The 56,842-nt window shown below is 66.6% G+C and carries 50 protein-coding genes, 3 rRNA genes and 1 riboswitch (2 of these 54 running past the window's edge); of the genes, 7 read left to right on the top strand and 46 right to left on the bottom strand.

Annotated elements, in window-relative coordinates; genetic code table 11:
• On the bottom strand, window positions 1-409 hold the 5' portion of the coding sequence (locus HCT51_RS18695) for a tetratricopeptide repeat protein (RefSeq protein WP_224760698.1). The gene continues 314 nt to the left of window position 1, outside the view; 409 of the gene's 723 nt are visible here — the first part of the coding sequence; its start codon is at window positions 407-409; the stop codon falls past the left edge of the window.
• A gap of 6 nt (window positions 410-415) precedes the next feature.
• Here HCT51_RS18695 and HCT51_RS05970 point away from each other — a divergent pair, with 6 nt between their 5' ends.
• Window positions 416-1,684: a hypothetical protein gene (locus HCT51_RS05970; RefSeq protein ID WP_166880906.1), complete on the top strand. Its 1,269-nt coding sequence runs from the start codon at window positions 416-418 to the stop codon at window positions 1,682-1,684.
• Between the two features lie 205 nt (window positions 1,685-1,889).
• Here HCT51_RS05970 and rrf read toward each other — a convergent pair.
• The 7 genes from rrf to glgX form a co-directional block, all read right to left on the bottom strand.
• Window positions 1,890-2,006 (bottom strand): 5S ribosomal RNA (gene rrf / locus HCT51_RS05965).
• Window positions 2,007-2,145: 139 nt separating this feature from the next.
• A 23S ribosomal RNA gene (locus HCT51_RS05960) occupies window positions 2,146-5,261 on the bottom strand.
• A 475-nt stretch (window positions 5,262-5,736) separates the two neighbouring features.
• Window positions 5,737-7,259: ribosomal RNA gene (locus HCT51_RS05955) — 16S ribosomal RNA — on the bottom strand.
• Together the 16S, 23S and 5S rRNA genes form the textbook arrangement of a ribosomal RNA operon.
• A 548-nt stretch (window positions 7,260-7,807) precedes the next feature.
• On the bottom strand, window positions 7,808-9,115 hold the full coding sequence (tyrS, locus tag HCT51_RS05950) for a tyrosine--tRNA ligase (protein WP_191413781.1): 1,308 nt from the start codon (window positions 9,113-9,115) through the stop codon (window positions 7,808-7,810).
• A gap of 13 nt (window positions 9,116-9,128) precedes the next feature.
• A complete protein-coding gene (gene treZ, locus HCT51_RS05945; RefSeq protein ID WP_166871264.1) occupies window positions 9,129-10,904 on the bottom strand; it encodes a malto-oligosyltrehalose trehalohydrolase in 1,776 nt (591 codons plus the stop codon).
• Window positions 10,901-13,204 (bottom strand): malto-oligosyltrehalose synthase, encoded by a 2,304-nt coding sequence (gene treY, locus HCT51_RS05940; RefSeq protein WP_166871262.1) that lies wholly within the window; start codon window positions 13,202-13,204, stop codon window positions 10,901-10,903. The genes treZ and treY overlap by 4 nt, the downstream gene beginning before the upstream one ends.
• A complete protein-coding gene (gene glgX, locus HCT51_RS05935) occupies window positions 13,201-15,384 on the bottom strand; it encodes a glycogen debranching protein GlgX (RefSeq protein ID WP_166871418.1) in 2,184 nt (727 codons plus the stop codon). The genes treY and glgX overlap by 4 nt, the downstream gene beginning before the upstream one ends.
• Window positions 15,385-15,603: 219 nt before the next feature.
• On the opposite strand from glgX, the gene HCT51_RS05930 reads away from it, so the two are divergent.
• Together HCT51_RS05930 and HCT51_RS05925 are read left to right on the top strand one after the other, a co-directional pair.
• Entirely contained in the window at window positions 15,604-16,236 is a 633-nt protein-coding gene (locus tag HCT51_RS05930; RefSeq protein WP_166871259.1) for a DNA-binding protein, read from the top strand.
• Between the two features lie 3 nt (window positions 16,237-16,239).
• Complete coding sequence (locus tag HCT51_RS05925) at window positions 16,240-16,791, top strand: hypothetical protein (RefSeq protein WP_166871257.1); 552 nt, start codon at window positions 16,240-16,242, stop codon at window positions 16,789-16,791.
• 11 nt (window positions 16,792-16,802) lie between these two features.
• On the opposite strand, the gene HCT51_RS05920 is transcribed toward HCT51_RS05925, so the two are convergent.
• From HCT51_RS05920 to HCT51_RS05850, 15 genes are all read right to left on the bottom strand, one after another.
• Window positions 16,803-17,396 carry a DNA-3-methyladenine glycosylase gene (locus HCT51_RS05920; protein ID WP_166871255.1) on the bottom strand — a complete coding sequence of 198 codons (594 nt, stop codon included), beginning with the start codon at window positions 17,394-17,396 and terminating at the stop codon, window positions 16,803-16,805.
• A 100-nt stretch (window positions 17,397-17,496) separates the two neighbouring features.
• The gene (locus HCT51_RS05915) at window positions 17,497-17,877 is read right to left on the bottom strand and encodes a DMT family transporter (RefSeq protein WP_166871253.1); all 381 of its coding nucleotides are present in this window, start codon (window positions 17,875-17,877) and stop codon (window positions 17,497-17,499) included.
• Window positions 17,878-18,192: a DMT family transporter gene (locus HCT51_RS05910; RefSeq protein WP_166871250.1), complete on the bottom strand. Its 315-nt coding sequence runs from the start codon at window positions 18,190-18,192 to the stop codon at window positions 17,878-17,880. It abuts the gene before it with no gap.
• Between the two features lie 10 nt (window positions 18,193-18,202).
• A riboswitch (guanidine-III (ykkC-III) riboswitch) is annotated at window positions 18,203-18,267 on the bottom strand.
• A gap of 187 nt (window positions 18,268-18,454) precedes the next feature.
• The gene (argH, locus tag HCT51_RS05905) at window positions 18,455-19,891 is read right to left on the bottom strand and encodes an argininosuccinate lyase (protein ID WP_166871248.1); all 1,437 of its coding nucleotides are present in this window, start codon (window positions 19,889-19,891) and stop codon (window positions 18,455-18,457) included.
• The gene (gene argF, locus HCT51_RS05900; RefSeq protein WP_166871246.1) at window positions 19,888-20,826 is read right to left on the bottom strand and encodes an ornithine carbamoyltransferase; all 939 of its coding nucleotides are present in this window, start codon (window positions 20,824-20,826) and stop codon (window positions 19,888-19,890) included. Before argF ends, argH begins: the two co-directional genes overlap by 4 nt.
• A complete protein-coding gene (locus tag HCT51_RS05895; RefSeq protein ID WP_255523548.1) occupies window positions 20,823-22,022 on the bottom strand; it encodes an acetylornithine transaminase in 1,200 nt (399 codons plus the stop codon). Before HCT51_RS05895 ends, argF begins: the two co-directional genes overlap by 4 nt.
• Window positions 22,019-22,912 (bottom strand): acetylglutamate kinase, encoded by an 894-nt coding sequence (gene argB, locus HCT51_RS05890; RefSeq protein WP_166871244.1) that lies wholly within the window; start codon window positions 22,910-22,912, stop codon window positions 22,019-22,021. The genes HCT51_RS05895 and argB overlap by 4 nt, the downstream gene beginning before the upstream one ends.
• Entirely contained in the window at window positions 22,909-24,063 is a 1,155-nt protein-coding gene (gene argJ / locus HCT51_RS05885) for a bifunctional glutamate N-acetyltransferase/amino-acid acetyltransferase ArgJ (protein ID WP_166871242.1), read from the bottom strand. The genes argB and argJ overlap by 4 nt, the downstream gene beginning before the upstream one ends.
• Window positions 24,060-25,106 (bottom strand): N-acetyl-gamma-glutamyl-phosphate reductase, encoded by a 1,047-nt coding sequence (gene argC, locus HCT51_RS05880; RefSeq protein ID WP_166871240.1) that lies wholly within the window; start codon window positions 25,104-25,106, stop codon window positions 24,060-24,062. Before argC ends, argJ begins: the two co-directional genes overlap by 4 nt.
• A 211-nt stretch (window positions 25,107-25,317) precedes the next feature.
• The gene (pheT, locus tag HCT51_RS05875) at window positions 25,318-27,825 is read right to left on the bottom strand and encodes a phenylalanine--tRNA ligase subunit beta (protein WP_166871238.1); all 2,508 of its coding nucleotides are present in this window, start codon (window positions 27,823-27,825) and stop codon (window positions 25,318-25,320) included.
• Window positions 27,825-28,865 (bottom strand): phenylalanine--tRNA ligase subunit alpha, encoded by a 1,041-nt coding sequence (gene pheS, locus HCT51_RS05870; protein WP_166871236.1) that lies wholly within the window; start codon window positions 28,863-28,865, stop codon window positions 27,825-27,827. Before pheS ends, pheT begins: the two co-directional genes overlap by 1 nt.
• Window positions 28,866-28,885: 20 nt before the next feature.
• Window positions 28,886-29,797 (bottom strand): amino acid ABC transporter permease, encoded by a 912-nt coding sequence (locus tag HCT51_RS05865; protein ID WP_166871234.1) that lies wholly within the window; start codon window positions 29,795-29,797, stop codon window positions 28,886-28,888.
• The gene (locus HCT51_RS05860) at window positions 29,794-30,441 is read right to left on the bottom strand and encodes an amino acid ABC transporter permease (protein ID WP_166871232.1); all 648 of its coding nucleotides are present in this window, start codon (window positions 30,439-30,441) and stop codon (window positions 29,794-29,796) included. The genes HCT51_RS05865 and HCT51_RS05860 overlap by 4 nt, the downstream gene beginning before the upstream one ends.
• Before the next feature lie 87 nt (window positions 30,442-30,528).
• Window positions 30,529-31,410: a glutamate ABC transporter substrate-binding protein gene (locus tag HCT51_RS05855; protein WP_166871230.1), complete on the bottom strand. Its 882-nt coding sequence runs from the start codon at window positions 31,408-31,410 to the stop codon at window positions 30,529-30,531.
• 33 nt (window positions 31,411-31,443) lie between these two features.
• Window positions 31,444-32,181, bottom strand: a complete 738-nt coding sequence (locus HCT51_RS05850) for an amino acid ABC transporter ATP-binding protein (protein ID WP_166871228.1) — start codon at window positions 32,179-32,181, stop codon at window positions 31,444-31,446.
• 181 nt (window positions 32,182-32,362) lie between these two features.
• Between HCT51_RS05850 and HCT51_RS05845 the strand changes: the two genes are divergently transcribed.
• Window positions 32,363-33,427, top strand: a complete 1,065-nt coding sequence (locus HCT51_RS05845) for a 2,3-butanediol dehydrogenase (RefSeq protein WP_166871226.1) — start codon at window positions 32,363-32,365, stop codon at window positions 33,425-33,427.
• Between the two features lie 313 nt (window positions 33,428-33,740).
• Here the strand turns inward: HCT51_RS05845 and HCT51_RS05840 are convergent, their stop codons facing one another.
• The 4 genes from HCT51_RS05840 to infC all read right to left on the bottom strand — a co-directional run bounded on the left by HCT51_RS05840 (window position 33,741) and on the right by infC (window position 35,879).
• On the bottom strand, window positions 33,741-34,550 hold the full coding sequence (locus HCT51_RS05840; RefSeq protein WP_166871224.1) for a TrmH family RNA methyltransferase: 810 nt from the start codon (window positions 34,548-34,550) through the stop codon (window positions 33,741-33,743).
• A 106-nt stretch (window positions 34,551-34,656) separates the two neighbouring features.
• Window positions 34,657-35,049 carry a 50S ribosomal protein L20 gene (rplT, locus tag HCT51_RS05835; protein ID WP_166871222.1) on the bottom strand — a complete coding sequence of 131 codons (393 nt, stop codon included), beginning with the start codon at window positions 35,047-35,049 and terminating at the stop codon, window positions 34,657-34,659.
• Window positions 35,050-35,062: 13 nt separating this feature from the next.
• Window positions 35,063-35,257 carry a 50S ribosomal protein L35 gene (rpmI, locus tag HCT51_RS05830; protein ID WP_166871220.1) on the bottom strand — a complete coding sequence of 65 codons (195 nt, stop codon included), beginning with the start codon at window positions 35,255-35,257 and terminating at the stop codon, window positions 35,063-35,065.
• Entirely contained in the window at window positions 35,250-35,879 is a 630-nt protein-coding gene (gene infC, locus HCT51_RS05825) for a translation initiation factor IF-3 (protein ID WP_166871407.1), read from the bottom strand. The genes rpmI and infC overlap by 8 nt, the downstream gene beginning before the upstream one ends.
• A gap of 243 nt (window positions 35,880-36,122) precedes the next feature.
• Here infC and HCT51_RS05820 point away from each other — a divergent pair, with 243 nt between their 5' ends.
• Window positions 36,123-36,452: a DUF1844 domain-containing protein gene (locus tag HCT51_RS05820; RefSeq protein ID WP_166871218.1), complete on the top strand. Its 330-nt coding sequence runs from the start codon at window positions 36,123-36,125 to the stop codon at window positions 36,450-36,452.
• Between the two features lie 2 nt (window positions 36,453-36,454).
• Here HCT51_RS05820 and HCT51_RS05815 read toward each other — a convergent pair whose 3' ends face one another.
• From HCT51_RS05815 to HCT51_RS05785, 7 genes are all read right to left on the bottom strand, one after another.
• Window positions 36,455-37,798, bottom strand: coding sequence for a pyridoxal phosphate-dependent decarboxylase family protein (locus tag HCT51_RS05815; protein WP_224760697.1), 1,344 nt, complete (start codon window positions 37,796-37,798; stop codon window positions 36,455-36,457).
• Window positions 37,799-37,983: 185 nt separating this feature from the next.
• Window positions 37,984-38,739: an SseB family protein gene (locus tag HCT51_RS05810; protein ID WP_166871214.1), complete on the bottom strand. Its 756-nt coding sequence runs from the start codon at window positions 38,737-38,739 to the stop codon at window positions 37,984-37,986.
• A gap of 3 nt (window positions 38,740-38,742) precedes the next feature.
• Window positions 38,743-39,492 (bottom strand): bifunctional 1-(5-phosphoribosyl)-5-((5-phosphoribosylamino)methylideneamino)imidazole-4-carboxamide isomerase/phosphoribosylanthranilate isomerase PriA, encoded by a 750-nt coding sequence (gene priA / locus HCT51_RS05805; protein ID WP_166871212.1) that lies wholly within the window; start codon window positions 39,490-39,492, stop codon window positions 38,743-38,745.
• Between the two features lie 71 nt (window positions 39,493-39,563).
• A complete protein-coding gene (hisH, locus tag HCT51_RS05800) occupies window positions 39,564-40,196 on the bottom strand; it encodes an imidazole glycerol phosphate synthase subunit HisH (protein ID WP_166871210.1) in 633 nt (210 codons plus the stop codon).
• Window positions 40,197-40,199: 3 nt separating this feature from the next.
• Window positions 40,200-40,808, bottom strand: a complete 609-nt coding sequence (hisB, locus tag HCT51_RS05795; RefSeq protein WP_166871208.1) for an imidazoleglycerol-phosphate dehydratase HisB — start codon at window positions 40,806-40,808, stop codon at window positions 40,200-40,202.
• A complete protein-coding gene (locus HCT51_RS05790; protein ID WP_166871206.1) occupies window positions 40,805-41,881 on the bottom strand; it encodes a histidinol-phosphate transaminase in 1,077 nt (358 codons plus the stop codon). The genes hisB and HCT51_RS05790 overlap by 4 nt, the downstream gene beginning before the upstream one ends.
• Window positions 41,882-41,926: 45 nt before the next feature.
• The gene (locus tag HCT51_RS05785) at window positions 41,927-42,319 is read right to left on the bottom strand and encodes a hypothetical protein (protein ID WP_166871204.1); all 393 of its coding nucleotides are present in this window, start codon (window positions 42,317-42,319) and stop codon (window positions 41,927-41,929) included.
• Window positions 42,320-42,636: 317 nt separating this feature from the next.
• Between HCT51_RS05785 and lexA the strand changes: the two genes are divergently transcribed.
• A complete protein-coding gene (gene lexA, locus HCT51_RS05780) occupies window positions 42,637-43,308 on the top strand; it encodes a transcriptional repressor LexA (RefSeq protein WP_191413779.1) in 672 nt (223 codons plus the stop codon).
• Between the two features lie 42 nt (window positions 43,309-43,350).
• On the opposite strand, the gene hflX is transcribed toward lexA, so the two are convergent.
• Window positions 43,351-44,871 carry a GTPase HflX gene (gene hflX, locus HCT51_RS05775; protein WP_166871199.1) on the bottom strand — a complete coding sequence of 507 codons (1,521 nt, stop codon included), beginning with the start codon at window positions 44,869-44,871 and terminating at the stop codon, window positions 43,351-43,353.
• Between the two features lie 42 nt (window positions 44,872-44,913).
• Between hflX and HCT51_RS05770 the strand changes: the two genes are divergently transcribed.
• Window positions 44,914-45,522, top strand: a complete 609-nt coding sequence (locus HCT51_RS05770) for a class I SAM-dependent methyltransferase (protein ID WP_166871197.1) — start codon at window positions 44,914-44,916, stop codon at window positions 45,520-45,522.
• Here the strand turns inward: HCT51_RS05770 and dapF are convergent, their stop codons facing one another.
• The 11 genes from dapF to HCT51_RS05715 form a co-directional block, all read right to left on the bottom strand.
• Window positions 45,523-46,398 (bottom strand): diaminopimelate epimerase, encoded by an 876-nt coding sequence (dapF, locus tag HCT51_RS05765; RefSeq protein WP_166871195.1) that lies wholly within the window; start codon window positions 46,396-46,398, stop codon window positions 45,523-45,525.
• 4 nt (window positions 46,399-46,402) lie between these two features.
• On the bottom strand, window positions 46,403-47,347 hold the full coding sequence (gene miaA / locus HCT51_RS05760) for a tRNA (adenosine(37)-N6)-dimethylallyltransferase MiaA (protein WP_166871193.1): 945 nt from the start codon (window positions 47,345-47,347) through the stop codon (window positions 46,403-46,405).
• On the bottom strand, window positions 47,325-48,857 hold the full coding sequence (gene miaB / locus HCT51_RS05755; RefSeq protein ID WP_166871192.1) for a tRNA (N6-isopentenyl adenosine(37)-C2)-methylthiotransferase MiaB: 1,533 nt from the start codon (window positions 48,855-48,857) through the stop codon (window positions 47,325-47,327). The genes miaA and miaB overlap by 23 nt, the downstream gene beginning before the upstream one ends.
• Before the next feature lie 90 nt (window positions 48,858-48,947).
• Complete coding sequence (locus tag HCT51_RS05750; RefSeq protein ID WP_166871190.1) at window positions 48,948-49,760, bottom strand: regulatory protein RecX; 813 nt, start codon at window positions 49,758-49,760, stop codon at window positions 48,948-48,950.
• 2 nt (window positions 49,761-49,762) lie between these two features.
• Window positions 49,763-50,917: a recombinase RecA gene (recA, locus tag HCT51_RS05745; protein WP_166871188.1), complete on the bottom strand. Its 1,155-nt coding sequence runs from the start codon at window positions 50,915-50,917 to the stop codon at window positions 49,763-49,765.
• Window positions 50,918-51,190: 273 nt separating this feature from the next.
• Entirely contained in the window at window positions 51,191-51,412 is a 222-nt protein-coding gene (locus HCT51_RS05740) for a DUF3046 domain-containing protein (RefSeq protein ID WP_166871186.1), read from the bottom strand.
• Window positions 51,413-51,472: 60 nt separating this feature from the next.
• A complete protein-coding gene (locus tag HCT51_RS05735) occupies window positions 51,473-51,781 on the bottom strand; it encodes a helix-turn-helix domain-containing protein (RefSeq protein WP_166871184.1) in 309 nt (102 codons plus the stop codon).
• A 141-nt stretch (window positions 51,782-51,922) separates the two neighbouring features.
• Window positions 51,923-52,438, bottom strand: coding sequence for a CinA family protein (locus HCT51_RS05730; RefSeq protein WP_166871182.1), 516 nt, complete (start codon window positions 52,436-52,438; stop codon window positions 51,923-51,925).
• Entirely contained in the window at window positions 52,435-52,950 is a 516-nt protein-coding gene (pgsA, locus tag HCT51_RS05725; RefSeq protein WP_166871405.1) for a CDP-diacylglycerol--glycerol-3-phosphate 3-phosphatidyltransferase, read from the bottom strand. The genes HCT51_RS05730 and pgsA overlap by 4 nt, the downstream gene beginning before the upstream one ends.
• Window positions 52,951-53,025: 75 nt before the next feature.
• Complete coding sequence (locus HCT51_RS05720) at window positions 53,026-55,926, bottom strand: FtsK/SpoIIIE family DNA translocase (RefSeq protein ID WP_166871180.1); 2,901 nt, start codon at window positions 55,924-55,926, stop codon at window positions 53,026-53,028.
• Between the two features lie 59 nt (window positions 55,927-55,985).
• Window positions 55,986-56,842, bottom strand: the 3' portion of a protein-coding gene (locus tag HCT51_RS05715) for an ABC transporter permease (RefSeq protein ID WP_370626941.1). Its footprint extends 361 nt past the window's final position; only the last 857 of its 1,218 coding nucleotides appear in the window; the start codon falls outside the window, past its right edge — the gene reads right to left on this strand; its stop codon occupies window positions 55,986-55,988.

Below are 56,842 nucleotides of genomic sequence, written 5' to 3'. Positions count from 1 at the left end.
CGGGGCTGTACGAAAACGCGGTGTTCGGGTCGAGCTGCGGGATTTGCAGCTCGCCGAGTGCGGCGTCTGGCTGCTCGAGGTCAAGCCGGGCACCGGACATCGCGATGGCGAGTGCCACCTGAACGGCATCCGGCAGGTTGGCGCGCGGCACGGAACGGCCCAGTTCGAGGGCACGATCGGGTCGACCGATCCCCCGCTCGCTGTCGACCATCATCGGCAGCTGGTCGTCACGTCCGGTGATGCGGCGGTAAGTCCTGAACTCACGGAGCGCCAGGTTGAAGTCGCCGATGGCATAGGCGGTGATCGCGAGCGTCTCACGTACCACGCCGATACGGCCGGCGCGGCGAGCCGCGGATGTCGCGTGCTGGTGGGCGAGCTCGGGATTTTCTTCGATCAGCCTGGTCACCATCACGAGATGGCGCGCGACCTGCTCGGCGTTCTCCTTGCTCAGGGTCTTCAGCTCGTTGCGGGCAATCCGGTCGAGCTCCTTCGCCTCGATCGAGTCCGGAATGGCCGGATCGTCGTGGTGAACGCGTACCGACTTCGTGCCGAACGGGTCGCGATCCTCCGGGGTTTCCCGGTCGCGGGAGTCGTAGTCGCCGCGGGCAGGCTTGCCCTCGCGGGTCCACAGGCGACGCTCGTTGTCGCCACCGCGGCCACCACGGTCGTCGCGGCCGGCTCCGTGCTGCGGGCGATCGCTCGAACGCTGCGGACGGTCACCCTCACGGCGGGGTCGGTCGTCGCGGAACGGCCGGTCGCCGGAACGCTGCGGACGCTCAGTGCGCGGCCCATCGCGGTGCGGACGGTCACCACCGGCGGGGCGGAACGGCTTGTCACCGTCGCGGCGCGGACGATCGTCGTTGCTGCGGTGCGGCCGGTCGCCGGACGGGCGTCCTTGGTAGCCGCCCTCGCGGGGCGGACGCTCGTCGTTGCTGCGGTAGGGCCGGTCCCCCGACGGGCGTCCCTGGTAGCCACCCTCGCGGCGCGGCTTGTCATCGGAGCCACGGTACGGAGGACGATCGCCGTCACGACGCGGCGGACGCTCATCGTTGCTGCGGTGCGGCCGGTCACCGGACGGACGTCCCTGATAGCCACCCTCGCGGCGCGGCTTGTCATCGGAGCCACGGTACGGAGGACGATCGCCGTCACGACGCGGCGGACGCTGATCGTTGCTGCGGTGCGGCCGGTCACCGGACGGACGACCTTGGTAACCGCCCTCGCGGCGCGGCTTGTCATCGGAGCCACGGTACGGAGGACGGTCACCGTCACGACGCGGCGGACGCTCATCGTGGCTCCGGTTCGGGCGGTCACCCTGAGGGCGCCCCTGATAGCCGCCCTCGCGGCGCGGCTTGTCATCGGAGCCACGGTACGGAGGACGATCACCGTCACGACGCGGACGCGAGTCATTACTCCGGTTCGGTCGGTCGCCTTGACCGCCGCTGCCCTGCGGGCGCCCCTGGTAGCCGCCCTCGCGACGCGGCCCGTCAGTACGGTCGCCTTCGCGACGCGGACGATCCGTACGGTCGCCTTCGCGGTGCGGTCGGTCCTGACGGTCACGGTCCTGGCTACCGCCATCGCGGCGCGGACGGTCGTCGTTTCCGCGGGCGGGCTTGTCGCCGTCGCGGCGCGGTTTAAAGTCGCCAGCGCCCGAGGGGTTTCCCCGTGGCGGCCGGCCCGAATCTGACCTGCGGCCCTGCGGCGTTTCACCGGGACGCTTGGGCCGTTCTCCGGAATCGCTCATGGGGGTTCTCCTCTGGGTGTAGCTGCTCTGTGTGATTATCTGCCGCGGGACTGTGCACCGCGTGCTTTTTGTGTGCCGCGCCCGTGGCGCGTTCTGATGTGTTAAATGGAAATGGCCACCCTATCGGGTGGCCATTTCGCTAAAAGAAGTCCGGCGGTGTCCTACTCTCCCACAAGGTCCCCCTTGCAGTACCATCGGCGCAGAGAGTCTTAGCTTCCGGGTTCGGAATGTAACCGGGCGTTTCCCTCTCGCTATGGCCGCCGAAACACTATTGATTTGTGTCGTTGCGGACACAACAAAAACATGTTGTGTGCGCGGTTCCCGACCGTAAATCGAGAACCACAAAGTGGACGCAAGCAGCTCATTTCCCCAGACACCAGCCTTACAACGGTGTGTGAGTGGTGATTGTCAAGTTATCGGCTTATTAGTACCGGTCAGCTTCACGAGTCTTTAGTCCTCGCTTCCACATCCGGCCTATCAACCCAGTAGTCTGGCTGGGAGCCTCTCCCCCGAAGGGATGGAAATCTCATCTTGAAGCCGGCTTCCCGCTTAGATGCTTTCAGCGGTTATCCGTTCCGAACGTAGCTAATCAGCGGTGCTCCTGGCGGAACAACTGACACACCAGAGGTTCGTCCATCCCGGTCCTCTCGTACTAGGGATAGATCTTCTCAAATTTCCTACGCGCGCAGCGGATAGGGACCGAACTGTCTCACGACGTTCTAAACCCAGCTCGCGTACCGCTTTAATGGGCGAACAGCCCAACCCTTGGGACCTACTCCAGCCCCAGGATGCGACGAGCCGACATCGAGGTGCCAAACCATGCCGTCGATATGGACTCTTGGGCAAGATCAGCCTGTTATCCCCGAGGTACCTTTTATCCGTTGAGCGACAGCGCTTCCACAAGCCACTGCCGGATCACTAGTCCCGACTTTCGTCCCTGCTCGACTTGTCAGTCTCACAGTCAAGCTCCCTTGTGCACTTACACTCGACACCTGATTGCCAACCAGGTTGAGGGAACCTTTGGGCGCCTCCGTTACTTTTTGGGAGGCAACCGCCCCAGTTAAACTACCCACCAGGCACTGTCCCTGAACCGGATCACGGTTCGAAGTTAGATATCCAATATGACCAGAGTGGTATTTCAACATTGACTCCACGAACACTAGCGTGCCCGCTTCATAGTCTCCCACCTATCCTACACAAGCCACACCGAACACCAATACCAAGCTGTAGTAAAGGTCACGGGGTCTTTCCGTCCTGCTGCGCGTAACGAGCATCTTTACTCGTAATGCAATTTCGCCGAGTTCGCGGTTGAGACAGCTGGGAAGTCGTTACGCCATTCGTGCAGGTCGGAACTTACCCGACAAGGAATTTCGCTACCTTAGGATGGTTATAGTTACCACCGCCGTTTACTGGGGCTTAAATTCTCAGCTTCGCCTTGCGGCTAACCGTTCCTCTTAACCTTCCAGCACCGGGCAGGCGTCAGTCCGTATACATCGTCTTGCGACTTCGCACGGACCTGTGTTTTTAGTAAACAGTCGCTTCCCACTGGTCTCTGCGGCCATCAAACGCTTCCGGGAGTAAATCCCTTCACGTATCAGGCCCCCCTTCTCCCGAAGTTACGGGGGCATTTTGCCGAGTTCCTTAACCACGATTCTCTCGATCTCCTTGGTATTCTCTACCTGACCACCTGAGTCGGTTTGGGGTACGGGCGGCTTGAACCTCGCGTCGATGCTTTTCTTGGCAGCATAGGATCACCGAATTCCCCCGTGAGGGGTATGCGTCAGATCTCAGGCATGTGAACGACGGATTTGCCTATCGTTCGCCCTACATCCTTACCCCGGGACAACCATCGCCCGGTACGGCTACCTTCCTGCGTCACACCTGTTAATACGCTAACCGCCTCAGTTTGGGTCACGCGCTAGCCCTGAACTCCTCACCCCGAAGGGATCAGAAAACAGGATTCGGGCGTTTAGCATCACCGAATTGGTTGGGGCGGTTCTTCGCCGGTACGGGAATATCAACCCGTTGTCCATCGACTACGCCTGTCGGCCTCGCCTTAGGTCCCGACTTACCCAGGGCGGATTAGCCTGGCCCTGGAACCCTTGGTCTTTCGGAGGACGGGTTTCTCACCCGTCTTTCGCTACTCATGCCTGCATTCTCACTCGTGTGGCCTCCACGGCTGGATCACTCCGCCGCTTCACTGGCCACACGACGCTCTCCTACCGATCCGCACGGCTGAACCACGAAGGCTTACCTAATATGCGAATCCTACAACTTCGGCGGTGTGCTTGAGCCCCGTTACATTGTCGGCGCGGAATCACTTGACCAGTGAGCTATTACGCACTCTTTCAAGGGTGGCTGCTTCTAAGCCAACCTCCTGGTTGTCTGTGCAACTCCACATCCTTTCCCACTTAGCACACGCTTGGGGGCCTTAGTTGGTAGTCTGGGTTGTTTCCCTCTCGACGATGAAGCTTATCCCCCACCGTCTCACTGCTGCGCTCTCACTTACCGGCATTCGGAGTTTGGCTGACGTCAGTAACCTTGTAGGGCCCATCGGCCATCCAGTAGCTCTACCTCCGGCAAGAAACACGCAACGCTGCACCTAAATGCATTTCGGAGAGAACCAGCTATCACGAAGTTTGATTGGCCTTTCACCCCTATCCACAGCTCATCCCCTCAGTTTTCAACCTAAGTGGGTTCGGTCCTCCACGCGTTCTTACACGCGCTTCAACCTGGCCATGGATAGATCACTTCGCTTCGGGTCTAGGACATGCGACTGAATCGCCCTATTCAGACTCGCTTTCGCTACGGCTACCCCTCACGGGTTAACCTCGCCACATATCGCTAACTCGCAGGCTCATTCTTCAAAAGGCACGCTGTCACCCCTACTAAGGAGGCTCCAACGGTTTGTAAGCAAACGGTTTCAGGTACTATTTCACTCCCCTCCCGGGGTACTTTTCACCTTTCCCTCACGGTACTTGTCCGCTATCGGTCATCTGGGAGTATTTAGGCTTACCAGGTGGTCCTGGCGGATTCACACGGGATTTCTCGGGCCCCGTGCTACTTGGGATACTTCCCGCCGCTGCGCAGCATTTCGACTACGGGGATCGCACCCTCTATGTCCAGGCATTCAAACCTGTTCGTCTATACCGCGCATGTCAACGTGAACTGCGGCAGCAGTCCGTGAAGTCCCACAACCCCGACCATGCAACCCCTGCCGGGTATCACACATGATCGGTTTGGCCTGATCCGGTTTCGCTCGCCACTACTAACGGAATCGCTGTTGCTTTCTCTTCCTGTGGGTACTGAGATGTTTCACTTCCCCACGTTCCCTCTACCCGCCCTATATATTCAGGCGGGAGTCACCAGGTCGCACAAGTACGCCTGGCGGGGTTTCCCCATTCGGAAATCCTCGGATCGAAGCTCGTTTATCAGCTCCCCGAGGCTTATCGCAGATTACTACGTCCTTCTTCGGCTCCAGATGCCAAGGCATCCACCGTTTGCTCTTAGAAACTTGAAATCACATGAGTTTGAATCGTTTAGAGTCCCGGAATAAATCCGGAACAGAAATTGACCAATGATCTACCGCACACCAGCCCCAAGGGCCGGCATGCGTGTTTAGATCTTTGTGATCCAGGACAAAGTCCTGAATCTAAGATGCTCGCGTCCACTGTGTAGTTCTCAAAATACGGGCGGTACCCCCACCGGAAACGACACCCGCAAGCGGGCATTGGTCGAAACCGGTCAAGGGTCCAAGAGGTTCGTGTCCCACCCAAAGGGTGGGGCCCGGTCCCTCAGGACCCAACAGCGTGCAAAGACCAGGCCCGCCGGCGGGCTCCGTTCCCACTCCCGAAGGAGCGTACTGAGAGACCGCGTTTGGTCCTGGTCACAATGTCAATGTTCCACCCATGAGCGCCACCGGGAAACATGTGTTCCCGAAATGGCTTGGCAAGAAGTTCCGGCTGTATACAGGCCGGCTTGCACATGCTCCTTAGAAAGGAGGTGATCCAGCCGCACCTTCCGGTACGGCTACCTTGTTACGACTTAGTCCTAATCACCGATCCCACCTTCGACAGCTCCCCCCTTGCGGTTGGGCCACTGGCTTCGGGTGTTACCGACTTTCATGACTTGACGGGCGGTGTGTACAAGGCCCGGGAACGTATTCACCGCAGCGTTGCTGATCTGCGATTACTAGCGACTCCGACTTCATGAGGTCGAGTTGCAGACCTCAATCCGAACTGAGACCGGCTTTTTGGGATTCGCTCCACCTTACGGTATTGCAGCCCTTTGTACCGGCCATTGTAGCATGCGTGAAGCCCAAGACATAAGGGGCATGATGATTTGACGTCATCCCCACCTTCCTCCGAGTTGACCCCGGCAGTCTCATATGAGTTCCCACCATTACGTGCTGGCAACATACGACGAGGGTTGCGCTCGTTGCGGGACTTAACCCAACATCTCACGACACGAGCTGACGACAACCATGCACCACCTGTTTACGAGTGTCCAAAGAGTTGACCATTTCTGGCCCGTTCTCGTATATGTCAAGCCTTGGTAAGGTTCTTCGCGTTGCATCGAATTAATCCGCATGCTCCGCCGCTTGTGCGGGCCCCCGTCAATTCCTTTGAGTTTTAGCCTTGCGGCCGTACTCCCCAGGCGGGGAACTTAATGCGTTAGCTGCGACACAGAAACCGTGGAATGGTCCCTACATCTAGTTCCCAACGTTTACGGCATGGACTACCAGGGTATCTAATCCTGTTCGCTCCCCATGCTTTCGCTCCTCAGCGTCAGTTACGGCCCAGAGATCTGCCTTCGCCATTGGTGTTCCTCCTGATATCTGCGCATTCCACCGCTACACCAGGAATTCCAATCTCCCCTACCGCACTCTAGTCTGCCCGTACCCACTGCAGGCTGGAGGTTGAGCCTCCAGTTTTCACAGCAGACGCGACAAACCGCCTACGAGCTCTTTACGCCCAATAATTCCGGACAACGCTTGCACCCTACGTATTACCGCGGCTGCTGGCACGTAGTTAGCCGGTGCTTTTTCTGCAGGTACCGTCACTTTCGCTTCTTCCCTACTAAAAGAGGTTTACAACCCGAAGGCCGTCGTCCCTCACGCGGCGTTGCTGCATCAGGCTTGCGCCCATTGTGCAATATTCCCCACTGCTGCCTCCCGTAGGAGTCTGGGCCGTGTCTCAGTCCCAGTGTGGCCGGTCACCCTCTCAGGCCGGCTACCCGTCGTCGCCTTGGTGAGCCATTACCTCACCAACAAGCTGATAGGCCGCGAGTCCATCCTTGACCGAAATTCTTTCCACAACCAGACCATGCGGCCGGTCGTCATATCCGGTATTAGACGCCGTTTCCAGCGCTTATCCCAGAGTCAAGGGCAGGTTACTCACGTGTTACTCACCCGTTCGCCACTAATCCAGAGAAGCAAGCTCCTCTTTCATCGTTCGACTTGCATGTGTTAAGCACGCCGCCAGCGTTCGTCCTGAGCCAGGATCAAACTCTCCGTAAATGTTTGATTGCACGGATGCGAACATCCGGCACATCTAGTGTGTCCAGCCACCGGAATAGGCGGACAAGACACAAGTTTGAAACTGACAGAACAAATCATTACTGACTTGCTTTGTTGTTTAAATGTTTTCCAAAGGAATCTCTTCCCTAACCGAAGTCAGGGCCGAGGTTTTTGGCATTTGACATTGTGCACGCTGTTGAGTTCTCAAGGATCGGACGCACCCGAGTTACAACCAGATCTTCGATCCGGCCTGCCCTCGGGGCAACTTCCTTAGCTTAGCACTTCTTTCTGGCCTCGTTGACCGCCGTTATCAGGCTGATCTGCGAAGACACTTCTAGAAGTGGTTCAGCATTGTTACGCACAAACAACTGGGCCGCAAAGCAGCTATTGTTGTTGGCTTGGTCCCGGCTTGAGGCCGGGAAGCTCTTCCGCTTCCCGCACCTTTGGGGTGACAAGAAGAAACATTACGTGGATGTTTCCAGTCCGGCAAATGAACGTAAATCCCGGGCGTGTCCGTGATTGCGGTTCAGTTTCGCGGCCGTTTTCGGTTACGAAATGACCACGCCGGCGAGGGACTTTTTGCCTCGTCGGAGCACCGCGAAGCGACCGTGCAGCAGCGCGGCGCCCAGTGTTGCCGCGTCATCCGTCACCTTGTCGTTGTTCAGATAGACGCCGCCCTGCGCAATGGCACGGCGGGACTCCCCCAGGCTCTTGGTGAGGGTCGCGTCCACCAGCAGCTGCGCTATCGTCGACGACGAGTTGGCCTCGGCCGCCTGCGGCAGCTCCCGGATCGCGGCCTCGAGCGTGACCGCGTCGAGTGCGGCAAGCTCGCCCTGTCCGAACAGGGCAGCGGATGCCGCGATCGCGGCTCTCGTGGCGTCTTCGCCGTGCACCAGGGCGGTGACCTCGAAAGCGAGCACCTTCTGCGCTTCGCGCTTGAACGGTTCGCTCGCCACAGCCTCCGCCAGCCGGTCGATCTCGGTCCGGTCGAGGAAGGTGAAGATCTTCAGCCGGTCGACGACATCCTTATCGTCGGTATTGACCCAGAACTGGTAGAAGGCGTACGGGCTGGTCAGCTCGGGGTCGAGCCAGACGGCGTTCCCCTCGCTCTTGCCGAACTTTGTGCCGTCGGAGTTGGTGATCAGCGGGGTGCCGATGGCGTGAACGCTGGCGCCCTCCGCCTTGTGGATCAGGTCGGTGCCGCTGGTGAGGTTGCCCCACTGGTCGCTGCCGCCGGTCTGCAGCACGCAGTTGTAGCTGCGGTAGAGCTCGAGGTAGTCCATGCCCTGCAGAATCTGGTAGCTGAACTCGGTGTAGCTGATGCCGGCGTCGCTGTTCAAGCGGGCGCTCACGGCATCCTTCTTCAGCATGGTGCCGACCCGGAAGTACTTGCCCACCTCGCGCAGGAAGTCGATCGCCGACAGCGGCGCGGTCCAGTCGAGGTTGTTCACCATGCGCGCCGCGTTGTCGCCCTCGAAGCTGAGGAAGCGCTCGATCTGGCCTTGCAGGTAACCAACCCACTCCGCGACGGTGTCCTTGGTGTTCAGGGTGCGTTCTGCGGTCGGGCGCGGGTCACCGATCAGCCCGGTGGAGCCGCCGACGAGACCGAGCGGGCGGTGTCCGGCCAGCTGGATGCGACGCAGCAGCAGGATCTGCACCAGGTTGCCGAGGTGCAGGCTGGGCGCGGTCGGGTCGAAGCCGCAGTAGTAGGTGATCGGCTCCCCCGCCAGCAGCTTCTTCAGCTCGTCGGCATCCGTGGACACGTGCACGAGGCCGCGCCAGGTGAGTTCGTCCCAGACGTCCTCGAAGGAGTCGTCGTTTCGCTGATTCTGCAAAGCTGATGCTGAGGTTGACACGGCTCCCACTGTACTAGCGGCGTGTCGCGAGCACCGCGAACGCGTGCCCCGGCAGCAGCACCGCGTCACGGTCGAGCATCACCGCGTCGGCGGCCAGCAGCAGCATCCGGTGGCCGGCCTCGAGCGGTACTCTCGTCGGCTGGTCGCTGAAGTTGACCGCGATGCTGACCGCGCCGCGGCCCAGTAGGAACCAGCCGGCTGCGGCGTCGAACCGGGTGCGGATGTCGCGGAATCGCGGGTCGCGGAACTCGGGGTGTCCCGCGCGGAGTTCGGCGAGCTGCCGGTACAGCGCCAGCAGCCGGGCGTGCTCGCCCTGCTCGCGTTCCTCCCAGCGCAGCTTCGACCGGTCGAAGGTGGCCGGGTCCTGCGGGTTCGGCACGGTGCTCTCGTCCCAGCCCATCCGGGCGAACTCGGCGATGCGGCCCTTCGCGGTGGCCACGCCGAGTTCCGGCTCGGGATGCGAGGTGAAGAACTGCCACGGGGTGGACGCCGCCCACTCCTCGCCCATGAACAGCATCGGCGTGAACGGGCCGAGCATCACCAACACGGCGGCGATGCCCAACTGGCCCGGGTCCAGCTGGGCGCTGAGGCGGTCGCCGGCCGCCCGATTGCCGATCTGGTCATGGTTCTGCGAGCAAACCACCAGCCGCCAGGTGGGCATCCGGTCGCGATCGATCGGCCGACCGTGGTTGCGGCCGCGGAAGCTGGAGAAGCTGCCGTCGTGGAAGAACCCGCGTTGTAAAACCTTGTCCAGTGCCTCCAGTGAGTGGAAGTCGGTGTAGTAACCGTTCGCCTCGCCGGTGAGGTTGCTGTGCAGGGCGTGGTGGAAGTCGTCGCTCCACTGTGCGTCGAGCCCGTACCCTCCGGCGTCGCGCGGGGTGATCAGCCGCGGGTCGTTCAGGTCGGATTCGGCGATCAGGGTGAGCGGCCTGCCGAGCTCGGCGGACAGGACCGCGACATCCTGAGCCACCTGCTCCAACAGGTGCGTGGCACGGTGGTCGACGAGCGCGTGCACCGCGTCGAGGCGCAGCGCGTCGACGTGGTAGTCGCGGAACCAGGCCAGGGCGTTGTCGATGATGTAGCGGCGCACCGGGTCGGACTGGTCGCCGTCGAGATTCAGCGACGCACCCCAGGTGTTCGCCGACGCCGGGTGCAGGTACGGGCCGAACCGGGGCAGGTAGTTGCCGCTCGGGCCGAGGTGGTTGTAGACGACGTCTTGCACCACGCCGAGTCCGGCGGCGTGGCAGGCGTCGACGAACCGCTGGTAGGCGGCCGGTCCCCCGTACTGCTCGTGCACCGCGTACCAGAGCACCCCGTCGTAGCCCCAGTTGTGGGTTCCGTTGAACGCGTTCACCGGCAGGAGCTCGACGAAGTCGACGCCGATGCTCTTCAGGTGGTCGAGCCGGCCGGCGGCGGCATCCAGGGTGCCTTCGCGGGTGAAGGTTCCGATGTGCAGTTCGTAGATCACGCCGCCGGCCAGTTGCCGACCGGTCCACGCGGCGTCCGACCAGGCGAACTCACCGGGATCGAAACTGCGCGAGCGCTCGTGCACCCCCGATGGCTGCCGCCGGGAGCGGGGATCGGGCAGCATCGTCGGGTCGTCATCGAGCAGGTAGCCGTAGTCGACCGGGCGCCCTTCGGCGCGCTCGAGCGCGGCGTGCAGGGCGTCCGGCTCGGGCGTCCACCAGCCGTCGGCGGCGCGGAGCATGGGGAGGGTGTCGTCGGCGAGGCTCAGTCGGACGGTGGTTGGGGTGGGCGCCCAGACAGAGAATGGGGTGTGGACGGTCATCGGGGCGCCTCCTCTGCGGAGAGCAACGCCACCGGGTAGTGCTCGAGCAGCGTCGCCAGTGGCACCTCGCCGGGCTCGTAACGCCGCCGGGTGAACTGGTCGGTGTGCGCCGACTCGAGCTGGATGGCGGTGTCCCGCCAGCCGCCGGCGTCGGCGAGGCCGAGCGGCAGTCGCGTGCCGATGCTGATCGCCCCGCCGCGGTCGAACCCGATGAGGTGGTCCGCGGCGGCGCCGGTCGCGAGCAGCGGCCGGTAGCCGGTGAAGAGGTGGGCGTTGTCGCGGCGGAGTCGCAGCGCGCGGCTGGTGATGAGCAGCTTGGCGGCCCCGTCAGAATCGACGGGCGGGCGCCATCCGTCGTCCAGGCGTGCCAGCAGCCGCGCCCGTTCGGCGAAGTCGACGGGGCGCCGGTTATCTGGGTCGACCAGTGATAATTCCCACAGTTCGCTGCCCTGGTACACGTCGGGCACCCCGGGAGCGGTGAGCTGCAGCAGTTTGGCGGTGAGGCCGTTGGAGAAGCCCGCAGCGCTGATCCGATCAACGAACGCGGTGATGACAGCGATCACCACCGGGTCGGCTACCGTCGCATCGACCAGGTTTGTGAGCTTCCGTTCGAACGCCTCATCCGGCACCGTCCAGTGCGTGCTGAGATCGGCTTCGCGGGCGGCCTTCAGCGCGTAGCCGAGCAGCCGGTCGCGGCCGATCGGCCACGCCGCGATGGTGGCCTGCCAGAGCAGGTTCTCCAGCGGCCCGTCGCCGACCGACACCTGGGATCGCAGGGCGTCGAGCACCTCGGCCCAGTCGTCCGGCAGTTCGGCGAGCACCGCCAGCCGGGCTCGGGCATCCTCCGAGCGCTTGGTGTCGTGGGTGGACAGGGTGGTCATGGTGTGCGGCCAGTGCGCCTGCCGGTGCTGCTGCACTGCGTGGAAGCGGTCGACGCTGACGCTGAACTCCGACGGGTCGGCGCCCACCTCGGTCAGCGAGGTCAGCGGCGAGTACCGGTAGAACGCCCGATCCTCCACCCCCTTCGCCATCACCATGCCGGAGGTCTGTTGAAAACGCGTGGCGGCCGGATGTCGCGGATCTTCGAGTACCTCGGACAGCGCCCGCAGCGGCTCGGCCAGTTCCGGACGGCGACGGGTTGCCTCGCGCACAGCGGTCGCCAGATGCTCGGCCCCGTCTGGCAGGTAGGACCGGTAGACCGGGAAGCAGGCGAGCACCTCGGCGAGCGCCTGTTCGGTGGTGCCGGCGTCGAACCGGTCCCAGCCGAGATCCCGCACCAGCCGCCGCACCTCGGATCGCAGCATGCCGTCGGTCACCTCACGCTTGCCGTGGTGCACCAGCTCCGGCCACGGGACGGCCTCGCCGCGCAGCCGCGCATCGAGCGCTATCAACGGGGTCTCGGCTTTTGGATCGGTGAGCACCCGGTCGATCACCGCCAGCGCGTCGTAGCCGGTGCTGCCGGACACCGCCCAGTTGGCCGGCAGCGCCTCCCCCGGCTCGAGGATCTTCTCCACCAGCACCCACGCGCCACCGGTGAGTACCCGCAGCCGGTCGAGGTAGCCCTTCGGATCGTGCAACCCGTCGGGGTGGTCGACTCGGAGCCCGTCAACGAGGCCTTCGTCGAACCAGCGGGCCACCTGTGCATGCGACTCGTCGAACACCCGCGGCAGCTCAACGCGGAGGCCGGCCAGGCTGTTCACCGCGAAGAAGCGCCGGTAGTTCAACTCGTCGTCGGCGCGGCGCCCGTCGACGAGTTCGTAGTGCTGGCGCGCGTGCACCTGAACCGCGTCGGCGCCGTCGTCCGCCGTGCCCGGAGCGAGCGGGAAGCGGTGGTCGTAGTAGTGCAGCTCGTCGCCGAGCACGGTGAGCGCCGCGACATCCGCCGCCGTGCCCAGCACCGGAATCCGCAGCCGACCGTCGCCCGCCGCCCAGTCGATGTCGAAGGCCGCGGCGTGCGGCGACGACTGCCCGTGCTTCAGCACGTCCCACCACCACGGGTTCTGCGCCGGGGTCGCCACACCGAGGTGGTTCGGCACGATGTCGACCAGCACACCGAGGCCGTGGTGCCGGGCGGCGGCGACCGCGCGGCGGAAGCCGGCCTCACCGCCGCGCTCGGCGTCGAGGCGGGTGGGGTCGGTGACGTCGTAGCCGTGCTCCGAGCCGCGTTCGGCCTGCAGGATCGGCGACAGGTAGATCCAGTCCACGCCGAGGTCGGCCAGGTACGGGATGACGCCGGCCACCGCATCGAAGTCGAACCCCGGCCGCACCTGCAGCCGGTACGTGCTGGTCGGGATTCTCATCCGACCTTCTCGGTGTGCGAGCCGGTGAGCACGCTGAGGCTGGCCGCCACCGAGTCATCCGCCACATGGTCGAGCGGGCTGTGCGCGCGCAGCACCACCAGCGACCGCCCGGTCACCGATAGGGTGCTGCCGGCCGCGATGGTGTCGAGCTCCTGCACTCCCCCGCTGGTGTCGACCACAATCTCCCAGTGCTCGGAGAATTGGGCGGTAGGCAGGGTGAAGTCAATCGGCTCGGCGTCGGCGTGGAACAGCACGAGAAAGTTGACGTCGGTGATCGGCTGGCCGCGCGGATCACGTCCGCGGATGCCGTGGCCGTTCAGAAAGACGGCCACCGACCGGGCGAACTGCGTGTCCCAGTCCTTCGCCGCCATTTCGGTTCCGCTCGGGGTGAGCCAGACGATGTCCGGCAGCGGCTCGCCCTTGCCGCGGGTCACCGGCCGACCGTCGAAGTAGCGCATCCGGCGGAAGGTCGGATGCTCGTGCCGCAGCCGGGCGACGGCCGCGGTGAACTCGACCAGCGGCTGGTCGACCGTGCTCCAGTCGATCCAGGACAGTTCGGAGTCCTGCGCGTACACGTTGTTGTTGCCCTGCTGGGTGCGCCCCAACTCGTCGCCGTGCGTGATCATCGGCACCCCCTGCGACAGCAGCAGCGTCGCCAGGAAGTTGCGCTGCTGGCGGGAGCGCAGAGCGAGCACGTCCGCGTCATCCGTCGGTCCCTCGATCCCACTGTTCCAGCTGCGGTTGTGGGACTCGCCGTCCTTGCCGGCTTCGCCGTTGGCCTCGTTGTGCTTGTCGTTGTATGACACGAGGTCGCGCAGGGTGAAGCCGTCGTGCGCGGTGACGAAGTTGATCGACGCCACCGGGCGGCGCCCCTCCGATTCGTAGAGGTCGGCGGAGCCGGTGGCCCTGGCCGCGAACTCGCCAAGGGTCGACGGTTCGCCTCGCCAGAAGTCGCGGACCGTGTCGCGATACTTGCCGTTCCACTCTGTCCACTGCGGCGGGAAGTTACCCACCTGATAGCCGCCCGGTCCGACATCCCACGGCTCGGCAATCAACTTCACCTGCGACACGACCGGGTCCTGCTGCACCAGTTCGAAGAAGGTGGCGAGCTTGTCGACGTCGTAGAACTCACGCGCCAGCGCGGCGGCGAGGTCGAAGCGGAATCCGTCGACGTGCATCTCGATCACCCAGTAGCGCAGGCTATCCATGATCAATTGCAGCGAGTGCGGATGCCGCACGTTGAACGAGTTGCCGGTGCCGGTGTAGTCCATGTAGAACTGCGGGTCGTCATCGACCAACCGGTAGTACGCGGCGTTGTCGATGCCCTTGAACGACAGCGTCGGACCGAGGTGGTTGCCCTCGGCGGTGTGGTTGTAGACCACGTCAAGGATCACCTCGATGCCCGCCCTGTGCAGGGCGCGCACCATGCTTTTGAACTCCTGCACCTGCTGGCCGGTGTTGCCGGTCGACGAGTATGCGTTGTGCGGTGCGAAGAAGCCGATGGTGTTGTAGCCCCAGTAGTTCGACAGCCCCTTGTCCTGCAGGGTGTTGTCGTTCACGAACTGGTGCACCGGCATCAGCTCGATCGCGGTCACGCCGAGCTTGGTGAGGTGGTCGATCACGGCCGGGTGGGCGACCCCGGCGTAGGTGCCGCGTTGCTCCTCCGGCACCGCGGGGTGCAGTTGGGTCAGGCCCTTCACGTGCGCCTCGTAGATGATCGAGTTGCTGTACGGGGTGCGCAGCGGCCGGTCGCCTGCCCAGTCGAAGAACGGGTTGATCACCACGCTCTTCATCGTGTACGGCGCGGAGTCGTCATCGTTGCGGCTGGCCGGGTCGCCGAAGTCGTAGGAGAACAGCGACGGGTTCCACTGGATGGCGCCGTCGATCGACTTGGCGTACGGGTCGAGCAGCAGCTTCGACGGATTGTTGCGAATCCCTTGCTCTGGCAGGTAGTCGCCGTGCACCCGGTAGCCGTAGCGCTGGCCCGGCTGCACGTGTGGCAGATACGCGTGCCAGACGTAGGCGTCGACCTCGCGCAGAGCTACCCGGGTTTCGGCCCCGTCCTCATCGAAGAGGCAGAGTTCGACCCGGGAGGCCGCCTCGCTGAACAGGGCGAAGTTGGTGCCGCTTCCATCGAAGGTCGCGCCCAACGGATACGGCGTTCCCGGCCAGGTTTCCACCACTGATGCCCCCGATCGACAGGTCAGATGTCGTCCCGAGCCTATGCGCTGCGACCGGTCGCTGTCAGGTGTCGGCTCGGTGTCGGGTTGGTATTCGAGCGGTGTTGCGCTCTCACAACAGACGCGCGCATCAACCCCTGCGGTTTGATTAATGGCCAATCATGCTTGTAAGGTTGATCGTGCCGACGACAACCCTGTCGGCTTGATCAGGGAGGCCGGATGTTCGTCATCACTGCGGATCAGGTGAACAGCCGAGGCACCTCGGATCAGGTGGCCGCCACCTTGGACGAGCTCAACCGGGCCGGCGGGCTGACGCTCGCCGCCGAACGCACGGCAGGCGACGAGCTGCAGCTGGTCACCGCCGATGCGGGCACGGCGCTGCGGGTGCTGCTGGAGTTGTCACGCTCCGAGCAGTGGAGCACCGGCTGCGGCATCGGCCCGGTGGACCTGCCACTCCCGCGGTCGACGCGCGAGGCATCCGGTGACGCCTTCATCGCCGCGCGCACCGCGATCGACCGGGCGAAGAAGCGCGCGACGCGCACGGCGATTGTCAGTGTTGGATCGGATGTCGCGCCATCCGCATCGGATCTGCAGGCCGTGCTCGACCTGCTGCTGCACCTGCGGGAACGGCGCAGCGCCGAGGGCTGGGAGCTGTACGACCTGGTGCGTCACGGGCGGTCACAGGCGGATGCCGCGGCCCGACTCGGCATCACCCCGCAGGCCGCGAGCAAGCGCGCGCAGGCGGCACACCTGCGCGCTGAGGCGGAAGCGACCGTGGCTCTGGCTAGGCTCATGGAAGCGCACGACGCGTCCGCATCCGCCGCCGCGTCCGCCGACACTGACAAGGGGTAACCAGTGCTCTCGCTCATCGTCTGGATCACGGTCGCCGTGCTCTGCCTCGCCGGCGTGGTGGCGGCCGTGCTCGCGGCGCAGCAGCGCTACCGGCGACTGTCCGTGGTGCCGATCGTGCCCGTGGTGCTGTGCGTGTTCATCATCTGGTTCGGCGGGCTTCCGGCGTTGACGCTCGACGTGCTGCCCGCGTTGATCAGCCTGTTCGTCGCGACGCTCGGCATCGTCGCCGGCGGGCCGTTGGCGGCGCTGGTGCTGCGGCTCGCCACTCGCTCGACACCCGGCACCCACGGCGGCATCATCGTGCTGCGCGAGCACAACCCGCAGGAGGTGCTGCGCGGCGGCACCGCCATCGGCTTCCTGGAGCGGCTCGGCGTGGTCGCCGGCATCGCGGTGGGCTACCCGGAGGCGCTCGCCCTGGTGGTGGCGGTGAAGGGTGTCGGCCGCTACTCGGAGCTGAAGGAACCCGAGGTGCGCGAGCGCTTCATCATCGGCACGCTCGCCAGCCTGATCTGGGCTGCCATCTGCGGCACCGTGCTCAGGGTCGGGCTCGGGTAGCGCGCTTCGCCTCAGCGCTTCTTCGGGACGTGTGCCTTGTATGGCGACACCGTGGGGTCACCCGGTATCCAAAACCGCCAGGGAAAGTGACGGGTGCCGCCCGCGCCTGAGACGCCGGTGCGCGGGCCGGTGGCGAACGGCGCCGCGTCATTCGGCAGGTCGAGGCGGATGTCGCTTGCCGCCAGGTCGCTGCCGCCGTCGGTCAGCGTGATCCCGAGCGCCACGGCGAGGCGCGCGGGCCCGCGAGCCAGGTCGATGTCGCGGCGGCTGGTGGTGCGGCGCTCGCGTGCCAGTTCGATGCCCTCGATGACCTCGCCGGCGCGAAGCAGTATGCCGGAGGCGCTGCCCTCCGGTGAGCAAACCACGTTTGCGCAGACGTGCATGCCGTAGGTGAAGTACGTGTACAGGTGACCCGGCTGGCCGAACATCACCGCGTTGCGCTTGCTCAGCCCACGGAACGCGTGCGATCCGGGGTCTGAGCCTTCGCCGAGATACGCTTCCACCTCGGTGAGGCGCACCGTGACCTGGCCCTTGCTGATCGTGGCGCCCAGCAGGTGCGGGGCGACCTCGAGCGCGGGTCGGCTGAGCAGGTCTCGGTCGAACACGGCGACAGCTTACGTGAGCCCAGCGAGCGGGTGAGCGCCTCGCGGTGAGCGCCGTCGAAACCCACGAGCGCCGCGGTTGTTACCCCGGCGCTCGTCAGTTTCAGCGGCGCTCGCTCTCGGCCGTTGTTGTCGCGCTCACCATTTCGGTCGTGTCGACGGGCCGGGGTGGGCGGACTAGCTTGAGCCCGATCACCGCCACGATGATGCCGCCGATGAACAGGGCCTTCCAGGCCGAAAACGCCTCGTCGCCGGTGAGCATCGCGTAGCTGACGGTCAGCGCTGCGCCGACACCCACCCACACCGCGTATGCGGTGCCGATCGGGATCTGCTTCATCGCCCAGCCGAGGCCGGCCATGCTCGCCGCCAGGCCGACTCCGAACACAATCGTCGGGACGAGCTCAGTGAACCCGTTCGAATACCCGAGAGCGGTCGCCCAGACGGCCTCGAACACGGCACTGAGCAGCAGAATGAACCACGCCACCTAGCTCACCACCTTCAGGCCGACCACGCAGGCGACCAGCAGTAGCAGCAGCAGGATTCGGGCGGTCGATGCGCGCTCCTTGCCCGTCACCATTGCCCAGACAACCGTGAGCGTCGCCCCGATGCCGACCCACACCGCGTACGCGGTACCGGTGGGAAGCTCCGTCATGGCGAACGCCAAACCGGCCATGCTCAAAACCAGGGCGATGACGAACAACACCGTCGGGCCCAGCCGACGGAACCCGTTCGAGGCGGACAGCGCGGACGCCCACACCGCCTCGAGCACACCCGCGACGATTAAAATCAGCCAAGCCACGACAAACTCCTCTGAGTCAGTCTTGTCGTGATGCGGGTACTGCTCCCTCGTCCGCGAACCATCGAGGTTCCGTGAAAGATCCTAAGCCGCGTACCCGGTCAAACGCTGTGCACGCCGCGGGGCGCGGGTGGCGCGCCTCAAGCAGTGAGCGCCGCGAAAACGGCCGAGCGCCGCCGCCGCGGCAGCGGCGCTCGGCCGAAAGTACGGCGCTCACCGGGCCACGGCGTCGTGCGGGCCGCCGCGGGCGCGGGCCTGCGCCCGGCTAGAGCTCGGCGCGCGGGGTGACGGCCCGCACCCGCGCGGTGAGGGCTACTCGCTGCTCGGCCACGCGCTCGGGGGCGGTGCCGCCGACGCCTGACCGGCTGGCGATCGCGCCGTCGACGGTGAGCACCTCGCGCACGCCTGCGGTGAGCCGCGGGTCGATCGCGGCGTACTGGGCGTCATCCGGCTCGTGCAGCTCGAGTCCGTTCTCCTCGCAGAACCGCACCAGCGAGCCCGAAATCTCGTGGGCCTCACGGAACGGAACGTGCTGCTTGACCAGCCACTCCGCGACATCCGTGGCCAAAGAGAAGCCCTGCGGGGCGAGCGCCGCCATCCGTTCGGTGTCGAAGCGCAGGGTGGCGACCATGCCGGTGAAGGCGGGCAGCAGCACCTCGAGGGTCTCGACAGAGTCGAAGACCGGCTCCTTGTCCTCCTGCAGGTCGCGGTTGTAGGCCAGCGGCAGTCCCTTGAGGGTGGCCAGCAGCCCGGTGAGGTTGCCGATCAGCCGGCCGGACTTGCCGCGCGCGAGCTCGGCGATGTCGGGGTTCTTCTTCTGCGGCATGATGCTCGAGCCAGTGGAGTAGCCGTCGTCGAGGCGGACGAAGCCGAACTCGCGGGTGTTCCAGAGGATGATCTCCTCAGCGAAGCGGGACAGGTCGATGCCGATCTGCGCCGTGATGAACGCGAACTCGGCGACGACATCGCGCGATGCCGTGGCGTCGATGGAATTCTCGGTGACGCCGGAGAGGCCGAGCTCCCGGGCGACGAGCGCCGGGTCGAGGCCAAGCGAGCTGCCGGCCAGCGCGCCGGAACCGTATGGCGACAGGGAGGCCCGGGTGCGCCAGTCGCGCAGGCGTTCCAGGTCGCGGACCAGCGGCCAGGCGTGCGCGAGCAGGTGGTGGGCCAGCAGCACCGGCTGGGCGTGCTGCAGGTGGGTGCGGCCCGGCATTGCGGCAGTGCCAGCGGTCTCGGCCTGGGCGCCGATGGCGTCGATCAGGTCGATGACGAGCTTGCTGATGCGCTCGGCCTTCTCGAGCAGGTACAGGCGGATGAGGGTGGCGATCTGGTCGTTGCGGCTGCGGCCGGCGCGCAGCTTGCCGCCGAGTTCTGCCCCGACGATGCCGATCAGCGCGGCCTCGAGGGCGCCGTGCACATCCTCGTCGCTGTCCTGGGCGACGATCTCGCCGGACTCCACCGCGGCGAGCAACGCGTTGAGCCCGTCGAGCATCCGTTCCAGTTCGCCGGAGTCGAGGTAGCCGGCGGCCGCCAGCGCGGCGGCGTGGGCGCGGGATCCCGCGATGTCGTAGGGGGCGAGCTGCCAGTCAAAGTGCGTCGACTTGCTGAGCGCGGCGAGCTCGGGTGACGGGCCCGACGCGAATCGGGCACCCCAAAGGGAGCCCTCGTTGGTGCCGTGCTGGTTGGTGCCGTGCTTGGTCATGCTGCCACCAGACCGTTCTTCTCGAGCAGCCAGACCAGCAGCGCCTTTTGCGCGTGCAGGCGGTTCTCCGCCTCATCCCAGACCACGCTCTGCGCGCCGTCGATCACGGGCCCGGTGACCTCGAAACCACGGTCGGCGGGCAGGCAGTGCATGAACAGGGCGTCGGAGTTGGCCGTCGCCATCAGCGCCTCATTCACCCGGTACTCGCCGAAGGTTGCCAGTCGCTCCGCCTTCTCGGCCTCCTTGCCCATCGACACCCAGGTGTCGGTGACCACGATGTCGGCGCCAGCGACGGCCGCCTGCGGGTCGACGAAGATCTCGATCGAGCCGCCGGTGCTGTCGGCGATGCGGGTGGCGTCGGCCACCACGGCGGGTGCCGGGGCGTAGTCGGCGGGCGCGGCGATCCGCACGTTCATGCCCGCGGTGGCGCCGGCCAGCAGGTAGGACTGCGCCATGTTGCACGCCCCGTCGCCGAGGAAGGTGACGGTGAGACCGGCGAGGCGTCCCTTGTGTTCACGGATCGTCTGCAGATCGGCGAGCAACTGGCACGGGTGGAAGTCGTCGCTCAGCGCGTTGACCACCGGCACCGTGGTGCCCGCGGCCATCTCCTCCAACCCGGACTGTGCGTAGGTGCGCCAGACGATGGCCTCCACCATGCGCTCGAGCACGCGCGCCGTGTCGGACGGGGTCTCCTTGCCGCCGAGCTGGCTGGATGCGGTGCTGATGATCAGCGGGCTTCCGCCCAGGTCGGCGATGCCCACGGCGAAGCTCACTCGTGTGCGGGTGGATGACTTGTCGAACACCACGGCGACCGTGCGCGGGCCGGCGAGCGGCTGAGTGGCCCAGCGCTCGCGTTTCAACCTGTCGGCGAGGTCGAGGATCTCGAGCTGCTCGTCCTGGGTCAGGTCGTCGTCGCGCAGAAAGTGGCGGGTCATTGGGCTTCCTCCAGCGCTCGCGCGAAGATATCGATGAATATTTCGACCTCAGCGTCGCCGATGATCAGCGGCGGAGCCAGTCGAATGGTGGTGTCGTTGGCGGCGTTCACGATCAGCCCGAGGTCAAGTGCCCGTGCGGCCACCGCATGCGCCACGTCGTCGGTCAGCCCGATACCGAGCAGCAGGCCACGGCCGCGCACCTCATGCACGAGCGGATGCTGCAGCTTCAGGATGGCGCTCTTCAACTGGCCACCGCGGAACGCGGCGTTCTCGAGCAGGCCGGCGCGTTCGATCTCGCCGAGCACCGCGTTGCCTGCGGCGGTGGCGAGCGGGTTGCCGCCGAACGTGCTGCCGTGCTGGCCGACAGTGAACAAGTCGGATGCTGCGCCGAAGGTGATGAGCGCACCGATCGGCACTCCCCCGGCGATGCCCTTGGCCACGGCGATCGCATCGGGAACGATGCCGGCACCCTGGAACGCGAACCAGTCGCCGGTGCGGCCTGCCCCTGTCTGGATCTCGTCGATGATCAGCAGCGCGCCGTGTTGCGCGGTCAGCTCACGGGCGCGCACGATGAACTCCTGGTCGAGTTCGACCACGCCAGCCTCGCCCTGAATCAACTCCATCACCACGGCCGCGACCGGCTGGTGTTCGGCGAACGCGGCCTCGATTGCCAGCACGGTGGCCTCGATGTGTTCGACGCCGGGCAGCATCGGCTCAAACGGTTCACGCAGGGCGGCCTTGGCGGTGAGTGCCAGGGAACCCATGGTGCGCCCATGGAAACCGTGATGCAGGGCGATGATCCGGCCATGCTGGTTGTTGCGTCTGGCCAGCTTCACGGCGGCCTCGATCGCCTCCGCGCCGGAGTTGCCGAAGTAGACCCGTCCGTCATCGCCGGCGCCGCTCAACCGCAGCAGGCGCTCGGCCAACTCGATCTGCGGGGCGGTGGCGAAGTAATTCGACACGTGCGCGGCGAGTGCCACCTGGTTGGAGACGGCGTCGACGAGCGCCGGATGCGCGTGCCCGAGCGAGTTCACGGCGATTCCGCCGAGGAAGTCGAGGTACTGGTTCTGGTCGGAGTCCCACACATAGCAGCCGAGGCCGCGCTCCAGCAGCCGCAGCGGAGTGGGCGCCGACTTCATCATCGCCTCGGCGAAGCGGTCTTTGTACGTTTCGATCACGGTGTCCGATTCGGTCACGCAGACACCACCTCCGTTCCAATGCCGCCGTGGGTGAAGATCTCCAGCAGGGTGGAGTGCGGCTGTCGGCCGTCGATGATCGCGGCCTTCGCGACGCCGCCGTCGACGGCGTCGAGGCAGGCGGTCATCTTGGGGATCATGCCGGCCTCGAGTGAGGGCAGCAGGCCGCGCAGTTCGTCGGCGCTGATCGCCGAGACCAGCGAGTCGCGGTTCGGCCAGTCACGGTACAGTCCCGCGACATCCGTCAGCACCAGCAATTTCGCGGCCTGCAGGGCGACAGCCAGCGCCGCCGCGGCGGAGTCGGCGTTGACGTTAAGCACCTGCCCGGCGTTGTCGGCATCGGGCGCGACCGACGAGACGACGGGGATGCGTCCGGCGTTGACCTCGGCGAGGACCACGGCGGGGTCCACCTCGATCACGTCACCGACCAGCCCGATGTCGACGAGTTCCCCGTCGACCATGGCCCCACGCTTGCGACCGCGGAACAGGCCGGCGTCCTCACCGGAGATCCCGGAGGCGAGCGGACCGTGCTCGTTGATCAGGCTGATCAGCTGACGGCTGACCTGACCGGTGAGCACCATCCGCACCACGTCCATGGTCTCCGGGGTGGTGACGCGATAGCCGCCCTTGAATTCGCTCTGGATGCCGAGTCGCTCGAGCATCGCGGAGATCTGCGGGCCGCCGCCGTGCACGATCACGGGCTTCACGCCCGCGTAGAGCAGGTACACCATGTCTTCGGCGAAGGCCCGCTGCAGGTCTTCGTCGACCATCGCGTTGCCGCCGAACTTGATGACCACGATCTCGCCGTGGAAGCGCTTCAGCCAGGGCAGGCTTTCGATCAGCGTGGCGGCCTTCTCGGCGGCGTCGGGGTGCTTCTTCGCGGCGGTCACGAGCTGTACGCGCTGTTCTCTTCGACGTACGCGTGGGTGAGGTCGTTGGTGAGGATGATCGCGCTCTCGCTGCCCGACTTGAGGTCGATCACGACGCTCAGGGTGCGCGGCGTCAGGTCGACCAGCTCACGCGGCTGATCGGGTGCGCCAGCGTGGCAGACGCGGATGCCGTTCATCTCGACATCCACCTGGTATGGATCGAATTCCGCCTGGGTGGTGCCGATCGCGGCCAGCACCCGGCCCCAGTTCGGGTCGTTGCCGAACACCGCGGTCTTAAACAGGTTGTTACGGGCGACCGAGCGGCCGACCTCAACCGCGTCGTCCTCGCTGGCGGCACCCATCACCTGGATCAGGATGTTGTGACTGGCGCCCTCGGCATCCGCCATCAGCTGCGTGGCGAGGTTCATGCACACGTCGGTGAGTCCGTACTGGAAGGCGTCGAGGTCGGGCTTGACGCCGGATGCTCCGGATGCCAGCAGCGTCACCTGATCGTTGGTAGAGGTGCAGCCGTCGGAGTCGAGCCGGTCGAAGCTGACCCGGGTGGCCGCGCGCAGCGCGGTGTCGAGCTCCTCGGAGCTGAGGTCGGCGTCGGTGGTGATCACGACGAGCATGGTGGCCAGCGCCGGGGCGAGCATGCCCGCGCCCTTCGCCATGGCGCCGATACTCCAGCCGTCGTCTGAAGAATACGTGGAGGTCTTCGGCACGGTGTCGGTGGTCATGATGGCCTGCGCGGCATCCGCTCCACCCTCGGGGTGCAGCGCCGCCACGGCGAATCGCACGCCGCCCAGCACCTTGTCGAGGTCGAGTTGCTCGCCGATCAAGCCGGTGGAGCAGACCAGCACGTCGCCGGCTGAGGTACCCAGCCCCTCGGCGACCGCCTCGGCGGTCGCGTGGGTGGTCTGGAAGCCCTGCGCCCCGGTGAAACAGTTGGCGCCGCCGGAGTTCAGCACCACCGCGTCGACGGTGCCGTCCTTGATGGCTTCCCTTGACCAGATGATGGGGTTGGCCTGCGCCCGGTTGCTGGTGAACACGGCCGCGGCGGCCTTGTTCGGTCCGTCGTTGACGATGAGGGCGAGGTCTTTGCCTCCGCTGGTCTTGAGGCCGGCGGTCACGCCGGCGGCGCGGAACCCTTTCGCTGCCGTTACGGTCACGGGGCCACTCCATCCATCGGAAGTCCAGTCGTCTCGGGCAGGCCGAGCGCGAGGTTCATTGATTGCACGGCCGCACCGGCGGTGCCCTTGACCAGGTTGTCGATCGCGGAGATCACCACGACCCGGTCGGCTGCCTCGTCGACCGCGAGGCCGATCAGCGTCGAGTTCGAGCCGAGCACGTCGGCGGTCTTCGGAAACTCGCCCTCCGGCAGCAGGTGCACGAACGGCTCGTGGGCATAGGTGAGCTGCCAGGCGGCACGCACGTCGGCGGCGCTCACTCCCGGCTGCAGCACGGCGGTCGAGGTCGCGAGGATGCCGCGCGACATCGGAACCAGCACCGGCGTGAACGAGACGCTGACGCCCTCGCCGCCGGCCGCGGTGAGATTCTGCCGGATCTCGGGGTTGTGCCGGTGGCTGCCGCCCACCGCGTACGGTGCCGCGGATCCGTGGATCTCACTGGCCAGCAGGTGCGTTTTCAGGCTCTTGCCGGCACCGGAGGTGCCCACGGCAAGCACGGCCACGAGGTCGTCCGAGCGGATCACTTCGGATTGGATGCCGGGGGCAAGCCCCAAGGTGATGGCGGTGACGTTGCAGCCGGGAACCGCGATGCGCTTCGCGCCGAGCAGGTTGTCGCGTTGCCGGCCGCCGGCGCGCAGCGGCAGCTCGGGCAGGCCGTAGGTCCAGGCCCCGTAGAACTCGCCGCCGTAGTACTTCGCCCAGTCGGCTTCGTCGGTGAGGCGATGGTCGGCGCCGCAGTCGATGACCAGGGTGTCGTCGCCGAGGTGCTCGGTGAGCTCTCCCGACTTGCCGTGCGGCAGTGCGACGAACACCACGTCGTGCCCCGACAGGTTCTCGGGCGTGGTTTCCACCAGGGTCAGGTGCGCGAGCGACCGCAGGTGCGGTTGCACCTGGATGAGCGGTTGCCCCGCGTTGGAGTGGGCTGTGACGGTTGTGATGGTGACATCGGGGTGGGCTGCCAGCAGACGCAGCACTTCACCACCCGCGTAGCCGCTGGCACCAGCAACGGCAACGGAAAGAGACATGTCTCTACCTTAATGAGGATCGAATGGACACGGGGCCGGGGCGGCGACGCGGCAGTCCTGCTGACGAAATCAGCGGTGCGACGTCGCCGAGAATCGGCGCACGCGAACGACTCGACGGTCACGTCGGAGCTCTGCCACGCGGGGGTTGTCCACTCGACCACCATAGTGGCGCGCGCAGCCGCCACGGAAATCGACCCCCGCGGGGCGGCGACTATTCACGAAGGGTGGCTCCGAACCGCTCTACGGCGACCGCCACGCCGGCGAGCTTGGCGTCGCTCGCCTCCGCGGCGGTGAGCGTGCGGTCCTGGCCGCGAAAGCGCAGCGCGAAGGTCAGCGACTTGGTGCCCTCGGCCACCCCGGTGCCGCGGTAGTCGTCGATCAGCCGGACGTCCTCGAGCAGGTCGCCGGCTCCCTCGACGACGGCGCGGAGCACGTCGGCGGCCGGGACATCCGCCGGCACGACCAGGGAGAGGTCCTGGGTGGCGGCCGGGAACCCGACGATCGGCGTGGTGCTGACCTCGCGGCGGCCGTGCTCGATGAGCGCGTCCAGGTCGAGCTCGAGCGCCGCGACGACCCGCGGCAGGTCGAGCTCCTCGGACAGCGCAGGCAGCAGCTCACCGGCGACGCCGACGACGGTGTCGCCGACGAAGATCTCGGCGGTGCGTCCCGGGTGCATGGCGGTGTGGTTGCCCTGCTCGATCCGGATCGGGACCGCCAACGCCAGCGACAGCTGCTGGGCGGCGGTGATCGCGTCGGCAAGCGACGAGGACACCGGGCGGATGCCGGGCTGTTTCTGGATGCGGTCGCCGAGGAACAGTGCCGCCACGTGCCAGGACTGCGGCGGGATGCCGCCGTTCAGCTCGGCGAGCCGGCTGTCGTCTGGCCGGGCGTTGCCGACCGGCAGCGGCCCGCTGCCATAGGACACTCCGGCGTCGGGCAGGAACACCGTGCCGACCTCGAACAGGGCCAGGTCGGTGAGCCCGCGGGAGAGGTTGCGGCGAGCGGCGGCCACCAGCCCGGGCAGCAGGGTGCGCCGCAGCAGCGGTTCCTCCCCGTCGAGCGGGTTGGCCAGGCGCACGGCGGGGGCGTCGTCCGAGAACCGGCGGTGCGTGGCCTCGGACAGGAACGGGTACGCCTGAATCTCGGTGGCGCCGCCCGCGGCGAGCACGGTGGCAGCGGCGCGACGCAGTTTCTGGGCGCGGGTGAGACCGCGCCCAGGCGGCGCAACGGGCAGCACAGACGGGATGCGGTCATAGCCGACGATGCGGGCCACCTCTTCGGCGAGCGTGGGTTCGTCGCTGAGGTCGGGGCGCCAGCTCGGCGGGGTGGCGAGGACGGCGCCCTCCACCCGGTCGACGGTGCAGCCGATCGCTTCGAGCGAGCCGCGCACCTCGTCGTCGCTGTATGCGACGCCCATGATCGAGGCGATGAAGCCGTCGCGGAGGGTGATCGGCGTGGGCTCCGCTGCGGTGTACAGCCGGGAGCCGATCGGCGCCAGGGTGCCGCCGCCCAGTTCGACGAGCAGCTCGGCGACGCGGGCCGCGGCGGCATCCGCCACCAGCGGGTCGACGCCGCGTTCGAAGCGCTTGGACGCTTCGCTTTGCAGTTTGTGCCGGCGGGCGGTGCGGGCGATCGACACCGGGTCGAAGTTCGCCGCTTCGATCAGCACCGAGGTGGTGGCATCCGAAATCTCGGTTGCGGCCCCGCCCATCACGCCGGCCAGCCCGATCGGGCCGGACTCGTCGGTGATCAGCAGGTCTTCTGGGTGCAGCGTGCGGGTGGCGTCGTCGAGGGTGGTGATGCGCTCCCCCGGCGCCGCGCGGCGCACGGTGATGCCGCCGGTGAGCTTGTCGAGGTCGTACCCGTGGATCGGCTGGCCGAGCTCGAACATCACGTAGTTGGTGATGTCGACGGCCAGTGAGATGGAGCGCACGCCGGCGAGCTTCAGCCGGGTGATCATCCAGGCCGGCGTCGGCCGGCTCGCGTCGATGCCCGTGACCACGCGGGTGACGAACGCCGAGCAGCCGACGCGGCCGCGGACCGGCGCCTCGTCGTGGACCGTCACCGGGAAGGTCTCGGTGGTGGCGGTGCGCGCGATCGCGGTGACCGTCGGGGTGTGTGCGGGGTCGCGGAAGGCGGCCCCGGTGGAGTTGGAGTACTCGCGGGCGATGCCGCGAATGGAGAGGGCGTAGCCGCGGTCGGGGGTGACGTTCACCTCGAAGGCGTAGTCGTCCAGGCCGAGCAGCGCCACCGCGTCGAGGCCGGTCTCGGGGTCGAGCCCGATCTCGGTGAGGCGCAGGATGCCGTCGTGCTCGTCGCCGAGGCCGAGCTCGCGGGCGGAGGCGATCATACCGTCGCTCACATGCCCGTAGGTCTTGCGCGCCGAGATGGGGAACGGGCCGGGCAGCACGGCGCCGGGCAGTGACACCACCACCTTGTCGCCGACGAGGAAGTTGTGGGCGCCGCAGACGATGCCGCGGATGTCGCGTTCGCCGTTGGCCGAGACATCCACCTGGCACCACCGAATGGTCTTGCCGTTGGACTGCGGTTCGTCGGCGAACTCGAGCACCTGACCGACCACGATCGGTCCGCTGAGTTCGGCGCGGTGCACCGCTTCCTCTTCCAGGCCGACGCGCACCAGCGCCGCCTGGATGTCTTCGGCGGTCGCCTCCGCGGGCACGTCGACGAATTCACGGAGCCAGGAAACCGGGACGCGCATTAGAGAACCATTCCAAACTGCTGAGAGAAGCGGATGTCGCCTTCGACCATGTCACGCATGTCGTTCATGCCATTGCGGAACTGCAGCGTGCGTTCGATGCCCATGCCGAAGGCGAAGCCCTGGTATTCGTCCGGGTCGATGCCCGCCGCGCGCAGCACGTTGCGGTTGACCATGCCGCAGCCACCCCACTCGACCCAGCGCGCACCGCCCTTGGCGTTCGGCTGCCAGACATCCATCTCAGCGCTCGGTTCCGTGAACGGGAAGTAGTTGGGGCGCAGCCGGATCTTCGCGCCCTCGCCGAACATGGCACGGGCCAGGTGTTCGAGGGTGCCGCGCAGGTGCGCCATGGTGAGGCCCTTGTCGATGGCGATGCCTTCGAGCTGGTTGAACACCGGGGTGTGCGTGGCGTCGAGTTCGTCGCTGCGGTAGACGCGGCCGGGGGCCACGATGTAGACCGGCAGTTCACGGCCGAGCAGGGCACGCACCTGCACCGGCGAGGTGTGGGTGCGCAGCAGCAGGTGCTTCTCGACCGGGTCGACGAAGAAGGTGTCCTGGGTGGCGCGTGCCGGGTGGTCCTCGTCAAAGTTCAGGGCGTCGAAGTTGAACCATTCGTTCTCGAGCTCTGGGCCTTCCGCCACCTCCCAGCCCATGGCGACGAAGATGTCCGACATCTCTTCCATCAACAGGGTGAGCGGATGACGCGCACCGGGGGTCCATCGGGTGGCGACGGCCGTGACATCCACTGCTTCCGCGGCGAGCCTCGCCGTCTCCTCTTCAGCCACGATCTCGGCTTCGCGGACGGTAAACGCCTGCGTCACCCGCCCGCGTGCCTGCCCGACCAGCTTGCCGGTTGCGGCCTTCTGGTCGGCGGGAACGTCGCGCAGCTGCGCGTTGAACTGCGCGAGCGGCGATGCCTCACCGAGATGAGTGGCGCGCACCTGCTTCAGCGCTGCGGAATCCGTTGCCGCCGTGATCGCCGCGATCGCGGCGTCAACGGCCGCGGCCACGGCCTGGTCGGAGATGAGGTTCGCTTCTGACACAAGCCCCAAGTTTAGTGGGGCTAGCGTCCGCTCCTGTCCGTGGGCCGTTGCATGGTGATCGCCTGCGTCCCCTCAAGACCAATGGTCTTGTCGGCATCCGGCGCCACCGCCCCCAGCTTCGGACCTGTGCGACGGGCGACGAAGCGCGCGAACCAGGACAGCGTCAGGTTCATCGCCAGGTAGATCGCGAGAGCCACGAAGAACAACGAGAAGAAGTAGCGGTTGCCCACCGAGTTGGCGATGTATTGCGTGGTGGTGCGCAGCAGTTCCGGGTATCCGACGATGTACGCCAGCGCGGTGTCCTTCAGCAGGACGACCAGCTGGGCCAGGATGATCGGCAGCATCTGCCGGAATGCCTGAGGGAACTCGATGCGGAAGCGGGTGGCCAGCGGGGTGAGTCCGATCGAGAGTCCGGCCTCGCGCTGCCCCTTGGGCAGCGACTGAATTCCGGCTCGCAGCGCCTCGCCGATGATCGCGCCGTTGTAGACCGCGAGTGCGGACACGCCAGCCCAGAACGGCGCAACGCCGAAGACCAGCAGGGTGAACAGGATCATCAGCAGCACGGGCATGCCGCGGAAGAACTCGAGCAGCACCGACACCGGCACCCGGATCCAGGCGCGCGCTGCGGCGCGGCCGAAGGAGAACAGGATGCCGATGATGATGGCGAAGACCGCGGCGACGGCCGCCATCCGCAAGGTGGCCAACACGCCTTCACCGATGAACCGCCACACCGCGACATCCAGGAAGATGTCCCAGCGTGAGGCGTCGAACATGCCGGGGGTCTCCACACCATTGGCGGAGATGCGCGGAGCGGCAAGAGCGGCGATGAGGGCGATCAGCCCACCGACAATCACGATGGCTCCGACGATGGAGAACAGAACGGAGCGTCGGCGGGCGCGGGGTCCCGGGGCGTCGTAGAGAATCGAGGTCATCGGAGCACCGCCACCTTCTTCTCGACCCGGCCGGCGAGGATTCCGAGCGGGATGGTGATCACGAGATACAGGGCTGCGGTCGCGGCCAGGATGGCGATGACCTCGTCGCCGCGCTCGTTCGAGGCGGTGCGAGCCACCGAGAACAGCTCGACCACGAAGAACGCGCCGGCGACGGACGTGTTCTTGGTGAGGGCGATGAACACGTTGATCAGCGGCGGGATCACCATGCGGATGGCCTGCGGCAACACCACCAGTGAGAGAACCTGCGCGAACGGGAGGCCGATACTGCGTGCCGCCTCGGCCTGACCCACCGGGACTCCGTTGATGCCGGAGCGAATCGCCTCGGCGATGAACGGGGAGGTGTACGCGGTGAGGCCGATCAGCGCCAGTGTGTAGTAGCTGAGGTCGACCTGCAGGTACGGCAGCACGAACGCGCAGAAGAACAGGATGAGCGTCAACGGGATGTTGCGGAGCAGCTCCGTGTACGCCGTGGCGAACGTTCTGAACGACGCAACGGGCGAGATGCGCATCGCCGCGATGAGCACGCCGAGTACCGTGGCGCCGATTCCCGCGTAGATGAGGAGGCTAAGGGTGGTCAGGAATGCCCAGGCGAAGTCTGGCAAAAACTGGATGATCGCGTCCATCGGCACACCTCCTCTTCTTTACTGTGTTGCGGGGTGATGGCCCGCCAGGTCATGCAGACCGGGCGGGCCACCACTGGGGTTGTTTGCTTAGTAGCGGTCGACTGCCGGGGGTTCCGGCGTCTCCAGCACCTTGCCTGCGGTGGCTTCCCACGCGTCGGCCCAGCGGCCGTCCTCGAAGGAGGCCTCCAGGGTGTCGTTGATGAACGTACGGAACGCGTCATCGCCCTTCTTCAGGCCGATGCCATAAGGCTCAGCCGTGAACGGCTTGTCGAGAACCTCGAACTCGTCGGGGTTCTGGTCGGCAAGGCCCGCGAGGATCACGTTGTCGGTGGTGACGGCCGAAACCTCACCGTTGCGCAGCGGTTCCAGGCACGCCGAGTAGGTCTCCGCCTGCAGCACGTTCGCCGTGTAGGCGCTGATGTTGGTGAGCGAGGTGGACCCGGTCACGGTGCAGACCTTGAGGTTCGGGTCGGACTTGAACGACTCGGGGCCTTCGATCTTGTCGGGGTTGCCCGCGAGAACCAGCAGGTCCTGGCCTGCCTCGTAGTACGGGCCGGCGAAGTCGATGACCTGCTTGCGGGTGTCGTTGATGGTGTAGGTGGCGATCACCAGGTCGACGTCACCGTTCTGGATGAACGGCTCGCGGTTGGCCGACACGGTCTCGGTCCACTTGATCTTGTCCTCGGTGATGCCGAGCTCGGCGGCGATGATCTTGCCGATCTCCACGTCAAAGCCCTGCGGGTTGCCCTCGAGGTCGGCCAGGCCGAACAGGGGCTGGTCGTACTTGGTGCCGATGGTGATCGTGCCCGCCTCATTGAGCGCTGCCATAGTGGTGCCGGCCTCGAAGGTTGCTTCAGCGTCAACCTCGGGTGCCTGGCTGCCGGTGCTGCCGGAATCGGTACATCCGCTGAGTGCGAGCGCGCCGGCGAGCGCCATCGCACCGATCGTCAGACTCTTCTTGAGTCGCATGCCTGTCTCCTTGCTGTGTGTCTCGCCCACCGGTTAGTGAGAGAGGATCTTCGAGAGGAAGTCCTTCGCCCTCGGAGTCTGGGGTGTGGTGAAGAACAGCTCGGGAGTGGCCTCCTCGACGATTTCGCCCTCCGCCATGAACAGCACGCGGTTCGCCGCCTTGCGGGCAAAGCCCATCTCGTGGGTGACGACCAGCATGGTCATTCCGTCGTGGGCGAGGCCCACCATGACATCGAGCACTTCGTTGATCATCTCGGGGTCGAGTGCCGAGGTGGGCTCGTCGAGCAGAATGAGCTTCGGGTCCATCGCGAGTGACCGCGCGATGGCAACGCGCTGCTGCTGCCCGCCGGACAATTGCGACGGCATCTTCTTCGCCTGGTTGGCGACGCCGACGCGGTCAAGCAGCTCCATGGCGCGCTTGTCTGCCTCAGCCTTCGACTTGCCACGCACGCGGCGCGGGCCGAGGGTCACGTTCTCGAGCACGGTCTTGTGCGCGAACAGGTTGAACGACTGGAAGACCATGCCGACGTCGGCGCGCAGCTTCGCGAGCCCGGCGCCTTCTTCGGGCAGCTTGTTGCCGTCGATCGTGATGGTGCCGGAGTCGATGGTCTCCAGGCGGTTGATCGCGCGGCACAGGGTGGACTTACCCGAGCCGCTCGGACCGATCACCACGACCACCTCGCCCTTGTCGACGGTCGTGGAAATGTTCTTCAAAACGTGCAGTTCGCCATAGTGCTTATTGACGTTGTCGATCACGACGAGTGGTTCCATGGGTTCACCTTCCCACTCACGTTCGGTCAGGGTCAAACTCCCACGGCAGTTGTAACCGAGGCGTAACGTGAGCTTTTTTATATTAGGGGTCTGCGCCGCCCGCTGGGGTCGAAAGTGCCGGTCGACACGCGCTTAGGCTGGATGGGGACCCACAAGGTCCCCAAGTGAAGGAGATTGTGCAATGAAGGCTGCCCTGTATTACGGCAAGGAAGACATTCGAGTCGAGGAGGTGGACGAGCCCCAGCTTCGACCGGGCACCGTCAAGATCGCCCCGGCTTTCAACGGCATCTGCGGCAGCGACCTGCACCTGTTCCACGAGGGCCCGATGCCTCCCGCGCCGACGGTCGACTCCCCGCATCCTCTGTCCGGCGAGACGCTGCCGGTCGTGCTCGGCCACGAGTTCTCCGGCGTCGTTGAGGAGATCGGCGAGGGCGTTGACGGCCTCAAGGTGGGCGATTCGGTGGTCGTCGAGCCGCTCATGGTCGACGGAACCTGTGCCGCCTGCAAGGCCGGCAAGTACAACCTGTGCGAGCAGATGGGCTTCATCGGCATCTCGGGCCGCGGCGGCGGGCTCAGCGAGCACATCGTCGTCGAGCAGCGCTGGGTGCACCCGGTGGGCGATCTGCCGCTGGACCAGGCTGCGCTGATCGAGCCGCTCTCGGTGGCGCTGCACGCGGTGAAGCACGCCGGCGCGACCGCGGGTCAGGTCGCCGTGGTTGGCGGCGCCGGCCCCATCGGACTGCTCGTCGCAGCCGTGCTCAAGGCCAAGGGCGTGACGACGATTGTCAGCGAGGTCTCGAACGCCCGCCGCGAGAAGGCCGCCACGTCCGGCGTCGCGGATGTCGTGGTCGACCCCTCGACCGAAGACCTCAAGGCCGTGGTTGCTGAGCACAGCGGTGGCGCGGGCGCCAACCTCGCATTCGACGCTGCCGGCGTCGGCGTGGTCGTGCGCCAGCTGCTCGGGGTGCTGGGCGCCGGCGGCCGTCTCGAGGTCGTCGCGATCCACACGAAGCCCGTCGAGATCAACATCGCCGGCGAGCTCACGTTCGGGGACCGCGTGCTCGGCAGCTCGATCGGCTACGCGGGTGACCACCCCGAGGCGATCGAGCTCGTCCGCAGCGGCAAGGTCAACCTCGCGCCGTTCATCACCTCGAAGATCACGGTGGACGACATTGTCGAGCAGGGCTTCGAGCGTCTGATCACCAACAAGGACAACGAAGTGAAGATCCTGGTGTCGATGCGCTAGGTGCCGATGCGCCGAGCGGGCATGCACTGAGTGCCGATGCTCGGAGTGCGCGCAGAATCGAGGGGCTTCCGCCGGTGGCGGGAGCCCCTCGTCGCCGAGCGCGCGATTATCGGCCGAGCGCGGGCGCCGCGGCGGGTTCGCTCGGCCGTTAACGCCGCGCTCACCTCGGAACGTCGGCGGTGCCGGCGCGAGCGCCGTGGAAACGGTCGAACGCCGCTGAAACGGCGTCGGCGCTCGTTAGAAAGTACGGCGCTCACGGGCCGGCCCGCGCCACGCGACTCGATACCGCGCCGTTCGATACCGCGCGGTGCGCCTACTCAGCAGGCCTGCGCTGCGAAAACGCGGACTCGTACAGGCAGACGGATGCCGCGGTCGCCAGGTTCATCGACTCGGCCTGGCCGTAGATCGGCACCCGAATCGCGTTGTCCGCGAGCGCATAGTGCTCGTCGGTGAGGCCCCTGGCCTCGTTGCCGAACAGCCATGCGGTCGGTGCGGTAAGCACACCGGTTTCGCGTGCGGCGAGCAGGTCGTCGCCCTTGATATCGGCGGCGATCACCTGGATCCCTGCGGCCCTGGCCCGCTCAATCACCGCCTCCAGATCAGCAGCGATGGCGACCGGCATGTGGAACAGCGATCCGGTCGTCGACCGCACCACCTTCGGGTTGTAGACGTCCACGCTGCGACCGGTGAGGATCACCGCGTCGGCGCCGGCTGCATCCGCCGCCCTGATGATGGTTCCGGCGTTGCCGGGGTCTCGCACCTCTTCGAGGATGGCCAGGAGCTTCGGCTCATTGTTGAAGATGTCCTTGAGGGATGTCGGAAACTGCCGGCAGACCGCGATGAAGCCCTGCGGCGTGACCGTGTCTGCCATCGAGTCGAGCACGTGTTCCGACACGAACTCGATGTCGATTTCGGCAAACACGGCTGCGTCGCGGATCGCGGGGTACCGCTCGAGAGCGGTCGGGGTCGCGAACAGCTCCATGAGCAGTTCGGGACGGTATTCCAGGGCTTCCGCCACGGCCTGGGGGCCTTCTAACAGAAAAAGCCCGGTCTCGGACCGGGCGTTCCGTTTGGCCAGCTTCGCGACCGCGCGGACACGGGGCGAGCGGGGATTATCGATCATGCCCCCAGTTTATGGGCCGCGCAGACGAAAGGCCCCGAACCGGGCACCGTGTCAGGTGCCCGTCGGGGCCTCTCGTTCAGAGATTCTGCATACGCAGAGGTGCTGCTTACGCGGCGGCGTCTGCCTTGGGTGCCGAGGTGTCGGCGGGCAGGGCCTTCTTCGCGGTCTGAACCAGAGCCGCGAAGGTCTCGGGGTTGTTGACGGCGAGGTCGGCGAGGATGCGACGGTCGACCTCGACGCCAGCCAGGCCAAGACCCTGGATGAGGCGGTTGTAGGTCAGGCCGTTCGCGCGCGACGCGGCGTTGATGCGCTGGATCCAGAGGCGACGGAACTCGCCCTTCTTGGCGCGACGGTCACGGTAGCTGTAAACCAGCGAGTGAGTGACCTGCTCCTTGGCCTTGCGGTACAGGCGCGAACGCTGACCGCGGTAGCCCTCGGCCCGCTCAAGGATTACGCGACGCTTCTTGGCGGCGTTGACCGCTCTTTTTACTCTTGCCATTTGTCTCTAATCCTTACTTGCCGAGGAGCTTCTTGATCGACTTGACGTCTGCCGGAGCAACGACCTGGTCCTGGTTCAAGCGACGCTTGCGGTCGGTCGACTTGACCTCCAGGTTGTGGCGCATACCGGACTGCTGCTTCATGATCTTGCCGGAACCGGTGAGCTTGAAGCGCTTCTTGGCACCGGAGTGCGTCTTCTGCTTAGGCATTTTCTTCCTCTGTTGTCTCGTGCTGTTCTGTCTCGTGCTGTGTGGTGTCGTGTGCTTTGTCGTGAGCTTTTTCGCTTGCACGCTTCGCGTTAGCCTCCGCCTTGGCATCCGCCTTGTTCTTCAGCGGGCCAATGACCATGACCATGTTTCGACCGTCGATGGTGGGGCTCGATTCGACTGTTCCGAACTCCGCGACATCCTCGGCAAACTTCTGCAGCAGGCGCACACCCTGGTCGGGGCGTGACTGCTCACGGCCGCGGAAGAGGATCATGGCCTTGACCTTGTCCCCCGCCTTCAAGAACCCTTCAGCGCGCTTGCGCTTGGTCTCGTAGTCGTGCTTGTCGATCTTGAGACGGAAACGAACCTCTTTGAGGATCGTGTTCGCCTGGTTGCGCCTGGCGTCCTTGGCCTTCTGCGCAGCCTCGTATTTGAACTTTCCGTAGTCCATGATCTTGGCAACAGGGGGCTTGGAGTTGGGAGCAACCTCCACCAAATCCAGGTCGGCCTCCTGTGCGAGTCGCAGAGCGACCTCGATCTTGACGACGCCGACCTGCTCTCCGGCCGGTCCGACAAGTCGGACTTCGGGTACCCGGATTCGGTCGTTAGTTCTGGGATCGCTAATACGTATCTCCTCGTTCTACGAAGCTGCAGCACCAGTCGGCGGGCGCCGATTGGTCAACGAAAGAGGAAATACACACGCTCACGCGCTCACACCCTGACTACCCGAATGATCCAAATGGACCGCACGGGCGGGGTGTAACTACCCGGTAACCTTGTCTAACGGTCAAGCGCGGGTGGGAGAATCTCCACTTTCGTACCGGGGATAAGCCCCGGAGCCTGCACAAGGATAACAGAGGAAACACAAATGAGCGAGCTAGATGAGATCCGCGACATCGCTGAGGTTCCGGCGGTTGAGGTCATCAACACCGTCGCGATCCACCTGCTCAGCGCCGCAGCAGTGAAGTGTGGTCTGGCCGAAGAGGGCGACGCCGCCACGGATCTCGATGAGGCCCGCAAGCTGATCACCGCCTTGGCAGGGCTGGTCACCGCATCCGCGCCCTTCCTGGGCGACCACCACGCGCTGGCGCTGCGTGACGGACTGCGCACCGTTCAGCTGGCGTTCCGTGAGGCATCGCCGTTCCCCGACGAGCCGGGCAAGGGCCCCGGCGAGAAGTACACCGGCCCGGTCAACTAGCGCTAACTGGTTATCGCGCGGCGAACCGCCTCCACGGTTCGTTCCACGTCCGTGGCATCCGTCGCCCAGTTGCTGACGGAGAACCGCAGCACCGCGCGGCCACGCCACGTGGATGGTGACGCGAACGCCACACCCTCGTCGTTGAGTCGCTGACCGACGGTGAGGGTGGTGGCGTCATCGGCCATCGCCAAGCACACCTGGGTGAAGACCACGTCGTTGACGATCTTCGCCCCGGGCAGTGTGCGAAGGCCCGCGGCCAGTGCGGCTGCGGCATCCGCGAGTCCGTCGACGAGGGCGGTGACGCCGTTGCGTCCGAGGGCGTTCAGCGTGGCCCAGACCGGCACGCCGCGGGCACGGCGGGACAGCTCGGGAACCCGATCGTATGCGTTGCCGGCTTCGGCGGTCGGCAGGTATTCGGCGTGCATGCCGAATGCGCCGGTCATCGCCTCGGGATGCGCGACGATGGCGATGCCGCAGTCGTAGGGCACGTTCAGGGTCTTGTGCGCGTCGGTTGCCCAGGAGTCAGCGCGCACGTGACCCTCCATCAGCGACTTGTAGCGCGGGGATGCGGCAGCCCACAGGCCGAACGCCCCGTCGATGTGCACCCACGCGCCGGCGGCGTGCCCCACCTCGACCGCCGCCCAGAGGTCGTCGAACGAGCCGGAATGGACGTTACCGGCCTGCAGGCAGAGAATCTTCGGGCCCGGCATGTCCGCGAAGGTGTCGGCGAGCAGGTCCACCCGAATGCGGCCTTGGGCGTCGGACTTGACCAGGGTGGCCTCACCGAGGCCGAGGTAGCGCCCCGCCAGGTCGATGGCGCCGTGCCGTTCCTCACCGGCAATGAAATGGATGCGCGGCGCACCGGTCAGGCCATCACGGTTGACGTCCCAGCCGTGGTCGGCGAGCACGTACTGCCGGCCCGCCGCGAGGCCGACGAAGTTCGCCATGGTTGCCCCGGTGACGAAACTGACCGCCGCCGTGGCGGGCAAGCCGAGCAGATCGAGCACCCACTCCCCCGCCAGCTCCTCCGCGGCAAACACGCCGGGGGTGGGGGCACGCATTCCAGCGTTCTGATCCCAGGTGCTCACCAGCCAGTCCGCGGCGAGAGCCACCGGTTGGGTGCCGCCGATGACCCAGCCGAAGAAGCGGGGCGACTGCATGGTCATCAGCCCCGGCTCGACCGCGGAAACCAGCCTGTCGATCACAGCTGACGGGTCGGCGCCGGTGTCGCGCAGGGTGTGCCCGAGCGCCGCCTTGACCTGATCGATGGTGGCCTCGGCGGGGATCGGCCTGTCATCGATGTTCTCGAGCCAGCGTTTTGCCCGCTCGGCCACGTCATCAATCACGGGACTGTACTGCAGAGTCGGGCGGATGCTGCCTGACCCAGGACCGACGCTGTCGATTTCCACCACAACACCTGAATTCTGCAAGCCACGATGCATGCACCCTCGATTGTCCTCCCAGCCTCCGGAGGCGTCAATCAAGTCTGATCAGTGCGAGTCAGCGTGACGTGCGGGTCAGCGTGACCGGGTCAGCGTGAGGCGAACAGTCTCACCGTCAGCGAGTCAACGCGTTCCGCGATCACGGTGCTGGCCGCCCACTCGGCCTGCAGCCGCTCCAGCACATCGGCGAGGGAACCCTGGCTGAGCCCGTCGATCAGGGTGAGGGACACCAGCACCTCGGCACCGGCGAACCGGGCGGCCGGGTCGCCGGCGGCCAGCCGCACCTCGACCACACTCGGTTCGGTCACGATGCTGCTGGTGAACGCCTCAACCACCTGCGGGTCGCGGTAGCTCGGCAGCCAGGGCTTGCCCTGCGCGATGGCCCACAACGCCGGGCGGCGCACCACGAACTCGGTGTCGGAGAGCGGGTCGAGCACGACGATGTCGGTGTTCTCGCTGGCGGCGGCGAGGGCGACGCGGATGCCGTCGGCCGGTACCGGCCGTGCCTTCTCGTTCCAGCGCTGCATGGCGTCGACCGAGGAGAAGACCGGCAGAACGTTGCGCCCGTCCGGTCCGGCGACGGTGACGATCGACAGTTCCTGGCTCTTGTCGATGGTGTGCCCGCTGTCGCTGATGCCCGCCTCGCCGAGGTGGGCGACCAGCGGGATCAGCAGACGGGATTCGCGCAGCGCATCAACGACGGCGGACTCGGTGGCCTCCCCGGCGTGGAACCTCGCGAGCGCGTCGATCAACGGCTGGGGCGCGGACCCGTCATCGCTCGAGCGCGTGTTCGACTCGAAGTGGCGCCCCTCCCAGGGGACGCCAGCCGAGTCGGCCAGTGCCATGTGTTAGTTGCCGGCGACGTCGAGCGCCTCGGCCAGCGTGAAGGCCTGGGCGTACAGCGCCTTGCCGACGATGGCGCCTTCAAGTCCCTGGGGCACCAGCTCGCGCAGTGCCGCGATGTCGTCGAGGCTGGCGACCCCGCCTGAGGCGATCACCGGCTTGTCGGTGCGCTCGAGCACCTCGACCAGCAACGGGATGTTCGGTCCCTTGAGAGTGCCATCCTTGGTCACGTCGGTGACGACATAACGGCTGCATCCTGCGGCCTCGAGCCGCTCCATGACCGTCCAGATGTCGCCGCCCTCTTCGGTCCAGCCGCGTGCGGCCAGGGTGGTGCCTCGTACGTCGAGGCCGACTGCGATCGCCTCGCCATACTCCGAGATCACGTGGGCAGCCCACTCCGGGTTCTCCAGTGCGGCGGTGCCGAGGTTGATGCGCTTGGCGCCGGTCGCGAGTGCGGCCTCGAGGCTGGCGTCGTCACGGATGCCACCGGACAGCTCAATGTTGACCGAACGCGGAATGTTCTTGATCACCCGCTTGATGACGCTGCGGTTGTTGCCACGCCCGAAGGCGGCGTCGAGGTCGACGAGGTGGATCCATTCGGCCCCCTGGCTGACCCAGGCCTCCGCGGCATCCACTGGGTCGCCGTAGTTGGTTTCACTGCCCGCCGCGCCCTGCGTCAGGCGAACGGCCTTGCCGTCTGCCACGTCGACGGCCGGCAACAGGGTCAGGGCCGGAGTGGTATTGAACTCGCTCATGATGTCCTTGGTTGGGGTGTGGTGCCAGAAAGCACAAACACAAGATCGTACTCCTCCAGACCGGGCACGGCCTACAGGCTGTCCAGCCAGTTGCGGAGCAACCGGATGCCGGGCTCGCCCGACTTCTCGGGATGGAACTGGGTGGCCCACAGCGGGCCGTTCTCGACGGCGGCGAGGAAGCGGGTGCCGTGGGTCGCCCAGGTCAGCCGCGGGGCCGGCAGCGGAGGCTGCACGTCAAGCGACCAGCGCTGCGCGGCGTTGGAGTGCACGAAGTAGAAACGTTCGTCGCGGACACCAGAGAACAGTGCGGAGTCTTCCGGCGCCTCGACCGTGTTCCAGCCCATGTGCGGGAGCACGTCGGCCTCCAGCTCGGTGACGGTGCCTGGCCATTCGCCGATTCCCTCGGTGTCGATGCCCCGTTCGATGCCGCGATCGAACAGCACCTGCATGCCCACACAGATGCCGAGCACCGGCCGGCCACCGGCGAGGCGGCGGTCGATCATCTCGTCACCGCGCACGGCGCGCAGTTGCTGCATCACCGCGGCGAAGGCGCCGACCCCGGGGACCAGCAGGCCATCGGCTGCGGCGACCTTCGCCCGGTCGGCGGTCAGCTCGACGCGGGCGCCCGCGCGCTCCACGGCTTTCGCCGCTGAGTGAATGTTTCCGGAGCCGTAGTCGAGGACGACGACGGTAGGTGTGGCCACGATCTACAGAGCACCCTTGGTTGAGGGGACGCCGCTCACGCGGGCGTCGAATTGGATGGCTTGCCGCATGGCGCGGGCGAAGGCCTTGAACTGCGCTTCGGCGATGTGGTGCGGGTCACGGCCGGCGAGCAGTGTGACGTGCACGGTGAGCGCGGCGTGGAACGTGATCGCCTCGAACACGTGACGCACCATCGATCCGGTGAAGTGGCCACCGATCAGGTGGTGTTCGAAACCGGCAGGCTCGCCGCTGTGCACCAGGTAGGGACGTCCAGACACGTCGACCACGGCACGGGCGAGCGCTTCGTCGAGCGGCACGTGAGCGTCGCCGTAGCGGGCGATCCCGGCCTTGTCGCCGAGCGCCTGACGGATTGCCTGTCCGAGCACGATGCCGGTGTCCTCGACGGTGTGGTGCACGTCGATGTCGACGTCGCCGTGCGCCCGCACGGTCAGGTCGATCAGCGAATGCTTCGAGAATGCGGTGAGCATGTGGTCGAAGAACGGCACGGAGGTGTTGATCTCGGACGTGCCGGTGCCATCGAGGTTCAGTTCGAGTTCGATGTTCGACTCACTGGTCGCACGATCGATCCGGGCGACGCGGGGCTCTTGGTTCATGCCTTGATCCTAGCCATCGCGGCGAGGAACGCCGTTGTCTCGGCCTCGGTGCCGGCGCTGACCCGCAGGTGCCCGTCGATGGCGAGATCGCGGATCAGGATGCCCTCGGCCAACAGCGTCTCGAATACCGCGTTCGGGTCGTCCACTCCCCCGAACAGTACGAAGTTGGACCAGCTGGTGTACGCGTGGTAGCCCAGCGCGGTCAGCTCGCGCACGATGCGATCGCGTTGCGCCTTGATGTCGTCGACCATGGCGAGCATCTCGTCGGCGTGCGCGAGCGCGGCGTTGGCGGCAGCCTGGGTCAAGGCGGACAGGTGGTACGGCAGGCGCACCAGTCGCATCGCGTCGGCGATCGCCGGGTCGGCCGCAAGGTAGCCGAGCCGCGCGCCGGCGAAGGCGAAGGCCTTGCTCATGGTGCGCGAGACGATCAGCCGCGGGCGGCCGGGCAGCAGGGTGAGCGCCGTCGGCTCGCCGGTGGGGGCGAACTCGGCATAGGCCTCATCGACCACGACGATGCCGTCGGTGGCGTCATAGGCGGCCGCGATGGTCTCGAGCGAGACGGGGGTGCCAGTCGGGTTGTTCGGCGAGCAGAAGAAGACGATGTCTGGCCGCTGCTCGGTGATGGCCCGCACCGCGGTGGCGGGGAAAATCTCGAACTCCGCATCCCGCTCGCCTTCGAGCCAGCGTGTTCCGGTGCTCGTGGCGAGGATGGAGTGCATCGAGTAGGTGGGCGGGAAGGCGAGCAGGCTGCGTCCCGGACCGCCGAAGGCCTGCAGGATCTGCTGCAGCACCTCGTTGGAGCCGTTCGCGGCCCAGACGTTGTCGCGGGTCAGCCCGTGGCCGAGGTAGCCGGCGAGGCTGTCCCGCAGCTCGGTGAACTCGCGGTCGGGGTAGCGGTTGATCGTGAGGATCGCCTGCGCGATCCGCTCGACGATGTCCTGCGCCACATCCTCGGGGATCGGATGCGTGTTCTCGTTGACGTTGAGTGCGATGGGCACTCGCTTCTGCGGGGCGCCGTATGGCGTCTGACCGCGCAGGTCGTCGCGGATGGGGAGGTCAGCGAGAGAAGTCACTGAGCTATTTTAGAACCCGCTCGGTGGGCGTCGTCGCCACGGGGCTTACTGAGAAGGCGCAGCGTTGGAGAACTGGGCGGCGTTCGAGTACACCTCGGGCAAGGCGAGCTGCACGCCGGGATGCACGTCGCCGATGCTCAGTTGGTTGAGCGAGAGGATGTCGGTGATCACGTCGCGCGGGTCGGCGCTCGGCGCGAGTGACTCGGCCAGGCCCCACAGCGATTCGCCGGCGCCCACGGTCACGTACTCGAATGACGGAATCGAGGCATCCGTCGTGGCGACGGCTCCGCCGCCGTTCAACGAGACGACGAGCGCGCCGACCACGAGGGGAAGCGAGGCCAGAGCAGTGAACACGACCCGACCTCGTCGGGTCAGTCGCAGGCGGGAGCGGACCACCGTGGTGGGGCGGGGTGTGGTGCCGATCAGTGCGGTGCTCATTACTACTCCTTCTCTCCGGTGGTGCTTGTTCGCTCCGGTGCTGGGGCGATGCTGGCCAGCTCGCATCCGGCGCTCGGCCGGGAGCGCCGGATGCGAAGCTGTGTTCCGAACATACTTTCGAATGTTCGAAGTGTCAATCGTTTTCTGTGAAGAATTCATCTGTCACCGATGCGGCTGGTGACGGCCCGACACACTAGAACAGATGTTTGCCTACGGCCCGAATGCTGGATACAGTTTCGATTGTCTGAACACAGGCAATCAGGCACCACCGACATTCGATGTGGATCAGTCGAATGAGTCGGTCGAAAGGGGCACGGATGGACGACAGCAAGCAGCCGGAGCGCCGCACGCGCCGCCGGAAGAGTCTCAGCGAGAAGCAGCTCGCGGTGCTGGAGTTCATTCAGCGCTCGGTCGCGCAGCACGGCTATCCGCCGAGCATGCGCGAGATCGGCGACGCCGTAGGCCTCGCCTCACTGTCCAGCGTCACGCATCAGCTGAATCAGCTCGAGTTGAGCGGGTATTTGCGCCGCGACGCCAACCGTCCGCGCGCCCTCGAAGTGCTGATCGACCTGCCAGGATCGGAGGAGCCGACCGAGTCCGCTGCCCCATTCGGCGACGCCGCCATGGTTCCGATGGTCGGCCGCATCGCGGCCGGCATCCCGATCACCGCGGAGCAGCAGATCGAAGAGGTGTTCCCCCTCCCCCGCCAGCTGGTCGGCAAGGGTGATCTGTTCATCCTCAAGGTGGTGGGCGACTCGATGATCGACGCCGCGATCTGTGACGGCGACTGGGTTGTGGTGCGACAGCAGAAGACGGCCGAGAACGGCGACATAGTGGCAGCGATGCTCGATTCGGAGGCCACCGTCAAGGTGTTCCGGCAGCGCGACGGTCACACCTGGCTATTGCCGCGCAACTCCAACTTCGAGCCGATCCTCGGCGACTTCGCCGAGGTGCTGGGCAAGGTCGTGGCGGTGCTCCGGTCGGTCTGACCGGCGGATCCCGCCGACCCGGTCACCGAGCGGCGGGGCCGCTCAGCCGCGGTGCTCGACGAAGTCGGTGAGCGCGTCCACCCGTGATGGGTGAACCAGCGCCCGCACTCTGGTGCCTTTTTCCAGGTACTCCGTCTTCAGCACTCTGCCCTGCACGTGAAGGCGCGAAATGACGTCGCCCCTGTCGTACGGTACGAGCAGCGTGACCTCGACCTCGGGCGCGGGCAGCACCTCGGCGATCCGCCGCTGCAGTTCGTCGATGCCCTCGCCCGTGCGCGCCGAGACGAAGATCGCGTCGGGTTGCAGTCCGCGCAGCAGCAGGCGCTGGTCGTCATCGATCAGGTCGGCCTTGTTGAAGACCAGGATCTCCGGGATGTCGCGGGCATCGATCTCGCCGATCACATCGCGCACCGTGGCGATCTGACTGCCCGGATCCGGGTGTGAGCCATCGACGACGTGCACGATGATGTCGGACTGTTTGACCTCTTCGAGGGTGGAGCGGAACGCCTCCACCAACTGGTGCGGCAGGTTGCGCACGAATCCGACAGTGTCGGCGAGGGTGTACAGCCGGCCGTCGGGGGTGCGGCTGCGTCGCACGGTGGCGTCGAGGGTGGCGAACAGGGCGTTCTCCACGAGCACCCCGGCCTGGGTGATGCGGTTGAGCAGGCTGGATTTGCCGGCGTTGGTGTAGCCGGCGATGGCGACGCTCGGCACTTCGAAGCGTCCACGGTTGGCCCGCTTGGCCTCTCGGGCGGGCGAGAATCCCTTGATCTGCTTGCGCAGCCGCGCCATCCGGGTGTGGATGCGGCGGCGGTCCAGTTCGATCTTGGTTTCACCGGGTCCGCGGCTGCCCATTCCGGCGCCGGCGCCACCGACCTGTCCACCGGCCTGCCGGCTCATCGACTCACCCCAGCCACGCAGTCGGGGAAGCAGGTATTCGAGCTGCGCCAGCTCCACCTGGGCCTTGCCCTCTCGGCTCTTCGCGTGCTGGCTGAAGATGTCGAGGATGACGGCGGTGCGGTCGATCACCTTCACCTTCACGACATCCTCCAGCGCACGGCGCTGGCTCGGGGCCAGCTCGGTGTCTGCGATGACGGTGTCGGCGCCGACGGCGCGCACAATGTCGGCCAATTCCTGCGCCTTGCCCTTACCGAGGTAGGTGCTGGGGTCGGGATGCGGCCGACGTTGCAGTAGCCCGTCGAGCACGACGGCGCCCGCGGTTTCGGCCAGGGCGGACAGTTCGCGCAGCGAGTTCTCGGCGTCGTCGAGCGACCCGCTCGAGTAGATCCCGATGAGTACGACGTTCTCGAGCCGCAGCTGCCGGTACTCAACCTCTGTGACGTCTTCCAGTTCCGTCGACAGGCCCTGCACGCGACGAAGCGCTGCCCGGTCCTCGCGCTCGAACTGGTCGCCGTCGGCCGATCCCACGTAGTTGTCGGTGGCGTTCAGCGCCGTGGCGCGGCCGGATCCGAACCGCGTGTAGCCTGCGGCGCGGCTGCCCTCAGCGGCGAGGACGCGGTCAACGGCGCTCTGGCCGTCGTCGGGCGACAAGTCATCAGTCATTGGCTTAACCCTAGTTCCTTGGTATTCGGTAAGTTTCTCTGCATGGCCACCGAGCATTACTTTTCCCAGATGCCCGCGAGCGAGGCCAATCTGCGTCATTTCCACGCCCGCCTCGCCGGGGAAACCTATGAGCTGACCACCGCCAGCGGCATCTTCAGCCCCGATCGTATTGACGTCGGAACCCAAGTGCTGCTGGCCAACACGCCCGCGCCTCCTCCCGGCGGAAATCTGCTCGATCTCGGTGCCGGCTGGGGGCCGATCACGCTCACCCTGGCTCTGCTGTCACCTCGCGCCACCGTGTGGGCGGTGGATGTCAACGAGCGTGCGCTCGACCTGGTGCGGCGGAACGCCGACGCGGTCGGCGCCACCAATGTCAACGCGGTCCGCCCGGAAGATGTTCCCGACGACATCCGGTTCATGACCATCTGGTCGAACCCGCCGATCCGGGTCGGCAAGGACGAGCTGCACAACATGTTGCAGCTCTGGCTGCCCCGGTTGGAGCACGACGCCGACGCGTGGATGGTGGTTGCCAAGAACCTCGGCTCCGACTCGCTGCACCGCTGGCTGCAGACGACGTTCCCTGACGACTACAGCTTCACCAAGGCCGCGACGAACAAGGGCTTCCGGGTGCTGCGGGCGCGCAAGCGGTAGCTAGATCGTCAGGGTGCCCTCGTAGACCAGCTCCGCGGGCCCGCTCAGCGAGACGTGCTCTCCGTCCTCGGTCGGGAACATCCGCACGCCCACGGTTCCGCCGGGAACCTCGACCTTCCACTGGTTAGGCGCGCCAGAACCTGCCCAGTGCCGGGTGGCGAGCGCCGCCGCCGCGGCACCGGTGCCGCAGCTCAGGGTCTCCCCCACGCCGCGCTCGTGCACGCGCATCCGGATCTGTCCGACGCCGTCTTTTACCAGCGGGTCGCTCGGCACCACGAATTCGACGTTGGCGCCGTTCGGCGCTGGCGGGTCGAGGACGGGGATGTATGTGAGGTCGGCGCTTTGCAGTTCGTCGTCGCTCGCGAGCGCGACCACCACGTGCGGGTTGCCCACGCTGATGCCGAGGCCGGGCCGGGCTACCGGCAGGTTCTTCGCCCGCACCAGCGGTTCTCCGCCATCGAGTTGCCAGCGGCCGAGGTCGACCTGGAATCCGGTGTGGTTGCGCTGCAGGTCACGCACGCCCGCGCGGGTGCCGATCGCCATGGTGTCACCGGGCGCGAGTTCGGCGAGCCCGTTGTCGAAGAGGAAGCGCGCGAACACGCGGATGCCGTTGCCGCACATCTCGGCGATGCTGCCGTCCGCGTTGTAGTAGTCCATGAACCATTCGGCCCCGTCGTCCTCGGCGAGGGCGTCGGCGCCGTCGGCGAGGTTCCGGGACTTCACCGCGCGGATCACACCGTCGCCGCCCACACCGAAGTGGCGGTCGGCGATTGCCGCGATCTGATCAGGCGTCAGGTCTATTTGGCCGTCGGGGTCGGCGAACAGCACGAAGTCGTTGCCCGTGCCGTGGCCCTTGGTGAAGTGCAGAGTGGTCACGCGCTCAATCGTAGTTGGCGGCGTTGAGCGCGGCCTCGACGCGGGCCGGGTCGTCGTAATCAAGCCAGTGGGTGTGCGCGTATCGCTTGAACCAGCTGACCTGGCGCCGGGCGTATCGCCGGGTGAGCGATGCGGTCTGTTCGATGGCGTCCGCTTCGGACAGGTCGCCACGAATCTGCGCGATCGCCTGCGCGTAGCCGATTGCCCGGCTGGCGGTGACGCCCCGCTCGATGCCCCGCGGCAGCAGCCCCTGCACCTCGGCGATCAGGCCGTCCGCCCACATCCCGGTCACCCGGGCGTCGAGCCGCGGTACGAGCTCGTCGCGGGGCGTGGACAGGCCGATGATGGTCACCGGCCGCCAGTACCGCGGCTGCTCGGGAAGCCCGGCGCTGAACGGCTTGCCGGTGAGTTCGATCACCTCGAGGGCGCGCACGATCCGGCGGCCGTTCGACGGGCCAATCGATGCGGAGGAGATCGGGTCGGCGGCGTGCAGGCGGCGGAACAGCTCGCCCGGTCCCTTGGCCGCGAGTTCCGCCTCCAGCCGTTCCCGGACTACCGGGTCTGTGCCGGGGAACTTGAAGTCGAACAGCACACTCGAGACGTACAGGCCGCTGCCTCCGACGAGGATCGGCACGGCACCGGTCGCGGCAACGGCGTCCACCGCGGCGCGCGCCTCAGGCTGGTAGCGGGCGACGGTGGCCTCGTCGGTGACGTCCAGCACATCGAGCATGTGGTGCCGGATGCCGCGACGTTCAGCTTCCGGCAGTTTGGCCGTGCCGATGTCCATGCCCCGGTACAGCTGCATCGCATCGGCGTTGACGATCTCGGCCCGGATGTCGCGAGCCGCCAGGCTCTCGGCGAGGTCGAGGGACAGCGCGGATTTGCCGGTGCCGGTGGCCCCGACGACGGCGATGAACGCGGCGGGGCTAGCGCTGTCCGTCGGAGACATCGTAGATCGGCAGTGTCGCCACACGCAGCGTCGGGAGCCCGAGGGACACGGCGCCCTTCTTGGCGCCGGGCTCCGTGGGTGTCGGGACGGCGCAGGACTCCGCCTGCGCACGATCCCAGGCGTCTCCGGCGCGGGTGCGGCGAACCGCGAGCGGCGCCCCATCGATTGAGTCCGCGATCAGGTGGAACGGTGCGGCTTCGGTGATCTGCACGGTCACCACGTCGCCCGGGCGGGGCGTCTGGCTGCCCGTCGGCACATCGAAGTGCACGAGCCGGCTGTCTTCGGCGCGTCCGGAGAGCCGGTGCCGCTCGGCATCCTTCTTGCCCTCACCTGTGGCGACAAGCACTCGCACCTGCTGGCCGATGAGCGTCTGGTTCTCTTCCCAGCTGATGCGATCCTGCAGCGCCGCCAGCCGCTCGTAGCGTTCCTGCACGACCTCCTTCGGCACCTGGTCGGGCATGGTGGCGGCCGGCGTGCCGGGGCGGATGGAGTACTGGAAGGTGAACGCGGAGGCGAAGCGAGCCTGTTCCACCACCCGCAGGGTGTTCTGGAAGTCCTCTTCGGTCTCGCCGGGGAAGCCCACGATGATGTCGGTGCTGATCGCGGCGTGTGGCATCTGCTGACGCACACGGTCCAGGATGCCGAGGAACTTCTCCGAACGGTAGCTGCGGCGCATCGATCGGAGGATGCGGTCCGAGCCGGACTGCAGCGGCATGTGCAGCTGTGGCATCACCGCGGGGGTCTCGGCCATGGCGTCGATCACGTCATCGGTGAACGCCGCGGGGTGTGGACTGGTGAACCGGATGCGCTCCAGGCCCTCGATCCGGCCGGCCGCGCGCAGCAGCTTGCTGAACGCCTGCCGGTCGCCGAATTCCACGCCGTAGGAGTTGACGTTCTGGCCGAGCAGGGTGACCTCGATCGCCCCGTCGTCGACGAGCGCCTGGATTTCGGCGAGCACGTCGCCCGGACGGCGGTCGCGTTCCTTGCCGCGCAGCGACGGCACGATGCAGAAGGTGCAGGTGTTGTTGCAGCCGACCGACACCGATACCCAGCCGCTGTAGCTGGACTCCCGCCGGGTGGGCAGGGTGGAGGGAAAGACATCGAGCGACTCGAGGATCTCGAGCTGAGCCTCGTCGTTGTGCCTGGCCCGCTCCAGCAGGGCAGGCAGCGAGCCCATGTTGTGGGTGCCGAAGACCACATCGACCCACGGCGCCTTCTCCAGGATGACGGACTTGTCTTTCTGGGCGAGGCAGCCGCCGACCGCGATCTGCATGCCGTCGTGCTTCTTCTTGACGCTGGCCAGGTGGCCCAGGTTGCCGTAGAGCTTGTTGTCGGCGTTCTCGCGCACGGCGCAGGTGTTGATCACCACAACGTCGGCATCGCCATTTTGCGCCCGCACGTAGCCGGCCGCTTCAAGCGACCCGCTCAGCCGCTCGGAGTCGTGCACATTCATCTGGCAGCCGAACGTGCGCACCTCGTAGGTGCGCGGCGGCGTCTGGGTCTCGGTCATGGTGCAGACAGTTTACGGCGGGTGGGACCGGCGTGCCGAAGCGGCGGGGCGGAGAGGCCTCGACGACCCCGGCACCGGCTGCGCGCCGCGCTACTCGAAGCGCACGGAACTGGGGTTGCCGCGAGGGCGATACCCGCCGAGTGCCGTGTCCACGGCGCTGCGCACGACGCCGCCGGAGTAGCCCTTGCGCATCAGGAACGCGGTCAGCCGGCGCACCGCCACCTCCCGCTCAAGGGAGCGCAGCTGCGGGGCGCGTTTCATCGCAACCTCGAGCGCACGCGCCGCCTCGTCGTCGGCGTCCGTCTCGTCGAGCGCCGCCTCGATGGCCACCGAGTCGATCAGCCGGCGCCCAAGCTCCGCCTTGAGGGCCGACTTGCCGAGGCCCTTGCGGTCGCGGAGGGTGCGGACCAGGGTCTCGGCCAGCGCCGTGTCATCGAGCAGGCCGACTCGTTCGAGCCGTTCCACCTCGGCGTCGGCCGCCTCTGGTTCCACGCCACGCCTGACCAGCACACGCTGCATCTCGCGGGACGAGACCCCGCGCCGGGTCAGCGCCCCCAGGCTGATCTTCTCGATCTGTGCCTGGTCGAGGGCTGGCGTGTCGTCGCTGTCCGTTTCGCTTGAATCGGTGTCATCCCAGCCGCGGTTGCCCGTGCCAGTGTCATCCCAGCCTGCGCTGCCCGCGCGCGTATCGCCCGGCCCAGCGCTACCCGCGCTGGTGTGACTGGCCCCCGCGTTGCTGTCGCTCTCGTCGATGTGGGCGCGCGGGAACGGAATCGGCCGCTCCGGCCCGCCTGCAGGCTGGGCGTCAGCCCCATCCTGGCGAGGCTCGTCGGGGTCGGGCGAGGACGGCCGGGCTCCGGCTGGCCGAAGCCAAATGACCGGGGCCAGGCCGTCGTCGTCCACGGTTACGCTCCCTTGCGGGCAGCGACCTTGGGAATGGTCGTCGGGGCCTTGTCAGCACCGGTCTTGTCAGCAACGCCCTTGACTGCGCCGGCACCGTCGGCCGCCGCAGCCGCAGCGGCGGCGGCCGCGCTGGCTTCGGCTGCCACGGCTGCCTTGCCCTCGGCGCCGACCCCGAGCTTGTTCAGGATCTTGCGCTCGATCTCCGCGGCGATCGTGGGGTTCTGCAGCAGGAAGTTGCGGGAGTTCTCCTTGCCCTGCCCGAGCTGGTCACCCTCGTAGGTGTACCAGGCACCGGACTTGCGCACGATGCCGTGCTCGACACCGAAGTCGATCAGGCTGCCCTCGCGGGAGATGCCGACGCCGTACAGGATGTCGAACTCGGCCTGTTTGAAGGGCGGCGCCATCTTGTTCTTGACCACCTTGACCCTGGTGCGGTTACCGACGGCGTCGCCGCCGTCTTTCAGGGTCTCGATGCGGCGGATGTCGAGTCGCACCGACGCGTAGAACTTGAGCGCCTTACCGCCGGCGGTGGTCTCGGGGCTGCCGAAGAACACCCCGATCTTCTCGCGCAGCTGGTTGATGAAGATCATGGTGGTGCCGGTCTGGCTGAGCCCACCGGTGAGCTTGCGCAGCGCCTGGGACATCAGGCGCGCCTGCAGGCCGACGTGGGTGTCGCCCATCTCACCCTCAATCTCGGCGCGCGGCACCAGAGCCGCCACGGAGTCGATGACGATCAGGTCGATCGAGCCGCTGCGCACCAGCATGTCGGCGATCTCGAGTGCCTGCTCTCCGGTGTCCGGCTGCGACACCAGCAGGGCATCGATGTCGACGCCCAGCTTCTTGGCGTACTCAGGGTCGAGCGCGTGCTCCGCGTCGATGAAGGCGGCGATGCCTCCGTCGCGCTGGGCGTTGGCGATGGCGTGCAGGGTGAGGGTGGTCTTACCCGAGGACTCCGGCCCGTAGATCTCGACGACGCGGCCGCGTGGCAGCCCGCCAATGCCGAGGGCGACGTCGAGGGCGATGGAGCCGGTAGGGATAACGGCGACCGGGGCACGGTCATCGCTGCCGAGGCGCATGATGGCGCCCTTGCCGAACTGACGGTCGATCTGGGCGAGAGCCGTTTCAAGGGCTTTGTCGCGGTCTGCTGCTGATGGCATCTGCTGGTCTCCTCAGGAGTCGTGGGTTGCTGCCCATAGGCTGTCGATCCGCTGGTGGCCGATGGAGCAAGGCCTCCAGCCCCCCGACAAGGGCTGGTTAGCAGCGCGGGAAATGATCCCGTCGCTTGAGTCAGAATCTACGCTCGACCACCGACATTGCACCGGATCACACGCGCAGAGTGCACAACTCGTTTTCGACTGCTGCTGTTGAGGAGACTACAGAAGTTCGAACAATTGTTCGAGAGTGTGCGGGCGTGTCGCGATGAATTCGAACTACTTCTTCGGCTCGCGCTGGCCGACCCCGTACCAGCGGGACTCCGGCACGTCGCTCGCCCGGGCCAGGGCGAGCCAGATCGTTCGCGGCGGCACGCCCGCGGCGATCGCCTGCTCCGCGGTCAGCCCGCCAATGTCGTTCAGGGCCAGGTCGCGGGCGAGCACCCGTCCGTAGGCTCCGAACTCGTCGCCGACGGCGATCCAGAACTCCGACACACGCATGCGGTTAACGGTAATGGTCCCCCGGCGTACCGGGGGACCATCTGGCTCGTGGGGCCGTCGCTATGAACGGACGAACCCGGAATCGAACTCCGCGACGAGGTCGTCGGGGATGCTGTCGGGGATGGGGTCGAGCCCCTCAAGAACGGCGAGACGATCGCCGACTTCGCGCATGATGACGGAGATCGGGGTGTCCAGAGCATCCGCTACTGAAGCGAGAATCTCTGAGCTTGCCTCTTTCTGGCCTCGTTCCACCTCGCTGAGGTAACCGAGCGCCACGCTGGCCTTGCCGGCCACTTGACGAAGGGTTCGTCCCTTTTGCAGGCGGAAGTCCCGAAGAACGTCACCAATTTCCTGACGTACCAGAACCATGGGATCCTCCTCCTCGAACTCTGGGTCTGTAACACTACAACCGAAACTGATCAAACTCTAACCAGCCAGGGCTGTGTGACGCTTGTGAATTCACTAGCTGTAACAGGATCGAAACCGACGGTATTCCCCGGGGCTTCTTGCTCAGATTCTAGCGGCGAGTGCGGCCACAGCCTCGCCGACGACACGGGCCCGGATCTGGTCGCGCGAGCCGTCAAGGTGAAGCTCCACGGCATCCGTTCGCCGTCCGACCGCGATGCCGATGAACACGGTGCCGACGGCGGCCCCCTCTTGGGGGTCGGGTCCGGCAACGCCGGTGGTGGACAGGCCGAGGTCGGCCGGGCGTCCGTCGACCGCGAGCACGTGGCGCACCCGGTCGGCCATCTGCCGCGCCACCTCGGGATGCACCGGACCGTGGGCGTCGAGCAGGTCCTGGTCGACGCCGAGCAGGCTGGCCTTGAGGGCGGTGTCGTAGGCGACCACTCCCCCGACGACGACAGCGGATGCGCCGGCCGGCCGGATGAACTCGGCGGTGAGCAATCCACCGGTCAGCGACTCGGCCACGGCGAGGGTGAGCCCGCGTGCGGCGAGGTCTGCGACGAGCTCGGTGATGAACGTCGCGGGGGCATCGGGCTTGCCGGGGATGACGCTGTCGCTCATACCGCTGTCTGGTTCTGTCGGCGCGACTGGATCAGGTAGTCGAGCCCGGACAGTACGGTGAGCAGCACCGCGATCGTCATGGTGATGCCGTTCAGCCAGTGCACCCAGTCGCCGAACACAGTCCACAACGGCAGCAGTGCCAACGAGATGGCGACCGCCTGCGCCAGCGTCTTCAGCTTGCCACCGCGGGAGGCCGGGATGACAAGACCCTTCCGCAGTTCGACGAACCGCCACACCGTGATGCCGATCTCGCGCACCAGCACGAGCACGACCACCCACCACGGCAGTTCGGCCAGGATGGCGAGACAGATCAGGGCGGCGCCGGTCAGGCCCTTGTCGGCGATCGGATCGAGCAACTTACCCAGGTCGGTGACCAGGTTGTACCGGCGGGCGATGTACCCGTCGATCCCGTCGGTGGCGATCGCCACGATGAAGACGACCGCGGCCCACCAGCGGAGGGCGCCGTCCTGCCCGTCGTCCAGCAGCAGCATCCAGACGAACAGCGGGATCATCAGGATCCGCAGGACGGTGATCGCGTTCGGCACGTTCCAGTTGTTCGGACGTGCCACGGGGGTGTCGGTCACTCGCTAATCCCTGCCGGTGAGGTTCCAGGCGTCTTCGGACTCGGAGACGTCGTCCTCAGGGTAGCCGTCCGACATCGCTGCGACCGGATCGCCGCTGTAGCGGTCGTCGGCGGCCGGCGCGGCCGAGGAGGCGGGGGCGGATGCCGCGGAGCTCGAGCTCCCCGCTGGGGCGTCGTCGCCGCGCAGTCTGGCGATCACGCCGGGCAGCTGTTCCGCGGTGACGAGCACGTCGCGGGCCTTCGACCCCTCGGAGGGGCCGACGATCTCGCGCGATTCCATCAGGTCCATCAGGCGGCCGGCCTTGGCGAAGCCGACGCGCAGCTTGCGTTGCAGCATCGAGGTGGACCCGAACTGGGTGGACACCACCAGCTCCGCCGCGGCGAGCAGCAGCTCGAGGTCGTCGCCGATGTCGGCGTCGATGTGCTTGGTCTCGACGGTGACGGCGACGTCCTTGCGGTACTCCGGGCGCGCCTGCGCGGTGACGTGCTGCACGACCGCGGTGATCTCGCTCTCTTGCACCCAGGCGCCCTGCACTCGGATCGCCTTGGAGGCGCCCATCGGCAGGAACAGGCCGTCGCCCTGCCCGATCAGCTTGTCGGCGCCGGGTTGGTCGAGGATGACGCGGGAGTCGGTCATGCTCGACACCGCGAACGCCAGCCGGGACGGCACGTTGGCCTTGATCAGGCCGGTGACCACGTCGACCGAGGGCCGCTGGGTGGCCAGCACCAGGTGGATGCCGGATGCCCGGGCCAGCTGGGTGATGCGCACGATGGAGTCTTCGACATCACGCGGCGCCACCATCATCAGGTCGGCGAGCTCGTCGACCACCACCAGCAGGTACGGGTATGGCTTGAGTTTGCGTTCGCTGCCGGCCGGGAGTTTGATCTCGTCGGCGACGACGGCACGGTTGAAGTCGTCGATGTGGCGGAAGCCGAAGCTGGCCAGGTCGTCGTAACGCATGTCCATCTCTTTGACCACCCACTGCAGCGCCTCGGCCGCCTTCTTCGGGTTGGTGATGATGGGGGTGATCAGGTGCGGCACGCCGGCGTAGATCGACAGTTCGACCCGCTTCGGGTCGACCAGCACCATCCGCACCTCTGACGGCTTCGCGCGCATCAGCAGCGAGGTGATCATCGAGTTGACGAAGCTGGACTTACCGGAGCCGGTGGAGCCGGCCACCAGCAGGTGGGGCATCTTGGCGAGGTTGGCGACGACGAACCCGCCCTCGACGTCCTTGCCCATGCCGATCGTCATCGGGTGGGTGCTCTTGGCGGCGGCACCGGAGCGCAGCACGTCACCGAGCGACACGATCTCCCGGTCGGTGTTCGGGATCTCGATGCCGATGGCGCTCTTGCCGGGGATCGGCGAGAGGATGTTGACCTCGTTGCTGGCGACCGCGTAGCTGATGTTCTTGGCGAGCGCGGTGACCCGCTCCACCTTGACGCCGGGGGCGAGTTCCAGTTCGTAGCGGGTGATCGACGGCCCGCGGCTGAACCCGGTGACCTTGGCGTCCACCTTGAACTGGGTCAGCACCTCGGTGAGCGCGGCGATGACGGTGTCGTTAGCGGCGCTGCGCGCCTTCGGCGGGGTGCCGGAGCCGAGCGAGGATGCCGGGGGCAGCCGGTACGGGGTGGTCGGGGCGTCGTGGTGGTCCTGCGTGCCATCGATCTGCAAGCCGTCGGCCTGCGTGCCGTCGAGCTGTTCGACGTCGGGGTTCCTGTCCAGGACAACCTCGGTGGTCTCGGCGGCTGCGGCCGCGACATCCGTGGTGAATTCGCCGGCGGCGCCCTTGGTACTGGCCGTGTCGTTGAAACCCGGCAGCAGACCGGCGGCGCCGTCCTCGCGGATGCTGACCACGCCGGTCTCGATCTCACCGGTGAAGCGTTTGACGGCGTCTTCGGCCTTGACCAGTTCTTCGAGCAGCTCGATGCCGAACGGCTCGTCGGCGGGCTTGGTGCGGTCGACGACGTCGGTGGGGTGATCGGATGCCGCGATGACCGGGGTGTCGAAGGCCGGTTCTTCCTCGCGGCGGCTCTTGTTGCGGCGCCACCAGGGCAGCTGGGATTCGTCTTCTTCGATGCCGAGGTCGTCGAGGGAGCCGAACTCGACGGTGCCGGTGGCGGCCTTCGCGGCGGCCCGCTCCTCGCCGGTGGTTAGCTCCGCACCGAACAGGTAGTTGTACAGCTCACGCAGCCGGTCGCCCACCCGGTTCGGTGGGGTCTTGGTGAGGATGAACAGTGACAGCACCATGATGATGATCACCACGGGCACGGCCACCCACATGGTGCCGAACAGCAGCGGCGCGCCGACCACCCAGCCGGCGAGGCCGCCGGCCCGCGCGAGCACGGTCATGCCGTCGGCCGGTTGCGGCTGCCCGCCGAAGATGTGGCAGAGCGCGCTGATCGAGATGAGCAGCAGCGCCAGGCCGATGCCAATGCGGGTGTTGTCGTGGATGCTGGCCGGATGCCGGAACAGCCAGGCGGCGAACAGCACCATGATCACCGGGAGGGCGAAGGCGACCCGGCCGAGCACGCCGCCGAAGGTGTAGGCGTCCAGGGCGATCGCGACCGGATCGGTGGGGTTCAACCATTCCACAATCACGCCGATGACGGCCAGCGCGATGATGAAGAACGGGACGCCGTCGCGGCGTTCCTCTTTAGCGAGGTTCTCGTGGCCGAACACCCGGAACGCGCCGCCGACCAGGTGGGCGAGCGCCATCCATCCCTTGGCGAGCAGCCCTTGTTCTGGCGCCGGCTGCTGCACCGGCAGCTTCTTGGTGGTCTGGGTGGTGCGGGTGGTGCGGGTGGTGGGTGTGCTGCGGGTTGCTTTGGTGGTGCCGGTGGCTTTGCCGCCGCGCGCAGGCGTGGATCGCCCCCGCGGGGAGGGTTTGGAGCTCGTAGCCATGCGTTCAACGGTACCGGCAGCATCCGTCATCACCCGGTAGGGCGCTTTCGTGTGTCCGGTCAGTAGCGGATAGCGTCGATCACCTTCACCCGCACGGCGACCAGCGCCGGCAGCAGTCCGGCGAGCGCGCCGGCGCCCACCGCGGTGACCATGCCGATGACGGCGGCCTCCATCGGGAACGGCGGCAGGTCCTGCACGCCCTGCGCCACCAGTTGCTGCAGCCACGGGTTGGAGACCACGGCGATCGCGAGCATCACCCCGGCCACGCCGGCAACCGCGGTGGCCACCACGCTTTCCATCATCACGGTGAAGAACACCCGCCCGGAGGTGGCCCCGAAGCTGCGCCGGATGCCGATCTCCCGGATGCGGTATCGCACGGTGACCATGGTGATGTTGACGAGGCCGAGCACCCCGAGCGCCAGGATCAGCACCGCGATGCCACCGACCGCCATGGTCAGCGGGGCGAGCGGGTCGCCGCCGCCCCAGCTCAGATAGTCGTTGCGGGACGCCTGCACGTCGTAGCCGTCGCCGAGCGCAGCCATGACGTCGCGTTGGACCGCGACCCGCATTTCCTCGCCGATCTCCGGCGGCACCCACAGTCGCCATTCCGTCTGCGGCGCGAAGCCGCCCTGATCGGTGGCGAACGGCGGCAGCTGGTCGGCCAGCAGGAACATGCTGGGCGCGGTGTCCCACTGGCCCTGCGAGGGCGTGACCCCGATGATGACCGCGGTCGCGGCCTGCTCACCGCGCAGGGTCACGGTGGGGTGGCTGGCAAGATCGGGAGATCCCAGCCGGGCGTGGAACGCCGCGTTGACGATGACCGCCGGGGCCAGGCGGGCGCTGTCTTGCTCGGTGAACCAGCGACCATGCTCCAGTTGCATCCGGAACATCTGACCGTAGGCCGGATCCACACCTT

It is taken from the genome of Salinibacterium sp. ZJ450, from assembly GCF_011751885.2.
Taxonomy (GTDB): Bacteria; Actinomycetota; Actinomycetes; order Actinomycetales; family Microbacteriaceae; genus Ruicaihuangia.
This window is presented reverse-complemented; position numbering and strand designations above follow the sequence as displayed.

What these genes read in the sequence shown, in the direction of transcription:
- HCT51_RS05970 (WP_166880906.1), top strand. Translation starts at nt 416, where the DNA reads ATGGCGCGCGACCTGCTCGGCGTTCTCCTTGCTCAGGGTCTTCAGCTC.
- treZ (WP_166871264.1), bottom strand. Translation starts at nt 10,904, where the DNA reads ATGACCGTCCACACCCCATTCTCTGTCTGGGCGCCCACCCCAACCACC.
- treY (WP_166871262.1), bottom strand. Translation starts at nt 13,204, where the DNA reads ATGAGAATCCCGACCAGCACGTACCGGCTGCAGGTGCGGCCGGGGTTC.
- HCT51_RS05930 (WP_166871259.1), top strand. Translation starts at nt 15,604, where the DNA reads ATGTTCGTCATCACTGCGGATCAGGTGAACAGCCGAGGCACCTCGGAT.
- argH (WP_166871248.1), bottom strand. Translation starts at nt 19,891, where the DNA reads ATGACCAAGCACGGCACCAACCAGCACGGCACCAACGAGGGCTCCCTT.
- argF (WP_166871246.1), bottom strand. Translation starts at nt 20,826, where the DNA reads ATGACCCGCCACTTTCTGCGCGACGACGACCTGACCCAGGACGAGCAG.
- argC (WP_166871240.1), bottom strand. Translation starts at nt 25,106, where the DNA reads ATGTCTCTTTCCGTTGCCGTTGCTGGTGCCAGCGGCTACGCGGGTGGT.
- pheT (WP_166871238.1), bottom strand. Translation starts at nt 27,825, where the DNA reads ATGCGCGTCCCGGTTTCCTGGCTCCGTGAATTCGTCGACGTGCCCGCG.
- HCT51_RS05865 (WP_166871234.1), bottom strand. Translation starts at nt 29,797, where the DNA reads ATGACCTCGATTCTCTACGACGCCCCGGGACCCCGCGCCCGCCGACGC.
- HCT51_RS05860 (WP_166871232.1), bottom strand. Translation starts at nt 30,441, where the DNA reads ATGGACGCGATCATCCAGTTTTTGCCAGACTTCGCCTGGGCATTCCTG.
- HCT51_RS05855 (WP_166871230.1), bottom strand. Translation starts at nt 31,410, where the DNA reads ATGCGACTCAAGAAGAGTCTGACGATCGGTGCGATGGCGCTCGCCGGC.
- HCT51_RS05850 (WP_166871228.1), bottom strand. Translation starts at nt 32,181, where the DNA reads ATGGAACCACTCGTCGTGATCGACAACGTCAATAAGCACTATGGCGAA.
- HCT51_RS05845 (WP_166871226.1), top strand. Translation starts at nt 32,363, where the DNA reads ATGAAGGCTGCCCTGTATTACGGCAAGGAAGACATTCGAGTCGAGGAG.
- HCT51_RS05840 (WP_166871224.1), bottom strand. Translation starts at nt 34,550, where the DNA reads ATGATCGATAATCCCCGCTCGCCCCGTGTCCGCGCGGTCGCGAAGCTG.
- rplT (WP_166871222.1), bottom strand. Translation starts at nt 35,049, where the DNA reads ATGGCAAGAGTAAAAAGAGCGGTCAACGCCGCCAAGAAGCGTCGCGTA.
- rpmI (WP_166871220.1), bottom strand. Translation starts at nt 35,257, where the DNA reads ATGCCTAAGCAGAAGACGCACTCCGGTGCCAAGAAGCGCTTCAAGCTC.
- HCT51_RS05820 (WP_166871218.1), top strand. Translation starts at nt 36,123, where the DNA reads ATGAGCGAGCTAGATGAGATCCGCGACATCGCTGAGGTTCCGGCGGTT.
- HCT51_RS05810 (WP_166871214.1), bottom strand. Translation starts at nt 38,739, where the DNA reads ATGGCACTGGCCGACTCGGCTGGCGTCCCCTGGGAGGGGCGCCACTTC.
- priA (WP_166871212.1), bottom strand. Translation starts at nt 39,492, where the DNA reads ATGAGCGAGTTCAATACCACTCCGGCCCTGACCCTGTTGCCGGCCGTC.
- hisB (WP_166871208.1), bottom strand. Translation starts at nt 40,808, where the DNA reads ATGAACCAAGAGCCCCGCGTCGCCCGGATCGATCGTGCGACCAGTGAG.
- HCT51_RS05785 (WP_166871204.1), bottom strand. Translation starts at nt 42,319, where the DNA reads ATGAGCACCGCACTGATCGGCACCACACCCCGCCCCACCACGGTGGTC.
- lexA (WP_191413779.1), top strand. Translation starts at nt 42,637, where the DNA reads ATGGACGACAGCAAGCAGCCGGAGCGCCGCACGCGCCGCCGGAAGAGT.
- hflX (WP_166871199.1), bottom strand. Translation starts at nt 44,871, where the DNA reads ATGACTGATGACTTGTCGCCCGACGACGGCCAGAGCGCCGTTGACCGC.
- HCT51_RS05770 (WP_166871197.1), top strand. Translation starts at nt 44,914, where the DNA reads ATGGCCACCGAGCATTACTTTTCCCAGATGCCCGCGAGCGAGGCCAAT.
- miaA (WP_166871193.1), bottom strand. Translation starts at nt 47,347, where the DNA reads ATGTCTCCGACGGACAGCGCTAGCCCCGCCGCGTTCATCGCCGTCGTC.
- miaB (WP_166871192.1), bottom strand. Translation starts at nt 48,857, where the DNA reads ATGACCGAGACCCAGACGCCGCCGCGCACCTACGAGGTGCGCACGTTC.
- recA (WP_166871188.1), bottom strand. Translation starts at nt 50,917, where the DNA reads ATGCCATCAGCAGCAGACCGCGACAAAGCCCTTGAAACGGCTCTCGCC.
- HCT51_RS05740 (WP_166871186.1), bottom strand. Translation starts at nt 51,412, where the DNA reads ATGCGTGTGTCGGAGTTCTGGATCGCCGTCGGCGACGAGTTCGGAGCC.
- HCT51_RS05735 (WP_166871184.1), bottom strand. Translation starts at nt 51,781, where the DNA reads ATGGTTCTGGTACGTCAGGAAATTGGTGACGTTCTTCGGGACTTCCGC.
- HCT51_RS05730 (WP_166871182.1), bottom strand. Translation starts at nt 52,438, where the DNA reads ATGAGCGACAGCGTCATCCCCGGCAAGCCCGATGCCCCCGCGACGTTC.
- pgsA (WP_166871405.1), bottom strand. Translation starts at nt 52,950, where the DNA reads ATGATCCCGCTGTTCGTCTGGATGCTGCTGCTGGACGACGGGCAGGAC.
- HCT51_RS05720 (WP_166871180.1), bottom strand. Translation starts at nt 55,926, where the DNA reads ATGGCTACGAGCTCCAAACCCTCCCCGCGGGGGCGATCCACGCCTGCG.